Origin of the sequence: Bartonella sp. MR110HLJHH, assembly GCF_042194225.1 — a bacterium.
GTDB classification, from domain to species: domain Bacteria; phylum Pseudomonadota; class Alphaproteobacteria; order Rhizobiales; family Rhizobiaceae; genus Bartonella; species Bartonella grahamii.
The window spans coordinates 57,672-114,255 of record NZ_JBHIMQ010000005.1 but is presented as its reverse complement, the minus strand read 5'-3'; the positions used below and the strand labels follow the sequence as shown (position 1 = coordinate 114,255).

Sequence of the window (56,584 nt, the reverse complement as noted above, 5' to 3'; positions counted from 1 at the left end):
CCAAAGGTTGATCCTTCTCTTGCAAAAATCGTTGTGCGTCACATTGACCAAACAGCTGAAAGCGATATGGCTTTTGCTACACGCCTTGCAGAAGACTATGATGCGGTAGCAAAGCCCGTTGATGGTAAACTTGTTCTTGCCAAACGGGGTGAAGGCAAAGCCATCACCGGTGAAACACTCCCTATTATTGTTATTCATGAGAAACATTGCACCTCTTGGGATTTTAAATACAGCGCACGAGATGAAGCAGGTGCAGCCAATGGCTTAGAAACGGATGTGGGGGACGATCAAAAAGCTGCAGCTGATGCACGAGAACCAGAAGAGATTGATGATGATGAAAACTTTATCCATATGGATGACAATGACAGAGCACCATCACCATCTGAATCGGAAAAAGCAGAAACAACACCTGAGAAAGAAGAGGAAGACAAAGAGAAAAAAGGCGGTGTTCTCGCAACCTATCATGATTTACGCAGTGGTGAAAAAAAAGAAGTCAAAGTTGGTAACCCACCGTTTCATGAACTCAAATACACCTACCATAACCAATCAGAGGCTGTTGCGGCCATTGCTGCTTATCGCAATAAATCATCACGCGGTAAGTCTTCTTTCTCATGTGATATCGGTGGTGATCCGTTTGTGCAAGCAGAAGCAAAGCTTGTTCAAGAGCCCCCTTTCCGCCCCTATATTCCAGCAGAATGGCGCATCAAGAGCGTTAAGCACAAACTTGATAAAACGGGCGGTTACACCACAAAAATAGAGTGCGAACTTTTTGATAAAGCGCAAGAAGATGCGGCTGGAAACGTTGCAAACACAACACCAGACAAGGATGATACCCTTGATCCAAACGCCCCACCAAACGCATGTGACGAAGGCGAAGGCGTCATCCATATGGATGAAGAGGATACATGATAGGTTATAAACCAGATGTAGAGCCCCTCATTAAAAAGATTGCTTAAGTAAAACACATCTCCCCTCCCCGTTCTTAAAATGGGGAGGTGGTTAAGATGCTTCTTCTAAAGCTGTCTGCTCCTTACAATTCTTTTGAATAGGTGTCAAACTCATTTGCAAATCTAAAGCATTCAAAACACTAAGAAAAGTAGAAAGTCGTGGATCACCTTTATCGCTTAAAGAACGATAAAGAGACTCGCGATTTAGTCCTGTCTCTTGAGAAACAGTTGTCATTCCTTGTTTACGCGCAATAATACCTAATACATGTGCAATATAGCCACTATTTTTGGTTTCTAAAGCATCATCTAATAAGATCTTAAAGTCTTCAGGCGTATTAAAATATTCACTTACATCAAATTTAGTAATTTCCATGTTTCATTTCCTTTACTAATTGAAGGGCTTTTTCGATATCTTTTTGTTGTGTGGATTTATCACCAGCATTTAATAACAAAATGATTTGTTTCCCTTGTTTTACAAAATAAATCCTATAGCCTGGTCCATAATTTATTTTTAGTTCACCAATGCCACGGAAATATTTCACGTCTCCTAGAAGCCCATATTCAAGGCGGAAAATACGTGCAGCAATTTTCTTTTGCACTTGTTTGTCTTTTAACGAGTCTAACCACTCTGTAAAATAGTGTGTTTTTTTAACAATAAACATTTGTAGTTTATATGCTACACAATAGATAATGTCAAATACATTCTTTTGTTCCAATGAACAAGCTACATAGGTTTTAACAAGCCATCCTTTCAAATGGGAAAAATATCAATTTTTTAATCCAGCTCTGCTTTTTGCGGAGCTTTTTTTATGGAGAATCATATGCGAAAAATATCATCAGAAGGACTAGCACTTATCAAACAATGGGAAGGTTTGCGTTTGAACGCCTATAAAGATGCCATTGGGGTGTGGACAATCGGTTATGGACATACAAACAGTGCTGGAAAACCTTTTATTTACGAAGGCATGACAATCACTGAAAAGCAAGCAGAAGAACTTCTTTGCCAAGACTTAAGACAATTTGAAAATGTCGTTGAACGCGCTGTTACAGTTTCATTAACAGATGAACAATTCGCGGCGTTAGTGTCATTTTGCTATAATGTAGGAACAACAGCCTTTTGTAACTCGACACTGTTAAAAAAGCTCAATCAAGGTGAATATGAAGCTGTCCCTGCCGAGCTACAGAAATGGACCAAAGCAGGAGGTAAGCGTCTTGAAGGTCTAGCACACCGGCGCGCGGCAGAAACAGGCTTATGGGCAAAAGGGGCTTATGTTTCCTCCAATTATCAAACAGTAGAAACGCAAGCACCAACGGGGGTTTTCAAAGCAGAAGCTCTTGCACCGATTATTGGCTCTTTCTCAGGTCTTGGCGGCTTGTTAGCAGGCAATGGACCAATCCAATGGGCTTTGGCAACCATTATGGTTTTAGCCGCATGTGCTGGTATTTTCTTTGTTGCTAAACGCTTTCAGGAGCATCGTCTATGATCTTATGGATGAAAAGAAATCTGATGGTAACAGGCGCGGTTTTAGCCGCTTTTTTTATTGCATTAGCAAGAGCATTTACTCTTGGGAAAAAAGCAGAGCAACAAAAGCAAACAGAAAAAGCTTTAAAAGCAACCACAACACGTCTGGAGGTGGAAAGTGAAGTTAATCAAAAAAGTGATGCTGATGTGCGTGCTGCTCTCTCTGACTGGTTGCGCGACAAATAAATATGTTTCTTCTTATGTTGGCTGGTTGCCAATTTATTTAAGCCGGCAAGATCTGAACGCCATCAGTTCAAACTTAGCAAGAGAAATCTTAAAGCACAATAATCTAGGTGAACGCGTGTGTGGGTGGAAACATGGCTAGAAAAAAAACACAAGACGATATAGAGCTTACAGAAGCAGAAAAAGAAATACTTCAAGAAATCATCATGACCTACAAAAGTGTAAAAGTGATGTCTCGTTATACGAAATGGATTGTACTCATTATACTCTTATTAGCGCTTGATTTTTCACGTATTATGGATGCGTTTGTAAGTATTTTTACACAAAAACCAAATATCCAACTCTAAACATACTCTGAGACGCGCGAAATTCTTTAGAAAATGATTTCTTAATTTTGCTCGTCTCATGGAAGCGATAGAGAATGTCTTCGCCCATTTGAAGCAGTGGATTTCAAAGAATTCAAAAAATTATTAGAGAATGTTGGAGGAAAAAGATGAGCTTTGTAACGGTATGTTGGAAAATCCTATTCCCGAACTTTTGTTAACGCTCCCGAACCTTTAAAAAGATTACAAAGAATCAATACGTTATACATGGGTAAAAACTGGATGGTGATCCCGACAGGATTCGAACCTGTGACCCACGGCTTAGAAGGCCGTTGCTCTATCCAGCTGAGCTACGGGACCCAACTGATTATTTTCTCAATTCAAAATAGCATCTTTAATTCAATGTGTCCAAGAGTGCTGCCGATCACTGCGAAAATTATCAGAATAAGAAATAGCACGTCGAATCGACGTACGTTTCTTTTCTACACGGTAAGAGATAGCATTCTTACGCGCAAAAGCAATCGCTTCTTCCTTCCTATTAAATCTGATCCTTACCTGATTATTCATATCAGACGTTGCCGTGTACCCCATAAGAGGTTCAAGCATTTTTGCTTTCACCGGCTCATACTCTAGAATCCAAAAACCTGTATTCCCCTTACCTGACTGCATAGCTGTCTTAGCAGGACTATAAATACGTGCGATCATGCCTTTTTCCTTCAGATTACACAACGCTTGAATGATAGTTTTCCACCACACGTACCCAATTGGGTCATTCTCACACACTTAATCAAATATGGTCGGAGCGATAGGATTCGAACCTACGACCCCCTGATCCCAAATCAGGTGCGCTACCAGGCTGCGCTACGCTCCGCCATTTACATTTACTTGATGCACATTTCCTAAAATTTTCACAACAGAAGTGCAAGAGAAAAACACACTTTTTTTTAATTTTGTTGCATTTCTTTACAAAAAAGCACGTTTTAAAAATTTTTTCCCTACTCAATAACATATTTATTGACAAATAATAGAAAACAACCTCCGTAAAGAATCCAATCTATATTAAAAAAATAATGAATTTCTCTGTAAGGATTTCATAATTTTCATCCTGCTTTAAGCAAACTCTCACTGTATCAAAACGCATTCTACAGATACAATTTTAGAAAAAAACGACTTAAATATCATAGAAAAACTTTCCAAAAGAGAACACAAGCCAAAAAATCAGCTGTATTAAGCTTTTTCCCCTCTTTTTCTATCTTGCAAAGAACTCTTTTATTAAAAATCCTAGAATCTTCTAAAATCCAAATCCATAAACAACAAACATTTTTTCAAAGCACGAAAGTTCCATTATAAATAAAATAAAGCGCTTTTTTAGAAAAATTTTCAAATGCAAAGATGGAAAGAATTCAACATCATACAATAAAATCTCAAAGCTATTTAAGATAAACACATGACTAAAGTAAAAAATACTATTTTTCACTCTTAACAGATATCAAAAAAGAAGAAAATTTAAATGACTTGTCTTGCCACATATTGAAACGATAATAGAAGGACAGAATAAGTAAGCCATGATAGGGAGTATTTACGGATTTCTTCTATTCAAAACTTCAGCAATAACAGCACGTGTTATTTTTCTTTTTCTTTGTAATGCCAACTGATCAACAGAATCAATAACACGCTTCAATGAAAATAAAGAACGTTCACAACGACTTACAAGATAATAAACCGTGTCTGGATGTACAATAAGTTGCCTATCGGAAAAAAGCTTAAATGCAACAGCTGTTAATAATGCATCATCAGGCTGATTAATTTCAACGAACATCACCGAATTAAGACGACTTTTTAGATCATTTAACTTTAAATTCCAAGCGGAAGGAAGTGTTCGTGCCGTCATCAATAAAGTAGCTTGTCGTGCATCAAGATTTGCTTGCTTAATACTGTTAATTAAATGAAAAAGTTCTGTCTCATTAATTTCACCTGCACCAATATCCTCTATTAAAAATGATCTGCCTAAAGAAGCCATAGTAACAGCCTGATCAATTTCATTGTGCTGAATCCTGAAAGCATCTGCTTTTTGGAGCCATATATTAGAAAAATGCGTTTTCCCAGATCCTTCTTTTCCAACCAAAACTGCAATAGGTAAGCTCCAATTGGGCCAATGATCAATAAGCTGAAAAGCCATACGATTGCTTTCCGTTACCACTAAATCCTCAAATTGAAAAATCGGATCATAAGGAAAATTTAAAGATAATTGCGTTTCACGCCCATTCATTTTAGCGGCTCCGAATTTCCCCTTCGCGAATACATCTGAGAACTAAGATAAGTATGAAGAGCAAAACGAACTAAAACGCCAACAGCCGCCGCCGCAGGAACAGCAACAAGCATACCAGTAAAACCAAAGAGTGAAGAAAAAGCAAAAAGTGAAAACATCAACCATACGGGATGTAATCCCACTGATGAACCTACAAGCTTGGGTTGAAGAATATAACCTTCAATAAATTGACCAATTAAAAAAAGTGCCATCACAACGATGATTCCTCCCCAATTATTGGGATAAAACTGGACCCATGCAATACCAACAGAAAGGACCAAACCACTCATTGTGCCGATATAAGGAACAAAGCTAATAAGACCAATAAACATACCAATCAAAAGACCAAAATTGAGTCCTGCAATCGTTAAACCAATAGCATAATAGCCTCCCAATATAAGACAAACTGTTCCTTGTCCACGAACAAAGCCTGCAATAGCTCTATCCATTTCATGAAAAATACTCCGAACGGTTTCAAGATGATCACGCGGTATTAACGAATCAATTGCTGTTACCATACGCGGCCAATCTAATAACATATAAAATGCCACCACAGGTGCCACAACAAATAGGCTAACGATATTAACGATAGATTTTCCTGACTTTAAAAGTGAATTCAAAAGAGACGTAATAAAATCAGAACCTTCTCCCAAAAATCCTTTAATATTATTCCGTAATTCATTTGGATCACTTCCAAAATAGCGCCTTATCCAATCAAAATCATGCTCAACAAAAAAGGTTTGAATACGATTAATATAAACAGGTAAACCATCACTCATAAATTGCTGTATTTGCCAACTAATAACAGGAATCAAAATAACTAAAGCAGCAACAAAGGTAATAACAATAAATAAGGTAATGAGGACAGTCCCAAACACACGGCGAATACCAAATCTTTCAAGTAATTGAACAATAGGATTGAGAAAATAAGCCAACACAATCCCTGCCACAAAAGGAAGCAAAATCGATCCAAAAACAAACATAAAAAGAACGAAAAAAATCAGCGTACTAAGCCAAAAAAAGATTTGCCTTTTCATATTATTCGGCAACGGTAATTGAGTATACGCTGGCACATAAGTCTTATAACGATCACGAGATGTATTCTCACCCACTTTCTTTCTCATAAGTTGCCAAGAAGACTGACCGTGATTATCTGATATCTTGCTCATAAAATATCCTAAAAAATTCTTCACAAAAAATTATAAACATCTTCTAAATAAGGTACAAGAAAAGTTGCTTATTTTCTTATCAATATCTCTTGCAGAGAGAACTCTATCATGGCATTGCATAATGTCAAAACCTGATTTTCCATTAAAGGAAGGCTCCAATGAGCAATCAAGATCTTACAAATAATAAATCCAAAGTTGGTCTTACCTACGCAAAAGCCGGTGTAAACATCGATATGGGTAATGCCATGGTAGAAAAAATTAAACCCTTTATACGCGCGACAAAACGAGCCGGAGCAGATGCAGAAATTGGTGGTTTTGGTGGTCTTTTTGATTTAAAAGCAGCTGGCTTTACAGATCCTATCCTAGTAGCAGCCAATGATGGTGTGGGAACAAAATTAAAAATTGCCATTGAAGTAGGTCACCATAACACTGTAGGTATTGATCTTGTAGCTATGTGTGTCAATGATTTACTCGTACAAGGGGCTGAACCTCTCTTTTTTCTGGATTATTTTGCAACTGGAAAGCTTGACCCAGAACAAGGTGCTACAATTGTTTCTGGTATTGCCGAAGGATGTAAACAAGCCGGTGCTGCTCTTATTGGAGGAGAAACTGCAGAAATGCCAGGAATGTATGCAGAGGGAGATTATGATCTAGCCGGTTTTGCTGTAGGAGCATGCGAACGCAGCAAACTACTCCCTTCAAAAGATTTAACAGAAGGTGATATTATATTAGGTCTAAGCGCCTCTGGAATTCATTCCAATGGCTTTTCGCTTGTTCGACGAATCATCCAGCAACATGATCTCAAATGGAATGACCCTGCCCCTTTTGCCCCCGAAAACAGCCTTGGTATAGCACTTCTTACCCCAACACGCATTTATGTAAAATCGCTTCTTCCCATCATGCAAAAATACGAAGGGATTAAAGCTCTTGCTCATATTACGGGTGGAGGCTTTCCTGAAAATATTCCACGTGTTGTTCCATCTTCTCTCTGCGCTGAAATTAATCTTTCTACCATCAATGTTCCAGCAGTATTTTCATGGATTGCCAAACAAGGTAAAATAGAAGAAGCAGAAATGTTAAGAACATTCAATTGTGGTATTGGCATGATCATTATCGTAGCACAGCATGCAGCTGAAACAATTACGCAAGCTCTTGAAAGAAAAGGAGAGAGTGTAACTCCCCTTGGCATTTTAACAAAACGCCAAGATCAAAATAAAGGAATACTTTATAAAGGGGTACTGCATTTATGAAAAAACAAATCGTCGTTTTCATTTCTGGTAATGGATCCAATATGGTCGCCCTTGCTCAAGCTAGTCAGCAAAAGGAATATCCTGCTGAAATCGTCGCAGTTATTTGCGATAATCCGCGTGCAAATGGTATTGAAAAGGCACAAAACCATAACTTACCTATTCATATTGTTGATCGCAAAATTTACAAAACAAAAGAAGAGCATGAAGAAAGTATTTTTACGATTTTAGATCAATATAAACCGGATTTTCTCTGCTTTGCAGGATATATGCGCCTTATCTCACCACGTTTTGTAAAACTTTACGAAGGACGAATTTTAAACATTCATCCTTCTCTTTTGCCTTCATTTAAAGGCTTAAACACACATGAAAAAGCTTTACAAGCAGGCGTAAAAATCACGGGTTGCACTGTTCACCTTGTTACAGAAGACATGGATGCAGGAAAAATCCTTGCCCAAGCAGCCGTTCCAGTCTATCCCCATGATACTGCTGAGAGCTTAGCACAAAGAGTTCTTAAAGCAGAGCATAAACTCTACCCCGAAGCCTTAAAAGCATTTATTGAAGGGAAGAGCAAAATGGTAGATACGCAGCAACAGCTTTTATCTTTTTGAGTGTATCAACAATCTATTAATTAGCATTTTTCAATGTTTTACACATAATTTGTGCTCAGTGTCTATAATTAAAAATCTCTATGAAATATTAACATAATAAAGTCTATCTCTTCATAAATTTTTGCGCAGAATGTGTGATTTTTTTGAATTTTAGTTAATTTTTCAAATTCTTCTTTTTTATTCAGTTCTATGACATTATCACAAGATCACAAGCCCTATTTATTAAAATACTCTCATATTTCGCCTAAAAAATCTTAAATACGCAATTTTTCTATTGCATAAATTTTTGCCTCATGATGAAAGTGTTTCTTTAACTGTTAGAGCTAACTGTTTGAGTGTAAAAGGTTTAGATAAAAAACCAAAAACAGCATCTTGTGGAAGATTTTTAGCAAAAGCATCTTTTGCATATCCAGAAACGAAAAGAAATTTGATATCAGGATAGTTTTTACGTACTTCCTTCAATAAAGTGGGCCCATCCATTTCTGGCATCACTACGTCGGAAACAATAATATCAACAGCTCCTTTTTGTTCCTCAAGAATAGAGAGTGCCTCCACCCCACTCGCTGCCTCTAAAACCGTATATCCTCTCATTTGAAGAGCTCTTACCCCCCCCATTCTAACCGCATCTTCATCTTCAACCAATAAAACAGTCGCAAATCCTGTTAAGTCTATATTTTTATCTTTTTCTTCATCTTTTTCAATCTTTTGAGAAATTTCTCCTTTTATATTGGGGATATAACGGGGAAGAAAAATATGAAATGTTGCTCCTTCACCTTCTTTACTTTCACAATAAATGCACCCACCGCTCTGCTTGATAATTCCATAAACCATTGATAAACCAAGGCCTGTTCCTTTTCCAACTTCTTTTGTTGTAAAAAATGGCTCAAACATTTTTTCTTGTATAGCAGCAGATATACCAGCCCCTGTATCTGAAATAGTCAATTGCACATACTCACCAATTACTAAACCAAGATGATTAAATTCAGCACTTTGTTGCTTTGTAATATTGTTTGTCGCAATCGTAACAATACCTCCATCTAACATGGCATCACGCGCATTAATAACCAAATTCATAATAACACGCTGAAAAGATGCTTGATCAACTTCAACACTCCACAAATCTCTTCCATGGATAATTTTTAACTGAATATTATTTCCCAAGAGTGGTACAATAAGATTGCGAATATCCGATAAAAATTCAGTAAAATCAACTTCTTCAGGTCGAAGTGTTTGCTTTCTAGAAAAAGCTAATAATTGCTGTACAAGAGCAGCTGCACGATTAGCATTATTTTTAATATTGATCAGATCAGCATGAGCAGGATCAGAACTACGATGCGTATTTAAAAGAAGATCACACGACATTAAAATTGCTGTTAAAACATTATTAAAATCATGAGCAATGCCGCCAGCCAATTGTCCAACAGCTTGCATTTTCTGACTTTGCATCATTTTATCTTCAAGCGTTTTTTGTTCGGTTGTTTCAATCACAGAGACAATAAGTAAATCTTGCAATGCATCACCATGATAGGGCGGTACAGACATAATATGAAGCCGTAAATGGCATTCTTCATTTTTTTCCAAAACAGTTTCTAGAGAAACAAAATAATTTTTATTTGTCGCGATTCTCTGAAAAGAACGCTCTAACTGCACACAATCACGACGAGAAATAACATCATAAAAATTGACTGCTTTGTCCACACATCCCGTGAGTGATGAAAAAGCTTTATTCATATGAACCAATTGCCCTTCATGATCCACCACGGCTATTGCAAAAGGACTCGCATCAAAATATTCTCCTAATATAGTGGGTAATTTTAATTGATCGTCCTCTTCTTTTTGTATTTGTTGTGGAATGATCACAATGCGATAAACGGCTTCCTCTTCTAAGAGAGAAGAAACAGAGATAAGACAATGGAATATTTTCTCACAAGTCGCTTGTGAATTTAAACATAACGAAAACTTATAAGGTAATGAGTAACCTGAACTTTGATATCTGTTGGTTTGCAAACAGATATCACTCCATGAGCTCTTAGCGCCAACGCTATCAAATAACGAATCAAAATTATATTGACCAATTGAGAAACTCGCTAAATCAATTGAAAACCATTCGGCAAAAACCGCATTAGCATAAAGAATAGTTCCTTGTGTATTAACTGATACAAAACCAATAGGAGCTTGATCCAAGTGATTGATAGCCTCTTGAAGGTTCGAGAAAAAAACTTCTCGCGTTTGTTGTAAATGCGAAATATCAGCAATACGCCAAAATAAAAGCTTTTTTTTCTGTTTTGTGATAGGTTGAACAGAAATATTATACCAAACAGATTTTTTTGGTGTAGCATCGGTAAAAATTGGTTGTTCTACTCTTAATTCCTCTTGCGCTGCAAGATTATTACAGGCTGCAACCTTTAAGCGATACGAAAGTGCGCCAGCTCCTGGAAGATCAGCAATAACCATATAACAAGACACTTCAGGCTTATAGGTCAGAATTTTTCGATAGTTTTGATTAGAATAATAAACAAAACCAGAAAGGTCAGAGATTACAATTGCATCATCGCTCCCATTAAAGATGCTAAAATCAAAATCTTCATGCAACCACACATGGTATCTTAAAATTCCCATTCCACACAAAACAAGTGTTGCAACGCCGATAATTGCTAGAATCAAAAAAGATATCAATATAGCCTTTTGCAAATAGCTTTGTGGATAAAAAAAACCTAAAATACCCACAATGAAAAGAGAAACTAATATAAAAACAACACTAAAAATCACAACTCTTCGATGAACAGAAGACGCTGATCTTTTATTATTATCAAAACCTTTATCCATCTCTCATTGCCTTAGATTTAGCTGTTTCTTATATCACAAAACTTCCTTTATATTCATTGTTATAAAGTATATACTATGATATTATCTCTAAGAAAGCTCACTTAATGTTAAAAAGTTTATTTCTTGTATTTAAGTGAACCTTTTAAGGGTGTGTTTATAAATTTATCTCGATAAAAAACGATATTTTCACACAAAAATGGGAGAAAATCTATGTATATCTGGTTATCAGAGCAAATAGGTGTATCTGCTGCGAAAATAACGATAAGCTTTTTGTTTTTTATAATAACAATCGTTGCTATTACCATAATTATCTTGTTTTTACGTCGTTTAAGTACGAGAAGATTCAGCATTAATAGAAAAAAAAGTCTATCACGATTAGCATTATGTGAAGTAATTTCTATAGATCGAGCACGCCGCCTTGTTTTAGTCCGTTGCGATAATAAAGAACATTTGCTCCTTATTGGTGGATTAACAGATGTGGTTGTAGAATCCGATATTACCGGTACATCAAAAATACAAAAGGGAGAAACGCTCACACATCCCAATTCCGCCCCTACAGAAAGAAACGATATACCGGATAAAAATCCCTCTCCTTTTACGAATCAAGCGGTAAAAGATTCAGCAATTACCGCCGAAATTGAGGGACGGCAAGAACCATCTTTATTCATTCCTACCCCTCAAAAATAAAAATATACAATTTTATCACCACGAGTTTTGTTTGTTTATCATTTCAATGACCTTAATCATCGCGATAAACTCTTTCACGTCGTTCGTGACGTTCTTGCGCTTCCAATGACAAAACGGCTATTGGCCGAGCCTCAAGACGCTTTATACTAATGGGTTCGCCGGTTTCTTCACAAAAGCCATATGTCCCATTATCAATGCGCTCTAAAGCAGCATCTATTTTTGAAATAAGTTTCCTCTGACGATCCCGCGCACGTAATTCGATTGTACGATCAGTTTCACAAGAAGCCCTATCAGTCAAATCAGGTTGACCAACATTCTCTTCCTGCAAATTTTCCAAAGTCTCACGAGCTTCTTTTAATATATCATTCTTCCAAGAAACCAATTTAGCACGAAAATACGCCTTTTGCCGCTCATTCATAAAAGGCTCATCTTCACTAGGGCGATATTGACCATCAATCTCTTCGCTCATGCAATAAAAAACCTCCACATATGCTATGTGCGGTCTATATATTGTGCAATACCCATCAACACAAGAGTAAAATGTTTTTTCATAACAATCTACAAATATGTCTAAATACACTGTTTAGATTTGATCGCTTTTCTATGTAGATTGGATTCTTGATCAAATCTCATCCAGAACATTTTTCTTGCTTACTGAGAAACTTCAAAAAGAAGGAAATCTAATATCAGATATCAGAGTCATCACTCCCCTGCTTTCTCATCGTTTAAAATCTAAATGAAGCAACAATAAATCATTTCAGCAATGCAAAAAAATAAAATCTTTATAAAGGCAAAGTGTGATATTCACGTTTTAAATACATCAAAGCATCTTTTTCTTTATTACAGTTGATTGCAACAACCTCACCAATCAAAACACAATGGGTTGCGTGCTCGTGCCAACAAATCAAACGACAATCAAACGACGCTAGAGCGTCTGAAAGACTAGGCGCCCCCGTTTGCAAAACTCCCCATTGAGCAGCATCAAAACGCTCATTTTGTGTAAGAGTGCAACACCTCGAAAAAACATCCGCTAATGAACGATGTTTTCCTGCCAAGCTATTAACACAAAAATTTCCATTCTCCATAAACACCTGATTCTTTAAATTATGGCGCATGAGACAAACAAGAAGGGTTGGAGGATTATCAGATAAAGAACAACACGCCGAAACAGTCACCCCGCGTCTTCCCTTAATGCCATTTGTTGTCACAATATGCACAGCTCCTGCAAAAAGACTCATGGCATCTCGATATTCTTGGGAAGAAACCGCAATATTATGTTGAAGTTCAGGCATCAAATATGTTTTATGATTCGACATATCTTTCACTTATAAAGCTTTAAAATTTCAAGCGATCTTTCCATAACAAAGACCTATAATACATATTTTTTCTTTTCCGTCATAACACAAAAGATATTTGTGTATACACAGCGATATGATAAAAACAGCCAATCAAGGAGATTTTAATGCCCCATTCTCATCTCATTTCGCCTTCACTCTTGGCTTCTGATTTTTCTAAACTTGGACAAGAAATGTTAGATGTTGTTGATGCTGGTGCAGATTGGCTTCATCTTGATATCATGGATGGACACTTTGTTCCTAACATCACCTTTGGTCCTGAAATAGTCAAGGCTCTGCGCCCATTAACCAAAGCAACATTTGATGTCCACCTGATGATCGCACCGGTAGACCCTTATTTGGAAGCTTTTGCAAAAGCGGGTTCAGATATTATAACCATTCATGCTGAAGCAAGTCCACATCTTCATCGTTCATTACAAACAATAAAAAAAATGGGAAAAAAAGCAGGAATTGCACTCAATCCAAGCACCCCTGAACATGTACTTGAATATTTGCTTGATCAATTAGATCTCATTCTCATCATGACGGTTAATCCCGGTTTTGGTGGACAAAGTTTTATTCCAGAAATAAAAGATAAAATTAAGCGCGTTAAAAGCATGATTGCAAACCGCCCTATTGATCTTGAAGTTGATGGTGGTATCACCGTTGATACAATTGGGATAGCTGCAAAAGCTGGTGCAAATGTATTTGTCGCAGGCTCTGCAATTTATAAAAACGGAAATAAAGAGCTTTACAAAACACGTATTAATGCATTGCGCCAAGCCGCAATCCTCTCACAAGAAGGAAAAAAATAATGATCGCACGTTATTCCCGCCCTGCAATGGTAGCAATTTGGTCTCCCGAAACAAAATATCGTATTTGGTTTGAAATTGAAGCCCATGCCTGTGATGCCCTTGCTCACTTAGGGATTATTCCGAAAGAAGCCGCCAAAGTCATTTGGGAAAAAGGAGCAGCAGCTAAATTTGATATCAATCGCATTGATGAAATTGAAGCAATTACCAAACATGATGTTATCGCATTTCTGACCCACCTAGCTGAATTCATTGGACCAGAGGCGCGTTTCATCCACCAAGGCATGACATCATCTGATGTTCTAGATACAACGCTAAACATTCAATTGATGCGTGCTAGTGATATTTTGCTAGAGGATATAGATCAACTTCTTGAAGCATTAAAAAGACGTGCTTTTGAGCATAAAGAGACAATCACCATTGGGCGGAGTCATGGCATTCATGCTGAACCGACAACATTTGGAATCAAGTTTGCTCTCGCATACGCTGAATTTTCCCGTTGTCGCAAACGTCTTCTTGCAGCACGAGAAGAAATTTCTACTTGCGCAATTTCAGGAGCTGTAGGAACTTTTGCAAATATCGATCCCCGCGTTGAAGAACATGTAGCAAAAGCCTTGAGGATGCGTGCTGAACCGGTTTCCACTCAAGTAATACCAAGAGATCGTCATGCTATGTTTTTTGCAACACTTGGTGTTATTGCTTCCTCTATTGAAAGGTTAGCAATAGAAATACGCCATTTACAACGAACAGAAGTTCTTGAAGCAGAGGAACATTTCTCACCTGGGCAAAAAGGTTCATCGGCAATGCCTCATAAACGTAATCCAGTTTTAACAGAAAATTTAACTGGATTAGCCCGCATGGTACGTGCATTTGCACTCCCAGCCATGGAAAATGTTGCACTTTGGCATGAACGCGATATTTCTCATTCATCTGTTGAGCGTTATATTGCTCCAGATGCGACTATTACACTTGATTTTGCTCTTTCTCGCCTCACATCTGTCATTGAAAATCTCATTGTCTATCCAGAAAATATGCAAAAAAATCTCAATAAATTCCGCGGTCTTGTTCACTCACAACGGGTGCTTTTAGCACTCACGCAAGCAGGAATCAGTCGTGAAGATTCTTATCGGATTGTACAACGAAATGCGATGAAAGTTTGGGAACAAGGAAAAGATTTCTTAGAAGAACTCCTCAACGACAAAGATGTTACCAAAGCTTTAAGTGAAGAAGAACTTCGTGAAAAATTTGATCTTTCTTACCACACCAAACATATCAATACGATTTTTAAACGTGTTTTTGAAGAACAATAAAGGCGACATAGAAAACCCAAATCTATTCTACCTATGATCAAAAATCTATTGTAACAAAGAAAACAATTCATGAAAGCAAATCAACTCGATATTCTTATTGTTCCTGGCTACAAAGGATCTGGTCCAGATCATTGGCAAACACGCTGGGAAAAAAAATTGTCGACGGCCCGCCGCATTGAACAACTCCATTGGTCAAAGCCTGTTTGTGAAGAGTGGGTTAACAAAATTAAAACTGCCATCGCAAAAGCTCAAAGGCCTGTTATGCTTATTGCTCATTCATTAGGAGTTCCCAGCGCTATTCATGCAACGGTACAAAATACAGAAAAAATTTGCGGCGCTTTCTTTGTTGCACCTCCAGATGTCTCCAATGAGAAAATACGTCCCAAACATTTAATGACATTTGGCCCCTATCATCGTCAAAAACTGCCTTTTCCTTCTATTGTCATAGCCAGTCGCAACGATGAGTTTTGTCAATTTTCAGTAGCAGAAAAAATTGCCAATGATTGGGGATCACTCTTTGTTGATGCTGGGTATTCTGGCCATATTAACGCAGAATCCGGACACGGACCTTGGCCTGAAGGGCTTATGGTCCTCTCTCACTTTCTTGCAAAAATTTGATCAAAGAGAGGTAATCTTCTTTCTCATCACTTATGTATCTTCACCTTTGGGTAGACGTGTAATGACAAAAATTATAAAAGTATCATAGCAATATCATTGAGAAATTCTATCAATTAGGATAGTATCATTCACCAATGTTATTAAAACCTCTCAAGATAAATAGAGAATCATGATGAATCGTCGCCACCGTATCTATGAAGGCAAGGCTAAAATTTTATATGAAGGACCTGAACCAGGAACTTATATTCAATTTTTTAAAGATGATGCAACTGCCTTTAATGCAAAAAAACATGAGATTATCGACGGAAAAGGGGTTTTAAACAACCGAATTTCGGAACATATCTTTAGCCATCTTGGGCGTTTGGGCATCCCAACACATTTTATCAAACGTATAAACATGCGCGAACAGCTTATTAAAGCAGTGGAAATCATTCCGTTGGAAGTTGTTGTTCGCAATGTTGCTGCCGGCTCTCTTGCTAAGCGTTTAGGACTGGAAGAAGGAACCCCGCTTCCGCAAGCCATCATTGAGTTCTACTATAAAAATGATTCTCTCGATGATCCTATGGTAACGGAAGAACATATCACAGCTTTTGGGTGGGCTGTCCCACAAGAGCTAGAAGATATCATGCAACTTTCAATTCGTGTTAATGATTTTCTTTCTGGGCTTTTTGCCGGTGTTAACATCCAATTAATTGATTTTAAAATGGAATTTGGTCGCCTGTGGGAAGATGAAACGATGCGTATTGTTCTTGCTGATGAAATCTCACCTGATTCTGCACGACTATGGGATATGCACACACAAGAAAAAATGGATAAAGACCGTTTTCGTCGTGATATGGGTGGGCTTATTAATGCCTATCAAGAAGTTGCCAAACGCCTTGGTATTATGAATGAAAACGAACCAACACGACCAAGTGGTCCCGTTCTCGTAAAGTAAAAACAGGGCAAAAAAACATCACCTTATATAAATACCCCTCTTCAAAGGAGAGGTTCTTTTAACAAGCAGGAAGCAAAAAATGAAAGCACGCATTACGGTTACTTTAAGAGAAAGCGTTCTTGATCCACAAGGAGAAGCAATTGTCGGTGCTTTAAAAAGTTTAGCTTTCGAAGGCATTCAATCCATTCGTCAAGGAAAGGTTTTTGATATTGTTCTTGATGATCTACCTTCTGAAACCGCAAAGAAAAAACTTGAACAAATGTGTGAAGAGTTACTCGCAAATACTGTCATTGAAAATTATACAATCGAACTTTTTTAAGTGGAACACTCATGAAAACTGCCATCATTCAACTTCCTGGATTAAATCGTGATCGAGATATGGTTGCAGCATTACACCATATAACGGGAGTTGAGCCACTAAAAATTTGGCAAACAGAAACAACAATTCCAGATGTAGATGTTATTATTATTCCTGGTGGTTTTTCCTATGGCGACTACTTAAGATGTGGTGCTATTGGAGCGCGAACTCCCATCTTAAAAGCCATTCGTGAAAAAGCACAAGAAGGTACTACAATAATAGGTATCTGTAATGGATTTCAAATTTTGTTGGAAGCAGGATTATTACCTGGAACTTTAATGCGTAACGCTTCTTTAAAATTTGTTTGTCGTGAAATCAAACTTGAAGTCGTTAACGCCAAGACGAAATTTTCTCGATATTATTCTCAAGGACAAATTATTCGTTGTCCTGTTGCCCATCACGATGGAAATTATTTTGTTGATAGTGAAACATTAAAGCAAATGGAAGACAATGAACAAATTGTTTTTCGCTATGCAGAAAATACAAACCCGAACGGATCAATGAAAGATATTGCTGGTATTGTTAATAAAGCTGGTAATATTCTTGGTATGATGCCTCATCCTGAAAACTTTATTGAACCCGCCCACGGAGGTATTGACGGTCGTTTACTTTTTCAAAGTGCTTTAGAGTTGGTAAATGGATGATGTTGCAAAAATACTCGCGCTCCATGATTGTCAAAAACAAGGATCTATACTATTCCTCGCATCGTAAATCTATGAACAAAGCTCTTCACAAACAACAATGGATATTATTTTCTAAACACATAAGTATTTAAGACCATTTTAGTCTTAAATCCCACCAAACAAACGAACAAAAACTTCAGATTAATATCTATAACTATTTATTATTAAACAACATTATTGCTTATAATATAAGCTACTAGATTAAAAAAATAAAAATGCTAAATTTCGATTAATTTAACGGATAAATACTCATGAAGCCTTGCAATAACATCATTATTACACCAGAACTCATTGCACAACACGGGCTAAAAGAGGATGAATATCAACGTATCCTGATGTTAATCGATAGAGAACCAACATTTACTGAACTAGGAATTTTTTCTGCAATGTGGAACGAACATTGTTCCTATAAATCATCTAAAAAATGGCTAAAGACTCTTCCGACAGAAGGAAAATGTGTCATCCAAGGACCTGGTGAAAATGCTGGTGTTGTCGATATTGGCGAAGGGCAATGTGTTGTTTTCAAAATGGAAAGCCATAACCACCCTTCTTATATTGAACCTTATCAAGGTGCAGCGACAGGTGTTGGTGGTATTTTACGTGATGTCTTTACAATGGGAGCCCGTCCTGTTGCTGCTATGAATGCATTGCGATTTGGTGCTCCTGACCACCCACGAACACGCCATCTTGTTTCTGGTGTTGTTTCTGGAATTGGTGGTTACAGCAATGCTTTCGGCGTTCCAACTATTGGTGGAGAAGTAAATTTTGATGAGCGTTATAATGGCAATATCCTTGTTAACGCTTTTGTCGCCGGTATTGCAAAGACAAATGCCCTTTTTTATTCTAAAGCGCAAGGTATTGGACTCCCTGTTGTTTATCTTGGTGCAAAAACAGGACGTGATGGTGTCGGTGGAGCAACAATGGCTTCTGCTGAATTTGATGATTCAATCAGTGAAAAACGCCCAACTGTTCAAGTAGGTGATCCTTTTACAGAAAAATGTCTCCTTGAAGCATGTTTAGAGCTCATGGAACTTGGAGCCGTAGTTGCTATTCAAGATATGGGGGCAGCAGGACTCACCTCTTCTGCCGTTGAAATGGGTGCAAAAGGAAATCTAGGGATACAGCTTAATCTCGATACAGTTCCTGTTCGAGAAGAAAACATGACAGCCTATGAAATGATGCTTTCTGAAAGTCAAGAGCGTATGCTCATGGTTCTTAAACCAGAACTAGAAAAGCAAGCAGAAGCAATTTTTCATAAGTGGGGGCTGCATTTTTCTATCATTGGAAAAACAACCGATGATTTACGTTTTCGTGTATTTCATCAAGGAGAAGAAGTTGTCAATCTTCCCATCAAAGAGCTTGGTGATGAAGCGCCTGTTTATGATCGTCCTTGGAGTGAGCCGGCAAAAAAAACACCCTTGAAAGCAGAAGACGTCAAAAAAGTTGAAAATCTTGGTGATGCGCTTCTATCCTTATTGAATTCTGCTGATCAAAGTTCACGGCGATGGGTTTATGAACAATATGATACCCTTATCCAAGGAAATAGCCTTGTTTGTCCAGGAGGTGATGCAGGCGTTATCCGTGTAGGAAACAACAGCAAACGTGCTCTTGCTTTTTCTTCTGATGTAACACCTCGCTATTGTGAAGCAGACCCTTATGAAGGAGGAAAACAAGCTGTCGCAGAATGCTGGCGAAACATTAGTACGACAGGTGCAACACCACTGGCTGCGACAGATAATCTCAATTTTGGTAACCCTGAAAAACCTGAAATTATGGGACAGCTGGTTTTAGCTATTAAAGGTATAGGAGAAGCTTGTAGAATCCTCGATTTTCCTATCGTTTCAGGCAATGTTTCTCTTTACAACGAAACAAATGGGGAAGCCATTCTTCCAACCCCCACAATTGCTGGTGTAGGCCTTCTTAATGATTGGTCTAAAATGGTAACAATAAGTGGTATGCAAAATGGAGATATTCTTGTTTTAGTAGGAAATTGCGGCTCCCATTTAGGACAATCAATTTATGCACGTAACATTTTAAATATTGATGCAGGTACCCCCCCCCCTGTAGATTTACAACTTGAAAAAAAGCATGGTCAATTTGTTCGAGATGCCATTAATAGCGGTTTTGTTCACGCCGCCCATGACCTTTCTGACGGAGGATTAGCGATAGCACTTGCTGAAATGGTGATTAAAGCAGGTAAAGGAATCAAAGTAACGTTAAGCAATAAATCACCCTATCATGCAGAACTTTTTGGAGAAGACCAAGGACGTTATCTTTTAGCCGTCAAACCTCACTCTCTCAATAGTCTTAAAGAGCGTGCACAAATCAATACAGTTTCTTTAACAGAGCTAGGTCAAGTTGAGGGAACTTCTCTCAATATAGATGGGATATTAACACTTTCAGTAGACAAACTCACAAAAGCCTATGAAAACTGGTTTCCACAATTTATGGGTGAAGAGTAAAAATTGTTTTTTTCTCTTAAACAGCCTTTATAAAAAATGAATAACATAGGAGAATAATGATGGCAATGAGTGCCCATGCAATTGAAACGCTTATTCGTGAAGGCATTCCTGATGCTACTGTAACAATTCGTGATCTTGCTGGAGATGGGGAACATTACGCTGCAGAAGTTATTTCTGAAAGTTTTCGTGGTAAAACCCGTATTCAACAACATAAAATGGTCTATGATGCCCTTAAAGGCAATATGGGAAATGACCTTCACGCCTTAATGTTGCAAACAAATATCCCAAAATAATCTAAAATTTCTTCTTGCATTCACTCATTTAATACGATTAAAAACAGTATGAATATAAATTACACACTTATAAAAATCTGAAATATCGAGGGATAAAAATGACCACTGTTCGTGATTTTATTGACAACGAGATTAAAACAAACGACGTCATTTTATTCATGAAAGGAACACCTGACGCTCCGCAATGCGGGTTTTCAGGACAAGTTGTTCAAATCCTTGACTATTTAGGATTGAATTATAAAGGAATTAATATCTTAACTTCTAACGAATTGCGTCAAGGAATTAAAGATTACTCAAATTGGCCAACAATTCCACAGCTGTATATCAAGGGTGAATTTGTCGGAGGCTGTGATATTGTTAAAGAGATGTTTCAAAACAATGAGTTACAGGAACTTTTGAAAGAAAAAAATATTCCCTGTAATCAATCATAGGTATCTTTCATTTTATTCAGACTCTTAAAAAGAGCTGTTTTCAGACGAAATTTCTATTTCAAGGATGCCATATGTCATATTCAGTCGATGAACAAACGCATAGTGATGCGATTAGAAAAAAAATTGGCTATAAAGAATTTGTTATTCTTATTGCTTCGCTCATGGCTATTAACGCTATAGCTGTTGATATTATGCTGCCAGCTATGCCTAATATTTTAGATGGCTTAAATGTTCTCAATGAAAATGATCAACATTATATCATTTCGAGTTATCTTATTAGCTATGGTATTGCTCAAATATTTTTCGGTCCAATAAGCGATAGGTATGGACGACGTAAACTTATTCTTATTGGTCTTGCTTTTTATTCATTTACGGCGATTGGCTGTGCCTTTGTAACTGATTTTTCTCTCTTACTTATTTTGCGTATCTTACAAGGTATTGGAGGAGCTGCTATGCGGGTTCTTACAGTTTCCGTCGTACGTGATCTTTACAGTGGTCGAAAAATGGCAGAAGTTATGTCTATTGTTATGATGGTTTTTCTTGTTGCACCAATGGTTGGTCCCGCAACAGGACAGATCATTTTACTGCTCGGACATTGGCAATATATTTTTATTTTCATGGCAATGATTGGTTTCGGGTTGATGATTTGGATTCAATTCCGCTTGCCGGAAACTCTTTATGCGCAACGCTCTCTTTCCTTTTCTTCAGTCAAACATAATTTATGGATTGTAATAACCAATCGCACAACACTTTGCTATACACTAGCAACTTCGATTATTTTAGGCTGTATCTTTACTGCCGTTAATACATCACAACAAACGTATGAAGGGATCTATAATCTAGGACTTTGGTTCCCTATTGCCTTTGCAGTTGGTGCTGCATTTCAGGCTTTCTCATCATTCATGAACTCTCAACTCGTTGGACGCCTTGGAATGCGGCGTATTGCTCATACTATGCTTTTGCTCTTTTGTATCACTTCATGTGTATGGTTTATTGGCTCTATCTTAACAGATGGTATTCTTCCTTTTGCTTTTTACATGCTGTTATTCTGTATATTGATGTTTGCCTGCGGTGGCATTATGGCCAATTTCAATACACTCGCTCTCGAATCTGTGGGGGAAATTGCTGGAACAGCTTCTTCTGTATCCGGCTTTCTTCAAACATCTATCGGTGCAGGACTCAGCTTTTTTATTGCCCAACAATTTGATGAAACAACCATCCCAAACTCAGCAGGATTTTTCTTTTTGAGTCTCGCTGCCATACTTCTCGTCTTATGGGCTGAACGTGGGCATCTTTTTAGGCAATATCATAGCAATCCTAACGAATAAATATTACTACGAAAGATTAATAACATCTCTCTTGAACAATAAGGAGATAAACCGATCAGACAAATAAAACATCTCCAAATAGAACACTCTTGTGTTAAACAATCACATTGTTTATTTAAAGGTACAGCTCTGTTTGTTTAAAGATACAGCTCTCAAAATATCAAATCATTTCACGACAGCCCCCATAAATGCTGTAATGTTAAAAAACAGTTTTGATTGATTTAACCTGAACAAGATCGAAATAGAAAAAACTCACGCTTTAGGTTTTTCTTTCAATATAAAAATAATAAATTATCCTTATAAATTAATATCTTACACAATCATGAAACCATAGGGAATTTTCCCCATTTATAAAATACATTTAATTAATAAATTTTCCTGATTTTGGAAATCCTTTTGGAACCAAACGTCCGACGCCTGCACGCGTTCCCATCCATTCAAAGAGATCGTCCGCCTGACGGTTAAAGATTCGTTCAGCTGTATCTTGCCAACTTAAGCCTTCTGATAAATTAAAAGTCTTGGCATCAACAACACCACCTTCTTTATAACGTTGTAAACGAACACCTTTACCGCGATTCATTTCTGGTATTTGTTCAATAGAAAAAATAAGCATTTTACGGTTCTCACCAACCACCGCAACATGATCACCATTTACTTGAACACAAAGCTTTACCTTATCAGGAGCTTTCACATTCATCACTTGCTTTCCTTTTCGTGTATTGGCGATCACTTCTGCAGAAGAAACAATAAAACCATTACCGTGAGATGAAACCAAGAGCAATTTTTCCTCAGCGTGATGCACAAAAGCTGTAAGAACATCGTGCTCATCATCCATATCAACTAAAAGACGAATAGGTTCACCATGTCCCCGCCCTCCAGGTAAACTATTTGCACCAATAGCAAAAAACTTTCCCCCCGTACTTATCAGCACAATCTTGTCGGTCGTAAATGCTGGAAATGCTAACTTTAAACTGTCTCCTTCTTTAAAAGAAAGTGCTTTATAATCGTTCAAATGTCCCTTCAAAGCACGCATCCACCCCTTTTCAGAAATAACAATAGTAATCGGCTCTTTTTCGATCATTGCCTGTTGAATATCATCAAGATCATGTCTAGGTACCTCTTCAAATGTCGTACGTCTTTTTCCTAAGAGTGTTTCAGGACCAAAAGTATTTCGAACTTTTTTGATTTCTTCTGAAATTATTTTCCATTGTTTTATAGGAGAAGCCAACAAATTCTGTAGCTTTTCTTTTTCAGCTTTCAAACTTTCAAATTCTTTACGAATTTCAAATTCCTCAAGCTTACGCAAAGAACGCAAGCGCATATTAAGAATAGCTTCAGCTTGATTTTCTGTTAATTCAAAACGACTAATCAGCTGCTTTTTAGGTTCATCCTCTTCACGAATAATCTGAATAACCTCATCAAGATTTAAATAGGCAATAAGATATCCATGAAGAATTTCTAATCGACAATCAATTTGATCAAGCCGATAATGAGAGCGACGAATAAGGACTTCTCGACGATGTTCGAGCCATTGCTGTAAGCTCTCACGCAAAGAGAGAACATTGGGTATTTTTCCCAAAGACAAAACATTCAGATTAAGGGGAAATCTTACTTCAAAATCAGTCAATTTAAAAAGAGACTCCATAAGAAGCTCCGGATCAACCATACGATTTTTAGGAACCAGCACGATTCTGATATCTTCTGCTGATTCATCTTGGATATCCTCAAGCATTGGCAATCGCCGTGCAAGCAATAACTCTGCTGTTTTTTCAATAAGACGTGACTTTTGAATCTGATAAGGAATTTCAGTCACAACAATCACATAAGAACCACGGCTACCCGATTCCTGATGCCAACGTGAACGCAAACGAAAGAATCCACGCCCAACACGATAAGATTCCTCAATACTTTTTTTAGGCTCAACTAAAATTCCCCCTGTCGGGAAATCAGGACCAAGAACGAATTGATTTAATTCCTCATCATTTACATCGGGATGCGCAATCAAATAGAGCGCTGCATCACAAAGCTCAGCAACATTATGAGGTGGAATAGATGTTGCCATACCAACAGCAATACCAGAAGAACCATTTGCTAAAAGATTAGGGAAAGCTCCTGGTAAAACAACAGGCTCTTCATCTTCTTCATTATAGGTTAAACGAAAATCGATAGCATTCTCATTAATTCCTTCAAGTAACAATGCAGCCACTTCAGTCATACGTGCTTCCGTATAACGCATGGCAGCAGCATTATCACCATCAATATTACCAAAATTGCCTTGCCCATCAACCAACGGATAACGAACAGCAAAACTTTGAGCCAAGCGCACCAAAGCATCATAAATAGACGCATCCCCATGAGGATGAAATTTTCCCATGACATCACCGACAATCCGCGCACATTTCGCATAAGACTGTCCAGGATTTAGTTTGAGAAGACGCATCGCATGAACAATCCGCCGGTGGACAGGCTTCAATCCATCACGTACATCAGGCAATGCACGGTGTGTAATCGTAGAAAGTGCATAAGCCAAATAACGTTCCTGTAAAGCAGAACGTAATTCTATTGGTTCAATATGTTCTTTATCAAAAGGTAAATTCATTTTATCAGACATAGTATTAAAATAACAATTCCCACAATAATAAGAAATTATTTTATAGGATTTATTTAATGAAATCTTCTATGAGTCGACTTTTTTATTAAAAGTCAATTACATAAAAACAAACGCCGCGATTAGAACATGAACAGAAAATTATATCAATTTGAAAAATTTATACATGTCCTTCCCCCTTGTCCTAAGTGATTTATTGAAAGCTTTGTCAAATCCGACAATAATTTAACTGCTCACAAAGAGTTATTTCATCTCTTTTTGGAATGACAAAAGCACCTTTCAAACATCATCTTTTATTATAAAGGTAAATTGTATAACAACCCCATTCAGTTTTTCTATGAAAAACTAAAAAAATATTCAAAGCTTATAAAATTTAAACTTTTCAGAATAAGTTCATAGAATAGAAAACCGTATTATTCTCATAAAAACGAAGAGACACAATTCTCTGCTACAACATTGTAAAAACTTCAACAAAAAATAAATAATATATTGACTTATAAAGATAATTCATTTTTTTCAACTAAAATGAGACTCCCAAAACTTATAGAATTCTCTTATTTCTAATTTATTCATGATAAAACAATCACAATCATTTCCTCACCTATCACAAGGGGGAGAGGCATTATAAAAACAAGGAATAAAAATGCCTCGTAAAGAATCAACACAATGGCGTTTTTGTCTATCTAAATTTCACAAACAGCACACACACACGATGCTCTTGAGAGACATCAAAACTTCACTCTACATAAGAAAAAGATGAAAACAATCCATAATCAACTTTATGAGCTATTTTTGTGAGTAGGAGCCATACGGATTCCTAAATCACGTAATTGTGTGGGAGAAACATCAGACGGAGCACTCATCAAAAGATCAAGTGCCTGTTGATTCATAGGAAATAAAGCAACTTCACGCAAATTTTTAACACCTTGCAACAGCATAATGATGCGGTCAATTCCCGCAGCCATACCACCGTGTGGCGGAGCCCCATAATGGAATGCACGATAAAGACCACCGAAACGATCTTTCACAACTTCCTTAGAAAGTCCTACAAGTTCAAAAACTTTAAGCATCATTTCTGGTAAGTGATTACGAATTCCACCTGATGCAATTTCATAACCATTGCAAACAAGATCATATTGAAAAGCTTTAAGAGTAAGAGGATCTTGGGTCTCAAGAGCATTTTCTCCCCCTTGAGGCATGGAAAAAGGATTATGTGCAAAATCAATCTTTTTCTCATCTTCATTCCATTCAAAAAATGGAAAATCAACAATCCAAGCCAAAGAGAAACTCTCTCTATCGAGAAGATCTAATTCTTCCCCTACCCGTGTACGGGCTGCTCCAGCAAAAGATGCGAATTTTTTTGGATCTCCAGCCACAAAAAAACAAGCATCACCACTTTCAAGTCCAAGCTGTATACGGAGCGCTTCAGCTCGCTGTTGACCAATATTTTTGGCGATAGGCCCTGCTCCTTCAAAATTTCCTTTTTCTTCACGCCAAAAAATATAACCGAGCCCTGGTTGCCCCTCGCCTTGTGCCCATACATTCATACGATCACAAAAAGCACGACTTCCACCCGTTTTAGCCGGAATAGCCCACACTCGTGCATTCTCATCATTTGCTAAAATTTGAGCAAAGACTTTGAAACCAGAATTATAAAAATGTTGAGAAACATCTTCCATAATGATCGGATTACGTAGATCAGGCTTATCAGAACCATATTTTTGCATTGCTTCATCATAAGAAATGCGAGGAAAGCTCTGTGTAACAGTTTTTCCATCTGCAAATTCTTCAAAAATAGAACGCATAATAGGTTCCATAGTTGCTAAAACATCTTCTTGCTCAACAAAACTCATTTCAACATCTAATTGATAAAATTCACCAGGAAGACGGTCGGCCCTTGGATCTTCATCTCTAAAACATGGAGCAATCTGAAAATAACGATCAAAACCTGACATCATCAACAACTGTTTATATTGCTGTGGTGCTTGCGGTAACGCATAAAATTTTCCCTGATGAACACGACTTGGAACCAAAAAATCACGTGCTCCTTCCGGCGATGAAGCTGTCAAAAGTGGCGTCGTAAATTCCGTAAAACCATTATTTTGCATAGCCCGTCTCATAGCCGCAATAATTTCAGTCCGACGCATGATATTTTTGTGCATAGTCTCCCGACGCAAATCAAGAAAACGATATTTTAATCGAATATCTTCTGGATAATCAGGCTCACCAAAAACCGGTAAAGGAAGTTCATCAGATTTTGAAAGAATTTCTACCTCTTGTGCAAAAATTTCAATCTCACCTGTTGGAAGCGTTGCATTAATAACCTCATCAGAACGTGCACATACCTCTCCATCCACACGAATAACCCATTCAGAACGCACTTTTTCAATAACTTTAAAAGCCGGCGAAGCAGGGTCAGCAACAATTTGTGTAATTCCAAAATGATCACGTAAATCCACAAAAAGAATTCCTCCATGATCACGAACACGATGAACCCATCCCGAAAGACGGACTTGTGCTCCTACATCACATCTACGAAGAGCCGCACAATGATGACTGCGATAACGGTGCATGTTTTTTGCCTTTGATTATAATATTCATATGCGCTACAAACGCTTTTTAATAACCATTTGTCAAGATATGAGAATAAAAACTCAAAAATAAAGTCAATAAAGGACAAATTTAATTTATCGAATTATAATAAAATGATGAATCTTATTACACAAACAACAGATCTTGAAATTGCACTTAACGCTCTACGTACCTCTGATTTTGTAACAGTCGATACTGAATTTATCCGCGAGACAACTTTTTGGCCTCAACTGTGTTTAATCCAGCTCGCATCACCAGATGTCACAGTTTTGATTGATCCCATAGCACCAGATATTGATTTACAACCTTTTTTTGACCTTATGATCGATAAAAAAGTTGTAAAAGTTTTTCATGCTGCGCGCCAAGATATTGAAACAATTTATCATCTTGGAGGTGTTATTCCTTCCCCTCTCTTTGATACGCAAATAGCAGGATCAATTTGTGGGTTTGGTGATTCTATCTCCTATGATCAAATTGTACAACGTTGCACGGGGCATCATCTTGATAAATCTTCCCGCTTTACAGACTGGAGTTGCCGACCTTTGTCTGAAAAACAACTGCTCTATGCACTTGCCGATGTAACCTATTTAAGAGATGTTTACCTGTTATTGAAAAAAAGGTTAGAAAAAAATCAACGTGCTCACTGGATGGATGATGAACTAACAATCCTTTTAAATCCTAAAACCTATGATATGCCAGAAGATGAAGCATGGAAAAAAGTGAAAGGACAAATTAAAAAGCCTCGTGAACTTGCTGTATTACAAAAGATAGCAGCTTGGCGTGAACGTGAAGCACGAAGATACAATATGCCACGTCGTCATATCATAAAAGATGAATGTCTTATAGAAATAGCAACCCAACAACCAAAAGATGAATCTGCATTAAAACGATTGCGCAGTCTTAATAAGAATTGGGATAAACTCTCAATTGCTCAATCATTAATCAAAGCTGTCCACGAAGGTTTAGAGGTGGATCTTTCTACTTTACCCCCCATTCCTAAACATAATCCACTCAATGATACGACGGTCGCTGTTATCGATCTTCTTAAAGTGTTATTAAAAATTGTTGCAAGCGAAAACAGCATTGCCCCTAAAATTATCGCAACATCTAATGATTTAGAAAAAATTGCCAATGGAGGAATAAAGAAAAATATTCCCGCTATGAATGGCTGGCGCTATGAAATTTTTGGTAAAAAAGCCGAACAACTGCTAAAGGGGCAGATAGGGTTTTACTTTAACGATGGAAAAATAAGCACAAAACAGCTTTAATTTACATTTTCATTTTTAAAAATCCATTACGCTACTTATTATCTACATAAATTGGTATGCCCTATGGACCAACGCAAATAGGATAACTAAAGCCTACTTCTGACAAAATTAAAAACTTAAATAGTAAACTCTTATTAAAAATGACAGCTAAATCTTTATCCGGTCAATCAAATAGCAATCTTATTAAAAAATCTAAAAAACAAACAGATCCTCATTTAAAAGTTTTAAAAAGAAAAAGTTCTTATAATAAAAGCGCATTCGTTACAAAAATAGCAGCCTAGCAATAGGAACAAACAAAGATATAATGCCTCACGTCACCCTATCGTATTAAAAAAACTACCGAGATTACAATCTAACAATCAAAACCATTCTCTTGCACACCATAAGCGGGGCTGGCGTATGGGTAAAAACTGTACAAGAAAGGACTAAAATGGCTCTTATGAATCGTCTCAAGTGCCAAGGACTGTCGCAACATTGGGAGCTAGCAAATATAATGATGGTGCCGGCTTGCTTCTTCACAAACGTAAAGATAGTGGTGCTCAATGGCTTTATCGTTATACAATTCATGGACGCCGCCGTGAAATGGGCTTGGGTGCCTTGAGAGATGTCTCTTTAAAAAAGGTCGTGACCCTATTAAAGTATGAAATCGCAGAAACCATCCTAGGTCATACAGTCGGAAGACAAGTAGAGCGTGCCTATCGTCGAACAGACTATCTAGAACAGCGCCGTGTCTATATGGATAAATGGACGGCTTATGTTACAGATCAAAGCTAAGATATGGGATACATAACCCCATTATTTGTGGATGACTTTCTCTTCTTTTCTCTCATATCGTCTCAATAAGAAGCATAAATAATCACATCAGAAATTATATAATAAAATATTGTTTTTTATAAATTAAATAGCTTTCAAAGGATTCGAAAATATGGTTAATAAATGCTTATGATTTGTTTCTATTTTTTATAGTGAAAGAATTTTATAATGACAGAAAATGATATTCTTTTAGCGGTCCGTGAAAGTGCAAAACTGTTTCATATGAGTGTTTCAACATTCCGGCGTCATATTACCAATGGATCTTTACCAAAACCTTTTAAAATTAGTTTTTTATCGCGTTGATTACAATCGAATCTTTTGAATGTCATCGAGCAAGCTAAATAGCAACGTCAAAATGACACGGCATAAAAAGAAAACCTTGTCACGTAAGGATGGACAAGGCTTTTCATTTTCACACGAAGCTTATGACGTGCAAAATCCATTCTGTGATGCAAGTAACTGGATAAAAAAATTATATTTTCTTTTATGAATGCTCAGGGCATTACAAATGCCTTACGTGGGGGATGACACGGGCGTTATGGAACAAAAAGCCCCCCGTTGTCCAGCTCATGATGATAGGTTGCCTAATTTATCCCTTGTCAATGGCACTATTATAAGACATAAAGCCCGAATAAATTAGAAAAAAATCAAAAAATTTCAAAAGCAAAAGGTTTTTTTATTATTTTTGATAACTTCTTTAATCGTCCAAGAGGACGTTCTCCTAATAACCCAGCGTAATTCTTTGGGATCTGCAAAATAATATGATCTGCTTTTTTACGCCACAATAGATGAGGTAAAATACCTGCAACAGAAGCACTAAAAAGATGAGCAATCCGCATAGTTTCGCCAAGAATACGTGCTTTTTCAATTATATTTTGAGTTGCTAATTGAAAAATGGGGAGAGATTCTTTATCAACCAGTAAACTTGTATTGCGAAAAAAAACAGCAAGCGCCGCATAAAGGCGCCCTTCATGAGAAATTCCTGGATAAGATCCTAAAGCTATTTGATTTGCTGCTTCATTGCCTCGATAATCTGGATGTATACGCCAACCAATATCCGCAAGAAGACAAGCGGCTTGACGATAACGGCATTCATTTTCAGTTTCTGAAATTCCAAAAACTTCAAAAGCATTCGTCGTAAAATCAATGAGTTCTTCTGCTTGTTTTGGTGAACGTGCCCGTAAAATAGCCATTTCTGTGCATGCTGCAATGAGAGGATCTGAAAGTCGAAGCGCCTGCGGCAATCGTGAATAAAGAAAACCTTCACGAACGCCAGCACCAGAAAAAATTATCTTTTCAAACTCCATACACTGAATGAGTTCAATAAGAACTATTGCCCCATAAGATAAAAGTTTCCGACGATTCTGAGAAACCGCTGCAATCCCTCTCATATTATCAATATTGCCACGTGCTACAAGACGTAAAAAGTTCTCCATTTCAACGGCATCAACTTCATAGCCATGCATAACAGGGAGCCGATAGTGTTTCATTGCCATATGGAGTTTTGCCAAATTACGCCATGTCCCCCCTACTGCATAAAAATAACGTGCTATACCTTTACGAGTACGAACAACAGACGATTTATAAAGTTGCTCATGTACAATTTTTGTAGCTACAGCACTATCATTATTTGACATATACTGTAGCCTTAAACCACCCAATGGGAGAGTTATCCCTTCACCAACATCAGAATGATCAATATCAATCAGCTCAAGACTTCCACCACCAAGATCCCCAGAAATACCTTTTGGTTGATAAAAAGTAGACACAACTCCATATGCTGAATACATAGCTTCTTCACTTCCTGAAAGAAGATATATTTTACTTTGCAAAATATCTTCAGCATGCTGAATAAATGCTACGCCATTCTTTGCATCTCGTGCTGCTGCTGTTGCTAAAGTATAGACCTCATCTGCCCCAATCTGTCGACAAAGCGTACGAAACCGTTTCAGTGTTTGCAACGCCATTTTCATCGATTTTTCTTCTAAAAATCCTGTTTTTGCCACACCATGACCGAGACCACAAAGAATCTTTTCATTAAACAAAACCGTTGGTGAGCGAACAAGCCCCTCATAAATAACCAACCGAACAGAATTTGAGCCAATGTCAATAACAGCAACAGGCTTACGCCCTTTTAACCGACCTTGAGCATCTATATATGTCATTGGATTTTAATCTTTATGTATTTCGGCTTGTTGCCGACGCAACGCAATCAAGCGCGAAACAGAAGATTCAAAGGACTCTTTTCTCCCCGCAAAACTTGTATTAGCCATAAAATACTCCTGCGCATTAAACAGACTTTCACCTATCTGCGGTGTGATACGTTTTGATGTTCCATCCTTAAGTATATCAAAGCTTTGTTGATTATCAATGATATTAGCCAACATAATTTGTAAAAGAATTTTTTGACGCACTATTTTATTAAAAACTGGAACCAATATTTCAATACGATAGTCTAGATTACGAGGCATCATATCAGCAGAACCTAAGTAAACAAGTGCATTTTCATTAGGCAAATCTTGACCATTCCCAAAACAAAAAATGCGACTATGTTCAAGAAAACGCCCGACAATTGATTTTACACGAATATTATCTGAAATTCCTAGAATACGAGGACGTAAACAACATATCCCCCGCACAACCAAATCAATTTGCACCCCTGCTTGACTGGCACGATATAAAGCATCAATAATTTCAGGATCAACCAATGCATTAACTTTCATCCAAATAGCAGCAAACCTTCCCTGTTGTGCATGAGCAATTTCTCCCTCAATATGCTCTAAGATACGACCACGCAATGTTAAGGGTGAAAAAGCAATCTTCATTGTTTCATTCGGACGCTCATATTGCGCAATATAATTGAACAATAACGCAACATCATGAGCGATATCATCATCCTTGGAAAAAAAAGAAAGATCCGTATAAGTTTTAGCGTTAATGGGATGATAATTCCCTGTTCCAAGATGAACATAAGAGCAAAGACGTTTTCCCTCACGTCTCACAACCAATGACATCTTGGCATGAGTTTTTAATGCAATAAAACCAAAAATAACTTGAACCCCAGCACATTCAAGATCCCGTGCCCAACGAATATTTGCTTCCTCATCAAAACGTGCTTTAAGTTCTACCAAAGCAGTCACAGACTTTCCCTGTTCAGCTGCTTCAATCAAAGCTCCAACAATTGGACTATCGTTTGATGTACGATAAAGTGTTTGTTTGATTTCCACAACATCAGGATCGCAAGCAGCTTGACGTAAAAATTGGACAACAACATCAAATGTCTCATAAGGGTGATGAATCACAATGTCATTTTCACGAATAGCCGCAAAACAATCCCCTTTATGTTCACGAATACATTCTGGAATACGGGGAATATAAGGAATAAATTTGAGATCATTACGGGGGATAGAAACAATTTCTGATACCATATTAAGCGCTAAAAATCCATCAAGAACATTAATACAATTATCAGGAACAGCAAGACTATACGCTATAAACTGGCGTAAACTCTCTGGCATTTTTGCGTCAAATTCAACTCGAATAACCTGCCCACGGCGCCGCCTTTTGAGAGCAGTTTCAAAAAAATGAACAAGATCCTCAGCTTCTTCTTCGACTTCAATATCACTATCTCGGATTACTCTAAATGTACCAATTCCTTTAACCTCATAATTAGGAAATACATGTTTAATAAAAAAGCAAATAACATCTTCAGCTGCAATAAAACGAAAATGATTGCCCTCTTGAGGAAGAAGAATAAAACGCCTCAAAAGCATTGAAATAGACAACAGCACTGTGTGTGAGTTATGATCAGTTTCTCCAGACAATTGAAGCGCAATAGAAAGCCCTAAATTAGGAATAAATGGAAAAGAATGGGTAGAATCAACAGGCAAAGGTTTTAAAACAGGAAAAATTGTCTCAAGAAAATACTTTTCAAGCCATGATTTTTCAATTTCTGAAAGATCATCAGAACAAATAATTTCAATATTATTCTTTTTTAATTCATCACGTAAAACATTCAATTCTCGTAGTTGGTGAGCCTGCAACTTTGAAATCTCAGCTAATACAATATCAAGTTGTTCCTGTGGAGTGTGTCCATCTGCACTGCACGCTGTAACGCGAGCACGAATTTGAGCTGCTAGTCCTGCAACACGAACCATAAAAAACTCATCAAGATTTGCCGCTGAAATAGAAAGAAATTGTAGACGTTCTAATAAAGGATGTTTAGAATTAGCCGCTTCCATCAAAACACGATTATTAAATTGTAGCCATGAAAACTCTCGATTAATAAACCGTACCGGATTTTTCATTGTTATATTCGATATAGAAATTTTATCTACCACCCTCTGTTCCATATATCCTAAATAATTTTCTTTTATATTTTCTAAAATCCTTGACGAAATATCCCATATAACATTTTATAATGCGTTATCATCATAATAATATATCAATGCCTAACTTTTCTCATCGTGTTTTCATTTAATATTTAAAAATACTTGGAACTATTTCTATGCGCAAAGCGCTAAAAACACGACAATTATTCTAATATAGCATAAAAGGAGGAGAAATTTGTCTTAAAAAGCAGCTTGCATTATTATAAGCTTTATTACAAACTCACGCCTATAAAATAAAAGAGCCCAATTATAGCTGATGAGAAAATTTATTCTGGAGTTTGTACGCCATGGCTGATCACAATATTCCCCATTTCCAAAATGACCTTGGATATAAAACAATCGAAATTGGTGTGAAAGAATTTATGTGTGTAGGCGCTACACAACCATTCGATCATCCCCATATCTTTATCGACATGGGAGAAGCAGATGAGAAAATTTGCCCTTATTGCTCAACCCTTTATCGTTATGTTCCCTCGCTATCATACAATCAAACAAACCCAACAGGATGTTTATATCATCCAGAAAAGCTATTATAATCGCGTTTTTGGGCTTTCTTAATAACCACTCTTTTAATTCTGCTTGTTTAATATGGAATCATTTGTGAACCGATCACCCTTCATTGTTGGAGGAGGAATTGCTGGTTTAAGCACCGCTTTAGCACTCGCTCATAAAGGAATTGCAAGCACCATTATCGAAAAGTGTAAGCAACTTGAAACAATAGGCGCTGGTATTCAACTGACACCAAATGCAACATCTATTCTTGCTCGCTGGGAACTTCTTAACAAACTCACTAAAGTCGCGACAATCCCACATTTTCTTGAGTTAAAAGATGGATTATCTTTAAAAATACATCTACGGGCTCATCTTATCAATCTAACAGAAAAATATTGGAAAGCCCCTTATATGACGATCCACCGTGCGGCTTTACAAAAAATTTTATATGATGCAGTGATTGAAAATCCTTTGATCAAATACAAAGCAGGCGAAACGATTGTATCTTCTACCCAATCTGCAACCAACATTAAAATAAAAACAATAAAAACAAATACAACAACAGAACAGCTTCATTCAACGCCCCTCCTGATCGGATGTGATGGAGTTTGGTCAACATTACGGCAACAATCTCCCTTTCATGAAAGAGCAAATTTTAGTGGCTTTATTGCTTGGCGTGCAACAACAACATTTGATAATCTTCCTCAAAAATTTCGTTCTTCATTGCAAAATATGAAGACAATTACAGCTTGGATGGGACCCCAAAATCATCTTGTTGTCTATCCCATTCAATCGTCAGAAAAAATTTTTAATTTTGTCGCCATTACGCATGGAGAAAATTCAAAAGAAGGATGGGCTCATAAAGGAGATAAAGAAAAACTCAAATCTCTTTTTAAAGGTTGGAATTCAAAAATCTTACAAATCTTTGATCATATCGATGAATGGAGCTATTGGCCACTCTTTCAAATGAAACAAAATCGTTTTATCGGCTTAGAGAGACAAGTATTTGTTGGCGATTGTGCACATGCAGCCTTACCTTTTGCAGCGCAAGGTGCCGCTATGGCAATCGAAGATGCTGCCACATTAGCAGAAGCACTTTCATTGAAAGATTTTTCATTAACGAAAGCACTTTCGCTTTACGAAACAACACGCACCCCCCGTATTGTAGCAGTAAAAAAACGCGGAGATTTCAATAGATTGGTCTATCACGCAACCGGTCCTATAGCAATTGCACGCAATCTCATGATGAAAATTCGTACACCAGAGAGCATTATGTCAGATCTCGATTGGCTTTACATGTATGATGCGATGAATTCCATAAAAAATAATGATAAAAACTTATAAAATTCTTCCAGTATTTTGAATATTACGAAAGGAAGAGATTTTTTGACACTATGACACTAAAAAACATCATAATTTACTCAAATAAAAGCAATATTTTTCGAAACCTACAATCCGATTTTAAAAGCTCAATTTTTAGCTCTCCTAAAAGCAAAAACACCACTCAAAATCAGCTCCCATCTTTAATCTTTCTGTTAACTCAATTCTACATCAACAACACCCTGAATTAATTTCATAGCATTTGCGACATGTGAATTTACCTTATATCGCTTAGGAAGCGCAATTTCGACTTCTCGCAATCCATCCTCTTGAATTAAAATAAGCCCAACCTCTCCATTCCCCCCAAGATTTAAATTTTGTTCAATTTGTGGAAGCATATCAACTGTTTTTATAAAAAGACGCATCATTTTATGCTGTTTTAATGATTCCTGTTCCAACGACTGAATTGTTTCAATTCGCAAACTAACTCCTTCAGAACGATTTTCTGCGCTCACCGTAATAATAAAAGATTTTCCGGGTTCTAGCATCTCTTCATAATCCGAGAGTGCCTCAGAAAAGAGAACAGCTTCATATTGTCCACTTGTATCAGAAAAATGAATAATTCCCATTTTTTTACCAGATTTTGTTTTGCGCACGTTTTTTGCCACAACAGTTCCAGCAAGCCGTGCAGCCGTTGCTCCTCCTTTAACGGCATTGGCAAAATTAACCCAAGTCTGAATGCGTTTTTTGTCTAGAATAGCTTGATACTCCTCCAATGGATGCGCAGAAAAGTAAAAACCTATAGCTTGAAATTCTCGATAAAGTTTCTCAGCCAGCAACCAAGGGGTTGTTTGCGATAAGATCAATGGTTCTTTTAATCCGCCTGCCATTCCAAATATATCAACCTGCCCGCTAGAATTGTCATCGAGAATACGAAGTGCACGCGCATGAAGGGTTCCAAGATTGGCTAATAAAACCTCACGTGCAATGTTAAAACAATCAAAAGCACCAGCACAAACTAAACTTTCCATCGCACGCTTGTTAACAATACGAGGATCAACACGCGCACAAAAATCTTCCAGATCCTTAAAAATCTTATCCCCACGACAAGTAACAATATGATCCACAACAGTTTCTCCCACTCCTTTAATGGCAGCAAGAGAATAATAAATACAGTTATCACCAACCTCAAAAACACGATGAGATGTTTGTATAGAAGGTGCAATAACTTCAATACCCAGCCTTAATGCTTCACGCCGAAAATCATTAAGTTTATCTGTATTCGTCATATCATACGTCATTGAAGCTGCTAAAAACTCAACGGGATAATTTGCTTTCATATAAGCTGTTTGGTAAGAAACAATTGCATAAGCAGCAGCGTGCGATTTATTAAAACCATAATCGGCAAATTTTGCTAAAAGGTCAAAAATAATATCAGCTTGATCTTTATCAACACCACCAGCAACAGCTCCATTGACAAAACGCGTACGCTGTTTTTGCATTTCAGCATGAATTTTTTTCCCCATAGCACGACGTAATAAATCGGCTTCTCCAAGCGAATAGCCAGCAAGCACCTGAGCAATCTGCATCACCTGTTCTTGATAGACAATAACACCTTGTGTTTCTTTGATCAGATGATCTATTTTAGGATGAATAGAAGCAATTTCCTCTTCCCCATGTTTGCGTGCATTATAGGTTGGAATATTCTCCATTGGACCTGGACGATAAAGTGCGACCAGCGCAATAATATCTTCAATACGGTCTGGCTTCATTCCAATCAACGCCTTGCGCATACCAGAACTTTCCACCTGAAACACGCCAACCGTTTCACCACGTGCCATCATAGCGTAGGTTGCTTCATCATTCAGAGGGATATTTGATAAATCTATTTTAATCCCCTTTCTGGCAACAAAATCGACTGCCATTTTCAAAACAGTAAGCGTTTTTAATCCAAGAAAATCAAATTTTACCAGCCCTGCCTGTTCAACATATTTCATGTTAAATTGTGTAACAGGCATATCAGAACGAGGATCACGATACATCGGGACAAGCTCCCAAAGCGGACGATCTCCGATAACAATCCCAGCAGCATGAGTCGAAGCATGACGATAAAGTCCCTCCAACTGGAGTGCTATATCTAATGCGCGTCCAACAACGGGATCTTTTTTCTTTTCCTCTTCAAATTTAGGTTCATCCTTAATAGCATCAGCCAATTCTACCTGACTTCCTGGCGTGGTAGGAATTAATTTTGTAAGATAATCCACCTGACGATAAGGAACCTCTAAAACACGCCCCACATCACGCAAAACTGCACGTGCCTGTAACTTACCAAAGGTAATAATTTGAGCAACTTGATCACGTCCATATTTTTTTTGAACATATTGAATAACTTCTTCGCGCCGCTCTTGACAAAAGTCGATATCAAAATCTGGCATCGAAACACGATCTGGGTTGAGAAAACGTTCAAAGAGAAGAGAAAACCGCAATGGATCAACATCAGTAATCGTCAATGCATAAGCAACAAGTGAACCAGCACCAGAACCCCGCCCTGGTCCAACGGGAATATCATGAACCTTTGCCCATTTTATGAAATCTGAAACGATAAGAAAATATCCAGAAAATTGCATACGCGTAATAACTGAAATTTCATAATCAAGCCGCTGCTCATAATCTGCAATCGTATACCCTTCAGCTAATCCAATTGTTTCAAGCCGCATCTTCAAACCAGCTTTAGCCTGATTTAACAACTCACTATCTTCTACTTCTAAAGTATTTTCTGAATTAGCAGATTGTTCTATAAAACGAGGCAATATCGGTTTTCGAAGAGGCGTGGCAATATGACAACGCAATGCAATTTCAACACTATTTTCTAAAGCTTCTGGAAGATCAGAAAACAGTGTAACCATTTCATCTTGTGACTTCAAATAATGATCTGGCGTCACACGTTTACGATCTGGATTAGAGACTATTTGTCCTTCTGAAACAGCCATCAGCGCATCATGCGCTTCATACCCTTCTCTCTTCAGAAAAAAGGCTTCATTTGTTGCAACAAGAGGAATTTCATGCGCATAAGCCAATTCAATAAGATCAGCTTCTACTCTCCGATCATAAGAGCCATGCCGTTGTAATTCCACATAAAGACGATCAGCAAAAGATTTTTTCAAATAAATTAAGCGTTCAACAGCATGTTCTTTTTTCTCTTCTGCTAAAGAAAGATTAATAGGCCCTCCCTTGCCTCCCGTTAAAACAATTATTCCTTCACTGTGTGCCGACAACCAATGAGCTTTAATATAAGGAGGATCAGTATCACATTTATCAAGATAAGCACGGCTCACAAGACGAACCAAATGAGCATAACCGGTTTCACTAGCAGCCAACAGAACAATAGAGCAAAAATCAGAAGGATTACGCCATTTAGCCAAACGTGAATGATCATTTTCATCACAAAAATCAACAGTAAGCTGACAACCAATAATAGGTTGTACCCCATGAGAAAGACAATGCTGTGAAAATTCCAAAGCACCAAATAAATTATTGGTATCGGTAATAGCAACCGCTGGTGCATGATCTGAAATCGTCTGTTGAATAATTTGGGGGATTTTTAAAGCCCCTTCGAGCAAGGAATAAGCTGAATGCACTCTCAAATGAATAAAGCGAGGAAGAGAATTTTTGTTCTCTTGCATTTTATTTTTATTTTTTACCACTCTCACAATTTCCCACTACAAAATAAATGCCAAACAGCACCCCTTATAAAAGAAAAAAACTTCTGTTTATCATAACTTTAAAGCTATAAATTCATCATCCTACATAGGAGCAATATCCCAATTTTATTAATATTTATAAGAGAATTATATCAAGAAAATGCTTCTATTCACAGCAAATAAACAGCTAAAATAAAAAGAAAAATAATATAGCTCATCTAAGCACTTTAATTTTAGCTCCCTTTTATTGTATTTATCTTTAAATATTAATTTTCTTCCTAAAATTCAATGTGTAAGTAAAGCAACCTCCTCTTTATAACTTTATCCCCAAAAAGCTCTTCTAAAGGTCTAGAAAAAACAAAAAGAGCAGGTTAAATTTGCTCATGCCTCCAAGTCTTCTTACCCCTCTTTTTAATTCTATTCGAACTCTTTCTGGTATTACACCTAAAGTCTATGGTTTACTGACCAAACTCTTAAATGTTAATCCTACACAACGCGAAGCAACTCTTATTGATCTTCTTCAATTAATGCCTCATTCCGTCATAGACCGCAGAATGCGTCCCAACATTGCTTGTGTAACAGAAGGAGACACTGTTACACTCGAAATTATCATCGATCAACATCAACCACCGCCCCGTGGTCACAACAAAATCCCCTATCGTGTTATTGCCCATGATCAAACAGGAAAAATAAATTTAGTCTTTTTTCACGCTCAGCCTCTTTGGCTAAAAAAACAACTCCCTGAAGGAAAAAAAGTCACTGTATCAGGAAAAGTTGAATGGTTTAATGGGCAATTTTCAATGGCGCATCCCGACTATATTGCTCCAAGCGAACAATCAAATCAGATTCCTCTCATCGAACCTGTCTATCCCTCTACTGCAGGACTAACTGCAAAGACACTAAGACGCGCCATACAAAACGCTCTTGATTTTATTCCTCTCCTCCCAGAATGGATAGATGAAAATGTGAAAAAGCAGCAAAATTTTTCTTCTTTTTCTGTTGCTTTACGCCGTATCCATGCGCCCATTAATACCAACGATCTATCCTTAGAAAGTACAGCACGCAAACGTCTTGCCTATGATGAATTGCTCGCTTGTCAATTGGCGCTAGGACTCGTGCGTTTGAAAACCAAATCTCTTGTTGGCACTTCTCGACCATCAACAGGAATTTATACTAAAAAATTGCTTAATGTCCTCCCCTTTCAACTCACAACCGGACAAAAAAAAGCAGTAGAAGATATCGCGAAGGATCTTGCTTCGCCAGAACCGATGCTAAGACTGCTTCAAGGTGATGTAGGCGCAGGAAAAACTGTTGTTGCATTGATGGCAATGGCACAAATTGCTGAAAATTCAGGACAATCAGCTTTAATGGCACCAACCGAAGTGCTTGCCAGGCAACATTTTTCCACCATTGCTCCTCTTGCCGAAAAAGTCGGATTACAAACAACTCTTTTAACAGGACGAGAAAAAGGGAAATTGCGGACAAATATCTTGAATGATATTCAATCAGGTCAAGTTTCTATTATCATCGGAACCCATGCTCTCATACAAAACAGCATCACTTATAACAATCTTGCCTTAACCATTATCGATGAACAACACCGTTTTGGTGTCCATCAACGTATCGCTCTTACAGAAAAAGGCAATAAACCTGATATGCTGGTTATGACCGCCACGCCCATTCCGCGCACACTTGTCTTAACAGCTTTTGGTGATATGGATGTATCTAAAATTACAGAAAAACCAATGGGACGACAACCCATTACAACAGCAATGCTTTCTTTGAAACGTCTTCATGAGCTTATAGAGCGAATCGCAATTGCATTAGAAAAAGGAGAAAAGCTCTATTGGATTTGTCCTTTAGTGGAGGAATCGACAGTTCTTGATCTCACTTCAATTGAAAACCGCTTTACATTTCTCCATGAACGCTTTGGAGCACACGTTGGTATGATCCATGGAAAAATGTCTACAGCAGAAAAAGAAGCCGCTATGGCATCTTTTAAATGTGGAAATACACGTATTTTAGTTGCAACCACCGTCATTGAAGTGGGAGTAGATATTCCAGATGCTTCGATCATTATCATCGAACACGCGGAACATTTTGGCCTTTCACAATTGCACCAATTACGTGGACGTGTAGGACGAGGCAATAAAAAATCTTCCTGCATTTTGCTCTATAAAGATCCACTGACTAAAACAGCAGCAACACGCCTTAATATTATCCGCAATACAGAAGATGGTTTTGAAATCGCTGAAGAAGATTGGCGCCTGCGAGGCGAAGGAGAGCTTTTAGGTACCAAACAATCCGGAGTCCCTGAATTTCATATAGCAAACCTTGCAGTTCATAGCGATCTTTTGTCAATGGCAAGAAAAGATGCTCGTTTATTTTTACAACGCGATCCTCATCTTTCTTCTCAGCAAGGACAAGCTTTACAGTTGCTGCTTTATCTTTTCGGACACGATGATGCTACACGCCTCTTGCGAGCAGGATAACAAAGCCCCTCTAATAAAAAATTAAAATACCTCTCTGTTCAAATACGATTTTCTCTCTTAGAATAAACCATAAATAATCTATACAATCCCTTACCATCTTTATGCTTCATGAAAGAGTGACAAACCAACAACAGCATCTTTTCTTTCAATCTAAATTATTCTTGCATTAAAACAGTAGAAGAAATATTGCGCCTTTTTCTATCATTATATTCACATAGCTGATCCATTTTTTGACAGGTCAGAAAATATTTTTTATTTTATCGTAAAGAATTTAGAAAGAAAAATCCCGTCTCCGATATTCTCGTTCAACAGAGAAAAGTGGAAAAAATAAGCTATCATTATAAATCAATTTCTTACACTTGATTATTCTCCCAAAGATTCAGAAATATACTTTTATTCAACCGTGACTGATTTTGCTAAATTACGGGGTTGATCGACATCTGTTCCTAATAAAACAGCCGTATGATAAGCGATTAACTGAACAGGGAGTGCATAAATAATAGGAGAAATAAATTCTGGAACTTCTGGCAAAGTGATCGTTGATAAAGTCTTAAGACAAGCTACTTCTGCTCCTTTTTTATCGGTTATTAAAATAATACGACCATTACGTGCTACCACTTCTTGCATATTAGAAAAAGTTTTTTCAAACCACCGATCATAAGGTGCAACAACAATAACAGGTATTGTCTCATCCACCAAAGCAATTGGTCCATGCTTCAACTCACCCGCCGCATAACCTTCAGCATGAATATAAGAAAGCTCTTTCAATTTAAGGGCTCCCTCCAAAGCAATCGGATAAGAAGTCCCACGTCCCAGATAAAGAACACTTTTTGCATTCACTAAATCACGACAAATACATTCAATTTTGCTCTCTAATTTTAAGACCTCATTTAAAATACGTGGAACTTCTGCCAATTGTTGAACCAATTGCTGTTCCATTTGAACCGAGAGATAGCCACGTTGTTTAGCAGCACTAAGTGCTAGTGAAGCAAGCGTTGCCAATTGACAGGTAAAAGCTTTTGTTGACGCAACACCAATTTCCGGTCCGGCAAGTGTTGGGAGAATAAAATCAGCCTCCCTTGCCATTGTTGATTGCTCTACATTCACAATTGTTGCTGTTTTTACACCCCGCTCACGACAATAACGCAAAGAAGCCAATGTATCAGCTGTCTCACCAGATTGAGAAACAAACAGCGACAACACATCAGACGTTATAGGAGGTTCACGATAACGAAACTCCGAAGCAACATCATTATCAACACTTAAAGCGGCAAATTTCTCAAACCAATAGCGCGCAACTAAGGTTGAATAATAAGCCGTTCCACAACTCGCAAAAAGGAGACGATGAATATTTTTCCAATCAATCAAATTCTCAAATGATCGAACGGCATAATTTCCAAGATCAAGATAATGCGCCAAATTATGAGAAATCACTTCAGGTTGTTCAAACATTTCCTTGTGCATAAAATGACGATGATTACCCTTAGAAATCAATAAAGCCTCTTCAAGTAATGTTGTCACAGGACGTTTTACCGGTTGATTATATACATCATAAATTTTGACGCCTTCCCGTGTGAGAACAGCCCAATCCCCATCTTCCATATAGCTAATATGATCAACGAATGGTGCCAAAGCAATCGCATCTGACCCCACAAAAAATTCATCTTTTCCATAACCAATTGCCAGAGGTGGACCAGAACGAGCCGCAATCATAAGGTTATCTTCACCTTCGAAAATAAGAACAATAGCAAAAGCCCCCTGCAGCCTTTTCCAACTGGTACGTACAGCTTCTTGCGGAGAAAGACCTTCTTTTAATGCACGCGTTATTAAATGTGCAATAACTTCCGTATCCGTCTCTGTTTCAAAGATATAACCATCTTCTATGAGTTCCTTTTGCAATTCTACAAAATTTTCAATAATACCATTATGAACAATCGCAAGTTTTTCAGTCACATGGGGATGCGCATTGCGTTCAACAGCAATTCCATGCGTAGCCCAACGGGTATGACCAATCCCTAAACTTCCCTCAAGAGGTGTTTTTTTTAATTTTTCTTCTAAATAAACAAGCTTCCCCTCAGCACGTACACGATAAAGATGCCCATTATGGACTGTTGCCACCCCAGATGAATCATACCCTCTATATTCAAGACGTTTTAACCCCTCAACCAAAGAGGACGTAACACACCTCTTTCCAATAATTCCAATAATTCCACACATTAAAAAGCTCCAACCCACATCTTAAGATTTAAATCTTATAAAACAATCCAACAGCCTTTATTTAAAACTATAAATAATAAAATAATTCAAACATGGAGTACGGCAATCTTTAAGAATAAACATCCTATCCATCGTTAGATTCACACGAAACAAAGGAATAGACTGAAAATAATCATTTTTTCTGTTTGTTTTCTAACAAGCGCTCTCGAAATTTTGTCGCATAGCCCTCTTTTATAACCTGTCGTGCACGCCCAAAAGCCATACTGTTCATAGGAATATTTTCAGTAATAACACTTCCTGAAGCAACATAAGAGCCATCCCCTATTACTAATGGGGAAACAAGTGCCGTATTAGACCCAACAAAAGCATAATCACCAATCATGGTTTTATATTTGTTAAATCCATCATAATTGCAAGTAATCGTACCGGCTCCAATATTGGTATGTGCACCAATTTCGGCATCACCAATATAACTTAAATGATTGATTTTAGAAGATTCTCCTACCTTAGCTTGTTTGACTTCACAAAAATTTCCAATCTTTACGGACTTCGCCAACTCTGTTCCAGGACGCAAACGTGCATAGGGACCAATCTGTGCATCCTTACCAACCACAGCACCCTCGAGATAACTAAATGCATGAATAACAGCACCAGATTGTACTTTCACGCTTAATCCAAAATAAACATTTGGTTCTATCACAACCCCTGGTTCAATTTCTGTATCATAAGAAAAATAGAGTGTCTCTGGTTTTAAGAGTGTAACACCCGATAACATTAAATCGCGCGCTTTACGTTTTTGCCACAAAGAATCAGCCTCAGAAAGCTCAAGACTGTTATTAATTCCTACAATATCTTCAAAAGGAACTTCAACAACACGCACATCTAATCCTTCGCGTGTTGCAAGAGCAGCAATATCTGTTAAATAATATTCTTTTTTCACATTGTTATTACCAACCTTCTCTAAAAGAGAAAGTGCATGTTTTCCACGCATAGCGAGTATTCCACCGTTACAAAAAGAAATCTTTTTTTCTTCATCGCTAGCGTCTTTTTCTTCTACAATTGCGATCAATTGACCATTTTTCTCGAGAAGACGCCCATAACCTGTTGGATTTTGGGTATGAAAACCTGCAAAAACAACATCTGCTCCATCAGCAAGCTGTGCACGCATTTGGTGCAATGAATCTTGCTGAATGAGAGGCGTATCCCCCAAAACAATGAGAATATCATCCACTTCCTTTTGCAAAGCTAAACGAGCAGATAAAACAGCATGAGCTGTTCCTAAACGCGCTTTTTGTTCAAAAATCATCGCATCTTTTACAAATGACTGAACAACGTGCGTAACCTCCTTAGCACCAAATCCCACAACGACTGCTAATTGTGAAGAGCCTGCCAATTCTATTTGTTTTAGAACATGGCATATAAGAGGCAATCCAGCAATTTTATGAAGTACCTTAGGCAGAGACGATTTCATGCGTGTCCCTTCACCTGCAGCAAGAACAATAGAAAGACAACTTCTAACCATAAAAACACATAAGACTAACGAGAAAATCCAAAAAAATTCATAATATCGTGCCAACGAATATCTTCAATATAACTCAACGAAGGATAATGTTCTAAAAGCCAAAATGAAAGATCCTGCATAGAGCCTGTTAAAAACAAAATCCCTGTAAGAATAAGAAAAACACCAATAATTTTTTCAACTTTTCCTAAATGAATACGAAAAGCTCCTAAAAATCGCATAAAACTGCTCGAAAATAAAGCTGCCAACATAAAAGGAATAGCAAGACCTAATGCATAAACCGCTAATAGAACAGCTCCCTCTCCCACAGTTTCTTTTGTTCCAGCAAGCGTTATAATAGGGCCTAAAATGGGGCCAATACACGGTGTCCAACCAAAAGCGAAAGCTAACCCAATAATATACGCGCCTAAAGGACCAGCAGGTGTTTTTTTGGTCTGAAAACGCGCTTCACGAAATAAAAAAGCGATCTTGAAAATCCCCAAAAAATTTAAACCAAAAATAATAATGACAATTCCAGCAGCAAGGGCGAACCAATCACGATAATAACCAATGAATTTCCCAATTGTGCTAGCACTGGCACCTAAAGCAACAAAAACAGTCGTAAACCCGAGAACAAAAGCAATAACAGAAGACAATAAAGCCCACCGTATAAAGACTTTCTCATCACGATTTTCTGAACGAAAATCATCAATACCAACACCTGCCATATAGCACAAATAAGGAGGAACTAATGGCAAAACACAGGGCGACAAAAAAGAGAGTGCCCCAGCAAAAAACACACCAACTGTTGAAATTTCAATCAAAACTCATACCCCGTCTCTCATCATAGTTTACCCCCATGAACAACGATCAATCCACATCTTCATCAATTCGTTGCATATTTTGCTCATTCGCCACCACACTTATATCTTCATCATGACCAGAAACGACTGAAAAAACTTTTTGATAGATTTTATCTTTATTTTTAGCAATTGCAATATACTCTCCCTCCGCTAACACGAGTGAAACATAAGCACCAACTGTTTCATAAACGATATCACCAGAATCATTGGCAAGAGACCAACTTGTATCTGCAAGCGCTTCCCCTCCTTCTTGTCGTACCAGCTTTAAGACAATCTGAGCAGCCTGATGTTCAAGGGTAACTTCTGTCATTTTACCAGCATCCACTTGAATATCGGAACGAGCCGTCGCATTAATAGAACCATAATGGGAAGCAACATGGTAGCGTCCAGCTTTTAAACGTACAACTGATTGGGGTTTAACATTTGATAAAATCACCCCCGTATCATCATTTTCTTTTTCATCCTCATAAATGGTAAAACGTAATTCCTTTTCATTCATTACACCATTAAGCAGTGTTGCATTTAAAATGACACCACCAGCCTCAAGATTAAAGTTTTTTACAAGACTCTGTCCATTTTCTAGGCGAATATGGCGCACAGCACTCATATGACCAAATGAGACATGAACAAGATAACTTCCTGGTTCGAGATCAAAACGTGCACTTCCCCCCTTATGGATTGCCACTAATGGTAATTTATTATCAATCCCTAAAATAGGGGCATAAACCCGCCAGACAAGCCCTTTTTCAATACCCGGATGACTATTTGTTAATCGAGCATTCAAAATGAGTTGTGTTTGAGATGCTAAATTTTCTTTTCCCTGCTCTTGAGACTTTACAATAAAACTCCTTGATTGTCCCTGCTGCTGATCTTGCCCTTCTTCTTCAGAAAAAGCACAGTGACTCCAGATCAATAAAGTAAGCACCACGCACAACCATACACATCGGTGCACTATTTTTATAAGAATACCCATTTTCACATTGTTGACCAACATGATATTTTTTTCAAGAAACAATATCACAAAGCCATCATTTTAGATTGAAAAACTTACACCACAACCACATGATGAAACAGCATTGGGATTGTGGATTTGAAAAGACTGCCCCATAAGATCATCAACAAAATCAATCTCAGCTCCTTCCATGAAAGGAAGTGATAGTAAATCAATAAACACAACTGCCCCATTTTTTTTGAGAACGAGGTCATCTTTACACATGTCAGAAACCAAGTCATATTTATAAGAAAAACCAGAACACCCACCACCTTCAACAGAAATACGTAATGCTATTTTATCGGGTTCACGCAAAAGTATCTGTGCAATTTTTTGGGCAGCAACATCTGAAATTTTCACATTCATTTTATATATCCTTGCATTAAACCATCAAGAAAGAGTATCCCATACTCAAAGAGAAGTTTATTTGTCATAAACCACTCTCAATTTTAAAATGATAATGGGCAGCTTGCAATGGATATAGGCAATATCAACTTCAATTACCAATCTCGAGCAGTGTACAGTGCTCATCCGCAAACAAGCCGTGGTAGATTATTCCATGAAACGATGAGCACCACACGCTCACCTTTTCAACGAGATAGAGATCGTATTATCCATTCTAATGCATTTCGACGTCTTAAACATAAAACGCAAGTGTTTATTGCTGATGAAAGCGATCATTATCGTACTCGCCTAACCCATTCCATAGAGGTCTCTCAAATTGCAAGAACATTAGCCCGTGCCCTGTGCCTTGATGAAGACCTTGCCGAAGCCATTGCCCTTGTTCACGACTTTGGACACACGCCCTTTGGCCATGCTGGAGAAGATGCACTTAATGAAGCCATGGTACATTATGGCGGCTTTGATCATAATGCACAAGCATTACGCATTGTCACAAAACTAGAACAGCGTTATGCAAATTTCGATGGACTTAACCTTACATGGGAAACCCTCGAAGGACTTGTAAAGCATAATGGTCCCCTTTTAGGTCCTCACGCGAAGAATAAGGAGGTTCCTATCGATATTTTACAATACAATGCAGAGCAAGACCTTGCACTCGATTGTTTTGCAGGACTAGAAGCGCAATGTGCTGCTATTGCAGATGATATCGCATACAATGCGCATGATATTGATGATGGTCTACGTTCGCAATTTTTAACACTCGATCAATTTGAACATGTTTCACTAACAGCAGCAATATTAAAAGATATAACAGATGAGCATCCCCACCTCGACCAAGCGCGTCGCGGTTACACACTTGTACGAAGACAAATAACAACCATGGTTGAAGATGTTATCAAACAATCACAAGAAAATTTAGCGTGCATCAAACCAACAAGCATAAACGATATTCACCAAGCAAAACAAACTATTGTCACCTTTTCACCGACAATGACCGTTTATGAAAAAGAACTAAAAAACTTTTTATTTAAAAATCTTTACTACCATGAACAAGTTCTTAGTCGTCGCAATGCAGCAAAATGCATTGTACAAAAATTATTCAATTGTTATTATGAAAATCCAAATACAATACCTGAAAGTTGGCAGAGCAAAACAATGCACTTAAAAAATCAAGAGTTAGCACGTTTGATTGCTGACTTTCTTTCAGGCATGACAGATCACTACGCTCTACGTGAATATCACCGTTTATTTGACCATACAGATAATTTCGTTTAATGGCTTTTGGCATCATCATGGAAGCTAAATATGAATATCTTTAAAAACTTCGAAAAAAAAATTAAGAGATCAATTGAATCATCTGATATAAAAGGAAAAAATGGAGAAGATCTAGATTTATCAAAAATTACTGTTGATCCTCCGCGTGATTCCTCCCATGGTCATTTATCAACCAATGCTGCTATGGTGCTTGCAAAATCTATTGGAATGAATCCACGTGCACTTGCAGATAAAATCATAGAACTTCTTAAAAATGATTCCTCTATCGAAAGTATAGATGTTGCCGGTCCTGGTTTTATAAACATAAAGCTTACAAAATTATTTTGGCAAGATGCTATAAAATCCATGCTTGAATTAGGCACTTCTTATGGTCGTATCCCAATGGGACAAGGAAAACGCGTCAATGTTGAATATGTCTCAGCAAATCCGACAGGACCAATGCATGTAGGACACTGCCGCGGAGCGGTTGTTGGAGATGTTCTCTCCAATTTGCTGCAATTTACGGGCTATAACATTACGAAAGAATATTATATCAATGATGCTGGTCAACAAATCGAAGTGCTCGCCCACTCTGTACTATTGCGCTATCGTGAGGCTCTTGGACAAGAAATTAATGAAATTCCAGAAGGGCTCTATCCTGGAGAATACTTGATACCATTGGGACAATCGCTTGCTCAAGAGTTTGGGGATCAACTCCTCACGATGGATAAAGATGAAGCCTTATCTCTTGTAAAAGAACGTGCAATTCATGCAATGATGACCATGATTCGCGAAGATTTGGCTGCTCTTAATATTTATCATGATATCTTTTTTTCTGAGCGAATGCTTTATGCAGATAATGCACGCGCCATTCGTAACACCATCAACGACCTCACTTTAAATGGTTATATCTACAAAGGAAAACTCCCCCCTCCCAAGGGACAAAATACAGAAGATTGGGAACCAAGTGAACAAACTTTGTTCCATTCAACAAATGTTGGTGATGACCAAGACCGTGTTTTAGTCAAATCTGATGGTTCTTACACTTATTTTGCTGCTGATGTTGCTTATTTTCGGGATAAATTTAATCGTCATTTTGATGAAATGATTTATATTCTAGGCGCAGACCATGCTGGCTATGTAAAGAGGCTAGAGGCAATGGCAAAAGCAATTTCTGGGGATAAAGCTAAATTAAGCGTCTTCTTATGTCAATTGGTAAAACTTTTTCGCAACGGTCATCCTGTACGCATGTCAAAAAGAGCAGGATCTTTTGTCACTCTACGCGATGTTGTCGAAGAGGTTGGGCGTGATCCTGTGCGTTTTATGATGCTATACCGTAAGTGTGAAGCACCTCTTGATTTTGATTTTGCAAAAGTAACAGAACAATCAAAAGATAACCCCATCTTTTACGTACAATATGCAAGTGCACGTTGTCACTCAGTCTTTCGTCAAGCACAAGAAGCGCTTCATATTAAAAGCTTTTCAAATGATACATTAATCGCCCATCTTCATCGATTAACAGATGACCATGAAATATTGTTAATACGCAAACTTTCTGAATATCCACGTATCATTGAACAGGCCGTCGTTCATAAGGAACCGCATCGATTAGCGTTTTATCTTTATGACCTTGCTTCCAGCTTTCACACCCATTGGAATAAAGGGAGTGAAAATCTCAATTTACGCTTTATTCAACCTGATGATAAAGAGTTATCCTTTGCAAGATTGGGGCTGATACAAGCTGTTATCAATATTTTATCATCAGGACTTACCATCATAGGAGTCGAAGCACCAATAGAAATGCGTTGAAAAAGTTCTATAAATACATACAATAGGTACTCTATTGATAAACTTTTTCATGTATCCTTGCATGAGAGGGGGAAAATTTATAATTTTAATATAACAAATCAAAATCAACCATTGATTGCACGCAGATGCAAATCACCATGTGAGAAAAGCTATGAGCGATAACGATCGCAAAAATCTACACGAAACAAAACACGATCATGAACACCATGATCCTTTGGAAAGGCTTACGCGCATTTTTAATCCGCACAAACAAAGCGGAAACCAAAATGAGCAATCTTCTTTACAGACAGATCGATCAACATCTCACCCCGAAACATCATCCCATGATGATGATTTTGATTTGTCCTTTCTAGAAGAGGAACTTGAAAATAATTTAGCACATGACTTACCGTTTGATGATCAAAAAAAACAATGGGACTTGCATGCAACCAGCAACGCAACAGCCTCAGATATTGCACAAACTGTTTCTTTCAACCATTCAAAACAAAATAATTTATCTGAAGAGAAATATTCTTCACCTAGCAGTCATGATGAAGAACAAATTTTAGATGAGCTTTCTCCATTACCAATCCCAAAGAATCAATCCCCTCAACAGAAAACAACAGCAACCAGTGCTGATCCGTTTCTTAAAAAAAGTAATCTTATTTCACGATCAGAATCAGAAAATTTCTTTTTTGATAAATCTGAAAGGCGCGAAAATAAGAAAGAGATTCCAGAATCTGTTGAACAAACCAATCGGTTTTCACAAACAAATTCACAACAGCCTAAAACTACGAATATACAACAAACTTATGATGACAATCAAAACCTCTATGACACTCCTGTAAACCATCCCTATAAAATTTCAGCTGATCAAGAAAATTGGATCAAAAAAGATTATTCTGATGTCTCCTCTTCTTATCCTGATATCTCCTCTTCTACAGAGGCAAATGAGTTTTTCTCATCTTCTAACCTTATGTCAGAAAGACAAAACACTGCAAGAAATCAAACAAAAAGTACATTCTCCTCACCTTTGGATTCTCCACCAGTTGATAGACAATCTTATTTAAAGGGGGCTTCACAAGAGGATCATACAACCAATTATCCCCATTTTTTTGAAGAAAACCCTTCACAACAAGAAACTTATAGCGAAAAAGTTCCAATATATAATGAGGCTCAAGCCCAATACATCAATAACACCGAAGGTACCTCTAACCCAAATAGAGAAATTTCATATAATGAAAATAATTCAGATGAGTTTCTTTCCTCATCAGCCTCTTTGAATACAAAACAAACGGATGGCTTTTTTGCCCATAACTATACGCACAGAGATACTCCCCCTCCCAATGTTAATACTTATAAATTTTCAGAGGAAATCGTAGAAAAAACTGGCCCTATTATGGTTCCAGAAGTCCCGTATGAAGCGCCAGAATATGATGTGCCAACTAGTGGTGGTTTAGAAGAAGAATTTGCTGATGTACTTAATGTAGGAAATGTCCCAACGGATAATTTTTCTCAAAAACAACAGAAAAATGAGGTTTTTAGTGAGGTTTTTTATCAGTCTATGCAAAATTCAAAAGAAGGTGTTTATATAAACTCTAAAGAACAAAATTCCGACTATTTTTCTTCTGCCAATATGGAATATAATTTTCCCCCTTTTAGCGAGAATTCATCATACACAAGCTCAAATGAAGTTCCCACGCATCCACCAGCTCCTCCTCCCTTAAAAAGTTTTATTTTTGGTAAAACTTTCATTAAAGGTATTTTTATACTTATTTTAATAGGAATTGGATTTGCTGGTTATTCGCACTTTTTTATGCCATCACAAAAAAATGAAGAAACGATCATTATCCACGCTGATAATGCTCCTTTTAAATTCAAACCAGAAACAACTGAACCGAAAAATGATGTTGCACATAATTTAGATATCTATAAACAAACAACTGAACAAAATGAAAAACAAGAAAACACACAACAATTTCTTATTGATAACTCTGAACAACCTGAAAATTTAAAAGAATTAAATCCTGAAGAATCTTCAAACGCTTCATCTTCTTCTTTAAATGAATCTGATGTTGAAGATGCAGTCACAGAAGCCATAAACCATACTATTCCCACGCAAGAAGTACAAACTGTTATTGTAAATCAAGATGGTACAGTTACACTAGCTCCCGTACATCAAACAAAGAGCAAAACTGCTGCTCAATCTGAAGAAAACATTGATCAAACTCCTAATGAACTTCAAGATTCGTCCCTTGTTTCGTCGCATGATTCGGATATAAACAATCAAGAAATAGACCTTGATCTCAAAAATAATATTGATAAAATAATCGCAGAAAATACTTCTAGCTCAAATATTGAAGAAAAATTTATCCCTATTCCTTCTCATGCAGAAAGAAATACACAAGTTGAAACACCCGCCGCATCTCGCCCCACATCACCAAACAGAGTCGCAGCACAAAATTCAGAAAGTTATTACGTACAACTTGCATCTCAGCCAACGCATGAGCTAGCTAGAAGTTCTTTAAAAAATATGAAATCTAAATTTGGATTCCTTATCGGTGCCCGTTCTTTAAATATTCAACCCGCTTTTATACCAGGAAAAGGTACTTATTACCGTGTTCGGATTCAAACACAAGACCGTAATGAAGCCATAATCCTTTGTGAATCCATTAAAAGTTCTGGAGGAAGTTGCTTCATCACACGCTAAACCAATAATGCAACGGTTGTTAAAACCGTTGCATTATTTATTTCCATACCATTTAATTACTTATCAAAAACTTCAGAAATTAAAATCGTCTAATCTTTTTTATGTCTTTGTTCTGACTTTATTCTTTAATCTACGTCGATTTGCGTCCTATCTAAAAGATTATATTTATGAAAAAATCACTACGTACCCTTATAAGTATAAGGTACAGAAGGAAGCGAATTTAAATCTTTTTTGGGCGTTGTTACGCTTTGGCTTGTTTCTGGAGTATTATAACGCGAACTATGTTCAGGAGATTTTGCAAAAAAAGATCCTAAAAAACCAAAAACAAACCAGATAATAACGACCGCAAGAAGAATAGCAAAAATACCCTTAGCAATTGAAACACGTTGTTCACTATCTCTTCTTTCTGCTGCCATACGTTCTTCATATGTGTGATAATTTTTATCAATCATAGTAGATTCCTTTTCTCAATTCCCTTACCTTTTAATTTCTAGACAATATGCATATATGAAATTATTCAGATACCTATTTTGAGAAAACGATAATTATAGAAAAAAGTTCCAGCTTACTTTATAAAGTTGAGAAAAAGAGGCGAGAGTAGAATTAAAATATCTATAATAGCCTTTGAATTCTATAATAAACCTCTTTGTGTTTTATAATAAAACATTGACACAAAGGTTTTGTTAATAATAGAGTTGTGATCAAAATATCTCATTATTTTTATTAATAAAAATGAAACATACTCAAAAGGTTTTTTATGAAATCTCCTATATCGTCGCTTCCCTTTAAAATAGAAAAACACCCATCTCCTCTGTCAGAAGAAAAATGTGAAGAAATTTTAAAAAATCCCGGTTTTGGTCAATTTTTTACAGACCACATGTGTACTATTCAATGGACTGAAGACAAAGGCTGGCATAATGCCATCATTTCTCAATACAAAGCTTTAGAAATTAACCCTGCAAGTACCGTTTTACATTACGGACAGGAAATTTTTGAGGGTTTAAAAGCATATCGAGCAAAAGATGGGCGCATCTTGCTCTTCCGTCCTGATGCCAATGCACAACGCTTTATAGAATCAGCGAGGCGTTTAGCTATGCCAGAATTGCCAAAAGATATTTTTCTGGATGCCGTTCATCAATTAGTAAAAATTGATCAAAAATGGGTTTCTGATCATCCCAACGCTAGCCTCTATATCCGTCCATTTATGTTTGGCAATGAAAACTTTTTGGGAGTCCGCCCTTCTCAAGAATATCTTTTTTGTATCATAGCCTCTCCAGTTGAATCCTATTTCAAAGGAGAAGAAAAATCTGTCAGTGTATGGATTGAAACAGATTATAGCCGCGCTGGTCCAGGGGGCACAGGCGCTGCAAAATGTGGCGGAAACTATGCAGCAAGCTTACTGGCACAAAAGTGTGCAACGCAAAATAATTGTAGCCAAGTACTCTTTCTTGATATGATTGAACATAAATGGATTGAAGAACTTGGTGGTATGAATGTCTGCTTTATTATGGCAGATAGTACACTTGTAACCCCTGCGCTTAACGGCACTATTCTTCCAGGGATAACTCGTGATTCAATCTTAAGATTAGCTCAACAAATGGGATTAAAAATAGAAGAGCGTCCTTATTCTTTTGCAGCGCTTCAAGAAGATGCAAAGAGTGGACACCTTAAAGAAGTCTTTGCTTGTGGTACAGCTGCCGTTGTCACATCAATTGGTCGTTTTAAATATAAAGGGGGAGAATTTATTATTGGAAATGAAACAGTTGGAGAAGTTACAAAGCAGCTTCGTACACAATTGGTTGGCCTTCAAAAAGGGAACATAGAAGATAAAAATGGCTGGGTTCATTCTGTCCAGCTCTCATAATAATAAGATATTCTCATATCTATAAATGCTTCCATGAAAATAGATTCATGGAAGCGTATTTCCTAAAAAACTCCCTCTATTTTTAATGACGAAAAAAGAAAACATTAATCAAATTTTGAATGATCTCTATGCTGCGCTTTAATATTACGGACTGTACCCGTATGGGAGCGCATTACGAGAGTTTCCGTTTGAATGTAACGAGATGTAAATTTAACACCAGAAAGCATATTGCCATCTGTCACCCCTGTTGCTGCAAACAAAACATCACCCTTTGCCATTTCTTCCATTGTATAAGCTTTATTGGGATCACTAATCCCCATTTTAGCTGCACGAGCAATTTTCTCTTCTGTATCTAGCAGCAAACGACCTTGCATCTGTCCTCCAATGCAGCGCAAAGCAGCAGAAGCTAAAACACCTTCAGGTGCTCCCCCAATCCCCATATAGATATCAATACCTGTTTCTTCTGGATCAGTTGTATCAATAACAGCAGCAACATCTCCATCCCCAATCAAGCGAATCGATGCCCCTGTCGCTCGTACTTCATTAATTAATTTTTCATGACGAGGCCTATCCATAATACAAACAACAATCTGATTAACAGCCACTCCTTTAGCCTTCGCAAGAGCATGGATATTATCGGTAGGACAAGCATCTATATCTACTACTCCCTTTGGATAACCAGGACCAATAGCAATTTTTTTCATATAAACATCAGGAGCGTAAAGGAGATTACCTTTTTCAGCAATTGCAACTACTGCCAAAGAATTGGCAATATTTTTAGCACAAAGTGTTGTTCCCTCTAATGGATCAAGTGCAATATCGATCGCCAATCCACTTTGAAGACCTACTTTTTCTCCAATATAAAGCATAGGCGCTTCATCCCGCTCACCTTCACCAATCACCACTGTACCATCAATAGGCAATCGATTAA

General features: G+C 37.4%; 45 protein-coding genes, 2 tRNA genes and 2 pseudogenes (1 of these 49 running past the window's edge). 27 read left to right on the top strand and 22 right to left on the bottom strand.

All coding sequences use genetic code 11. From position 1 onward, the window contains the following. Window positions 1-909 (top strand): late control protein (locus ACFIKB_RS04825; RefSeq protein WP_375652954.1); only part of this gene is annotated, 909 nt, incomplete at its 5' end. Window positions 910-999: 90 nt separating this feature from the next. On the opposite strand, the gene ACFIKB_RS04820 is transcribed toward ACFIKB_RS04825, so the two are convergent. Both ACFIKB_RS04820 and ACFIKB_RS04815 read right to left on the bottom strand, forming a co-directional pair. Next, entirely contained in the window at window positions 1,000-1,320 is a 321-nt protein-coding gene (locus ACFIKB_RS04820) for an addiction module antidote protein (protein ID WP_375620577.1), read from the bottom strand. Beyond that, window positions 1,307-1,609 (bottom strand): type II toxin-antitoxin system RelE/ParE family toxin, encoded by a 303-nt coding sequence (locus tag ACFIKB_RS04815; protein WP_006589072.1) that lies wholly within the window; start codon window positions 1,607-1,609, stop codon window positions 1,307-1,309. Before ACFIKB_RS04815 ends, ACFIKB_RS04820 begins: the two co-directional genes overlap by 14 nt. Window positions 1,610-1,768: 159 nt before the next feature. Here ACFIKB_RS04815 and ACFIKB_RS04810 point away from each other — a divergent pair, with 159 nt between their 5' ends. The 3 genes from ACFIKB_RS04810 to ACFIKB_RS04800 all read left to right on the top strand — a co-directional run bounded on the left by ACFIKB_RS04810 (window position 1,769) and on the right by ACFIKB_RS04800 (window position 2,999). Next, window positions 1,769-2,431, top strand: a complete 663-nt coding sequence (locus tag ACFIKB_RS04810; protein ID WP_375652952.1) for a lysozyme — start codon at window positions 1,769-1,771, stop codon at window positions 2,429-2,431. Further along, window positions 2,428-2,655, top strand: coding sequence for a hypothetical protein (locus ACFIKB_RS04805; protein WP_375652951.1), 228 nt, complete (start codon window positions 2,428-2,430; stop codon window positions 2,653-2,655). The genes ACFIKB_RS04810 and ACFIKB_RS04805 overlap by 4 nt, the downstream gene beginning before the upstream one ends. Window positions 2,656-2,786: 131 nt before the next feature. After that, the gene (locus tag ACFIKB_RS04800; RefSeq protein WP_375644727.1) at window positions 2,787-2,999 is read left to right on the top strand and encodes a hypothetical protein; all 213 of its coding nucleotides are present in this window, start codon (window positions 2,787-2,789) and stop codon (window positions 2,997-2,999) included. Between the two features lie 259 nt (window positions 3,000-3,258). Here ACFIKB_RS04800 and ACFIKB_RS04795 read toward each other — a convergent pair. From ACFIKB_RS04795 to ACFIKB_RS04775, 5 genes are all read right to left on the bottom strand, one after another. Next, window positions 3,259-3,335, bottom strand: a tRNA-Arg gene (locus ACFIKB_RS04795). A gap of 39 nt (window positions 3,336-3,374) precedes the next feature. After that, entirely contained in the window at window positions 3,375-3,680 is a 306-nt protein-coding gene (locus ACFIKB_RS04790; RefSeq protein ID WP_015856479.1) for an ETC complex I subunit, read from the bottom strand. An 89-nt stretch (window positions 3,681-3,769) separates the two neighbouring features. Next, a tRNA-Pro gene (locus ACFIKB_RS04785) sits at window positions 3,770-3,846 on the bottom strand. 708 nt (window positions 3,847-4,554) lie between these two features. Continuing rightward, entirely contained in the window at window positions 4,555-5,244 is a 690-nt protein-coding gene (gene hdaA, locus ACFIKB_RS04780) for a DnaA regulatory inactivator HdaA (RefSeq protein WP_026500728.1), read from the bottom strand. Then, on the bottom strand, window positions 5,241-6,452 hold the full coding sequence (locus ACFIKB_RS04775; protein ID WP_015856481.1) for an AI-2E family transporter: 1,212 nt from the start codon (window positions 6,450-6,452) through the stop codon (window positions 5,241-5,243). The genes hdaA and ACFIKB_RS04775 overlap by 4 nt, the downstream gene beginning before the upstream one ends. 158 nt (window positions 6,453-6,610) lie before the next feature. Here ACFIKB_RS04775 and purM point away from each other — a divergent pair, with 158 nt between their 5' ends. Both purM and purN read left to right on the top strand, forming a co-directional pair. Continuing rightward, the gene (purM, locus tag ACFIKB_RS04770; protein WP_375647547.1) at window positions 6,611-7,702 is read left to right on the top strand and encodes a phosphoribosylformylglycinamidine cyclo-ligase; all 1,092 of its coding nucleotides are present in this window, start codon (window positions 6,611-6,613) and stop codon (window positions 7,700-7,702) included. Then, entirely contained in the window at window positions 7,699-8,310 is a 612-nt protein-coding gene (gene purN, locus ACFIKB_RS04765) for a phosphoribosylglycinamide formyltransferase (RefSeq protein WP_375635912.1), read from the top strand. Before purM ends, purN begins: the two co-directional genes overlap by 4 nt. Window positions 8,311-8,601: 291 nt before the next feature. Here purN and ACFIKB_RS04760 read toward each other — a convergent pair whose 3' ends face one another. Further along, a complete protein-coding gene (locus ACFIKB_RS04760; RefSeq protein WP_375635911.1) occupies window positions 8,602-11,136 on the bottom strand; it encodes a response regulator in 2,535 nt (844 codons plus the stop codon). Between the two features lie 210 nt (window positions 11,137-11,346). On the opposite strand from ACFIKB_RS04760, the gene ACFIKB_RS04755 reads away from it, so the two are divergent. Continuing rightward, entirely contained in the window at window positions 11,347-11,823 is a 477-nt protein-coding gene (locus ACFIKB_RS04755) for a flagellar biosynthetic protein FliO (RefSeq protein ID WP_015856485.1), read from the top strand. A gap of 52 nt (window positions 11,824-11,875) precedes the next feature. On the opposite strand, the gene dksA is transcribed toward ACFIKB_RS04755, so the two are convergent. Then, window positions 11,876-12,292: an RNA polymerase-binding protein DksA gene (gene dksA / locus ACFIKB_RS04750; RefSeq protein ID WP_015856486.1), complete on the bottom strand. Its 417-nt coding sequence runs from the start codon at window positions 12,290-12,292 to the stop codon at window positions 11,876-11,878. 313 nt (window positions 12,293-12,605) lie between these two features. Continuing rightward, the gene (locus ACFIKB_RS04745; RefSeq protein WP_026500725.1) at window positions 12,606-13,139 is read right to left on the bottom strand and encodes a flavin reductase; all 534 of its coding nucleotides are present in this window, start codon (window positions 13,137-13,139) and stop codon (window positions 12,606-12,608) included. Between the two features lie 146 nt (window positions 13,140-13,285). Here ACFIKB_RS04745 and rpe point away from each other — a divergent pair, with 146 nt between their 5' ends. The 10 genes from rpe to ACFIKB_RS04695 all read left to right on the top strand — a co-directional run bounded on the left by rpe (window position 13,286) and on the right by ACFIKB_RS04695 (window position 22,389). Continuing rightward, complete coding sequence (rpe, locus tag ACFIKB_RS04740) at window positions 13,286-13,972, top strand: ribulose-phosphate 3-epimerase (protein WP_375644732.1); 687 nt, start codon at window positions 13,286-13,288, stop codon at window positions 13,970-13,972. Next, the gene (gene purB, locus ACFIKB_RS04735) at window positions 13,972-15,279 is read left to right on the top strand and encodes an adenylosuccinate lyase (protein WP_375652950.1); all 1,308 of its coding nucleotides are present in this window, start codon (window positions 13,972-13,974) and stop codon (window positions 15,277-15,279) included. The genes rpe and purB overlap by 1 nt, the downstream gene beginning before the upstream one ends. 69 nt (window positions 15,280-15,348) lie before the next feature. Further along, entirely contained in the window at window positions 15,349-15,897 is a 549-nt protein-coding gene (locus ACFIKB_RS04730; RefSeq protein ID WP_375635908.1) for an RBBP9/YdeN family alpha/beta hydrolase, read from the top strand. Between the two features lie 172 nt (window positions 15,898-16,069). Then, entirely contained in the window at window positions 16,070-16,834 is a 765-nt protein-coding gene (gene purC, locus ACFIKB_RS04725; RefSeq protein ID WP_375635931.1) for a phosphoribosylaminoimidazolesuccinocarboxamide synthase, read from the top strand. Window positions 16,835-16,913: 79 nt separating this feature from the next. Further along, window positions 16,914-17,153: a phosphoribosylformylglycinamidine synthase subunit PurS gene (gene purS, locus ACFIKB_RS04720; protein ID WP_375623949.1), complete on the top strand. Its 240-nt coding sequence runs from the start codon at window positions 16,914-16,916 to the stop codon at window positions 17,151-17,153. An 11-nt stretch (window positions 17,154-17,164) separates the two neighbouring features. Continuing rightward, window positions 17,165-17,836 (top strand): phosphoribosylformylglycinamidine synthase subunit PurQ, encoded by a 672-nt coding sequence (gene purQ / locus ACFIKB_RS04715; RefSeq protein WP_273788188.1) that lies wholly within the window; start codon window positions 17,165-17,167, stop codon window positions 17,834-17,836. 290 nt (window positions 17,837-18,126) lie between these two features. Then, the gene (gene purL, locus ACFIKB_RS04710; RefSeq protein WP_375652949.1) at window positions 18,127-20,337 is read left to right on the top strand and encodes a phosphoribosylformylglycinamidine synthase subunit PurL; all 2,211 of its coding nucleotides are present in this window, start codon (window positions 18,127-18,129) and stop codon (window positions 20,335-20,337) included. A gap of 59 nt (window positions 20,338-20,396) precedes the next feature. Next, window positions 20,397-20,630 (top strand): BolA/IbaG family iron-sulfur metabolism protein, encoded by a 234-nt coding sequence (locus ACFIKB_RS04705; protein WP_375635930.1) that lies wholly within the window; start codon window positions 20,397-20,399, stop codon window positions 20,628-20,630. A 98-nt stretch (window positions 20,631-20,728) separates the two neighbouring features. Continuing rightward, window positions 20,729-21,061, top strand: coding sequence for a Grx4 family monothiol glutaredoxin (gene grxD, locus ACFIKB_RS04700; RefSeq protein WP_375652948.1), 333 nt, complete (start codon window positions 20,729-20,731; stop codon window positions 21,059-21,061). Window positions 21,062-21,132: 71 nt separating this feature from the next. After that, entirely contained in the window at window positions 21,133-22,389 is a 1,257-nt protein-coding gene (locus ACFIKB_RS04695; RefSeq protein ID WP_375644734.1) for a multidrug effflux MFS transporter, read from the top strand. A 361-nt stretch (window positions 22,390-22,750) separates the two neighbouring features. On the opposite strand, the gene parC is transcribed toward ACFIKB_RS04695, so the two are convergent. Both parC and aspS read right to left on the bottom strand, forming a co-directional pair. After that, window positions 22,751-25,000 (bottom strand): DNA topoisomerase IV subunit A, encoded by a 2,250-nt coding sequence (gene parC, locus ACFIKB_RS04690; RefSeq protein ID WP_375647539.1) that lies wholly within the window; start codon window positions 24,998-25,000, stop codon window positions 22,751-22,753. Window positions 25,001-25,776: 776 nt separating this feature from the next. Further along, window positions 25,777-27,570: an aspartate--tRNA ligase gene (gene aspS, locus ACFIKB_RS04685; RefSeq protein WP_375652947.1), complete on the bottom strand. Its 1,794-nt coding sequence runs from the start codon at window positions 27,568-27,570 to the stop codon at window positions 25,777-25,779. Window positions 27,571-27,702: 132 nt separating this feature from the next. On the opposite strand from aspS, the gene rnd reads away from it, so the two are divergent. The 3 genes and pseudogenes from rnd to ACFIKB_RS04670 all read left to right on the top strand — a co-directional run bounded on the left by rnd (window position 27,703) and on the right by ACFIKB_RS04670 (window position 30,015). After that, on the top strand, window positions 27,703-28,857 hold the full coding sequence (rnd, locus tag ACFIKB_RS04680; RefSeq protein WP_375644736.1) for a ribonuclease D: 1,155 nt from the start codon (window positions 27,703-27,705) through the stop codon (window positions 28,855-28,857). A gap of 430 nt (window positions 28,858-29,287) precedes the next feature. Further along, window positions 29,288-29,478: pseudogene (locus ACFIKB_RS04675) on the top strand (Arm DNA-binding domain-containing protein); the annotation flags it as partial. Between the two features lie 360 nt (window positions 29,479-29,838). Next, window positions 29,839-30,015 (top strand): annotated as a pseudogene (locus tag ACFIKB_RS04670) (helix-turn-helix transcriptional regulator). Between the two features lie 302 nt (window positions 30,016-30,317). Here the strand turns inward: ACFIKB_RS04670 and ppx are convergent. Both ppx and ACFIKB_RS04660 read right to left on the bottom strand, forming a co-directional pair. Next, complete coding sequence (gene ppx / locus ACFIKB_RS04665; protein ID WP_375647535.1) at window positions 30,318-31,835, bottom strand: exopolyphosphatase; 1,518 nt, start codon at window positions 31,833-31,835, stop codon at window positions 30,318-30,320. Between the two features lie 6 nt (window positions 31,836-31,841). Then, on the bottom strand, window positions 31,842-34,022 hold the full coding sequence (locus ACFIKB_RS04660; protein WP_375652945.1) for an RNA degradosome polyphosphate kinase: 2,181 nt from the start codon (window positions 34,020-34,022) through the stop codon (window positions 31,842-31,844). A 326-nt stretch (window positions 34,023-34,348) separates the two neighbouring features. Here ACFIKB_RS04660 and ACFIKB_RS04655 point away from each other — a divergent pair, with 326 nt between their 5' ends. After that, window positions 34,349-34,597, top strand: coding sequence for a zinc-finger domain-containing protein (locus tag ACFIKB_RS04655; RefSeq protein ID WP_015856502.1), 249 nt, complete (start codon window positions 34,349-34,351; stop codon window positions 34,595-34,597). 52 nt (window positions 34,598-34,649) lie between these two features. Further along, complete coding sequence (locus ACFIKB_RS04650) at window positions 34,650-35,897, top strand: FAD-binding protein (RefSeq protein WP_375652944.1); 1,248 nt, start codon at window positions 34,650-34,652, stop codon at window positions 35,895-35,897. A 191-nt stretch (window positions 35,898-36,088) separates the two neighbouring features. Here ACFIKB_RS04650 and dnaE read toward each other — a convergent pair whose 3' ends face one another. After that, window positions 36,089-39,556, bottom strand: coding sequence for a DNA polymerase III subunit alpha (gene dnaE, locus ACFIKB_RS04645; RefSeq protein WP_375652955.1), 3,468 nt, complete (start codon window positions 39,554-39,556; stop codon window positions 36,089-36,091). A gap of 401 nt (window positions 39,557-39,957) precedes the next feature. Here dnaE and recG point away from each other — a divergent pair, with 401 nt between their 5' ends. Further along, on the top strand, window positions 39,958-42,066 hold the full coding sequence (gene recG / locus ACFIKB_RS04640; RefSeq protein ID WP_375644738.1) for an ATP-dependent DNA helicase RecG: 2,109 nt from the start codon (window positions 39,958-39,960) through the stop codon (window positions 42,064-42,066). Window positions 42,067-42,459: 393 nt separating this feature from the next. Here recG and glmS read toward each other — a convergent pair whose 3' ends face one another. The 5 genes from glmS to ACFIKB_RS04615 all read right to left on the bottom strand — a co-directional run bounded on the left by glmS (window position 42,460) and on the right by ACFIKB_RS04615 (window position 48,001). Beyond that, the gene (gene glmS / locus ACFIKB_RS04635) at window positions 42,460-44,283 is read right to left on the bottom strand and encodes a glutamine--fructose-6-phosphate transaminase (isomerizing) (RefSeq protein ID WP_375635887.1); all 1,824 of its coding nucleotides are present in this window, start codon (window positions 44,281-44,283) and stop codon (window positions 42,460-42,462) included. Between the two features lie 172 nt (window positions 44,284-44,455). Further along, a complete protein-coding gene (gene glmU, locus ACFIKB_RS04630; RefSeq protein ID WP_375635886.1) occupies window positions 44,456-45,805 on the bottom strand; it encodes a bifunctional UDP-N-acetylglucosamine diphosphorylase/glucosamine-1-phosphate N-acetyltransferase GlmU in 1,350 nt (449 codons plus the stop codon). 14 nt (window positions 45,806-45,819) lie between these two features. Then, complete coding sequence (locus ACFIKB_RS04625; RefSeq protein WP_273788202.1) at window positions 45,820-46,605, bottom strand: cytochrome c biogenesis CcdA family protein; 786 nt, start codon at window positions 46,603-46,605, stop codon at window positions 45,820-45,822. A 46-nt stretch (window positions 46,606-46,651) separates the two neighbouring features. Continuing rightward, window positions 46,652-47,638: a carboxypeptidase regulatory-like domain-containing protein gene (locus ACFIKB_RS04620; RefSeq protein WP_375635928.1), complete on the bottom strand. Its 987-nt coding sequence runs from the start codon at window positions 47,636-47,638 to the stop codon at window positions 46,652-46,654. A 39-nt stretch (window positions 47,639-47,677) separates the two neighbouring features. After that, complete coding sequence (locus tag ACFIKB_RS04615; protein WP_375635885.1) at window positions 47,678-48,001, bottom strand: HesB/IscA family protein; 324 nt, start codon at window positions 47,999-48,001, stop codon at window positions 47,678-47,680. Window positions 48,002-48,109: 108 nt separating this feature from the next. Between ACFIKB_RS04615 and ACFIKB_RS04610 the strand changes: the two genes are divergently transcribed. From ACFIKB_RS04610 to ACFIKB_RS04600, 3 genes are all read left to right on the top strand, one after another. Further along, on the top strand, window positions 48,110-49,312 hold the full coding sequence (locus tag ACFIKB_RS04610; protein WP_375652943.1) for a deoxyguanosinetriphosphate triphosphohydrolase: 1,203 nt from the start codon (window positions 48,110-48,112) through the stop codon (window positions 49,310-49,312). A gap of 30 nt (window positions 49,313-49,342) precedes the next feature. Continuing rightward, on the top strand, window positions 49,343-51,100 hold the full coding sequence (argS, locus tag ACFIKB_RS04605; RefSeq protein ID WP_375652941.1) for an arginine--tRNA ligase: 1,758 nt from the start codon (window positions 49,343-49,345) through the stop codon (window positions 51,098-51,100). 151 nt (window positions 51,101-51,251) lie between these two features. Beyond that, window positions 51,252-53,789 carry an SPOR domain-containing protein gene (locus ACFIKB_RS04600; RefSeq protein ID WP_375652940.1) on the top strand — a complete coding sequence of 846 codons (2,538 nt, stop codon included), beginning with the start codon at window positions 51,252-51,254 and terminating at the stop codon, window positions 53,787-53,789. Between the two features lie 179 nt (window positions 53,790-53,968). Here the strand turns inward: ACFIKB_RS04600 and ACFIKB_RS04595 are convergent, their stop codons facing one another. Beyond that, window positions 53,969-54,241, bottom strand: coding sequence for a membrane protein (locus ACFIKB_RS04595; protein WP_015856514.1), 273 nt, complete (start codon window positions 54,239-54,241; stop codon window positions 53,969-53,971). A 305-nt stretch (window positions 54,242-54,546) separates the two neighbouring features. Here ACFIKB_RS04595 and ACFIKB_RS04590 point away from each other — a divergent pair, with 305 nt between their 5' ends. Then, window positions 54,547-55,653 carry a branched-chain amino acid aminotransferase gene (locus ACFIKB_RS04590; protein WP_015856515.1) on the top strand — a complete coding sequence of 369 codons (1,107 nt, stop codon included), beginning with the start codon at window positions 54,547-54,549 and terminating at the stop codon, window positions 55,651-55,653. A gap of 104 nt (window positions 55,654-55,757) precedes the next feature. On the opposite strand, the gene glpX is transcribed toward ACFIKB_RS04590, so the two are convergent. Next, on the bottom strand, window positions 55,758-56,584 hold the 3' portion of the coding sequence (gene glpX, locus ACFIKB_RS04585; protein ID WP_015856516.1) for a class II fructose-bisphosphatase. It continues 160 nt past the right edge of the window; 827 of the gene's 987 nt are visible here — the last part of the coding sequence; the start codon falls outside the window, past its right edge; its stop codon occupies window positions 55,758-55,760.

Excerpts from the sequence above, each read along its gene's own strand:
- dnaE (WP_375652955.1), bottom strand. The coding sequence starts at position 39,556 with ATGCAAGAGAACAAAAATTCTCTTCCTCGCTTTATTCATTTGAGAGTG.
- ACFIKB_RS04650 (WP_375652944.1), top strand. The coding sequence starts at position 34,650 with ATGGAATCATTTGTGAACCGATCACCCTTCATTGTTGGAGGAGGAATT.
- recG (WP_375644738.1), top strand. The coding sequence starts at position 39,958 with ATGCCTCCAAGTCTTCTTACCCCTCTTTTTAATTCTATTCGAACTCTT.
- parC (WP_375647539.1), bottom strand. The coding sequence starts at position 25,000 with ATGTCTGATAAAATGAATTTACCTTTTGATAAAGAACATATTGAACCA.
- ACFIKB_RS04620 (WP_375635928.1), bottom strand. The coding sequence starts at position 47,638 with ATGTTGGTCAACAATGTGAAAATGGGTATTCTTATAAAAATAGTGCAC.
- ACFIKB_RS04595 (WP_015856514.1), bottom strand. The coding sequence starts at position 54,241 with ATGATTGATAAAAATTATCACACATATGAAGAACGTATGGCAGCAGAA.
- purS (WP_375623949.1), top strand. The coding sequence starts at position 16,914 with ATGAAAGCACGCATTACGGTTACTTTAAGAGAAAGCGTTCTTGATCCA.
- ACFIKB_RS04815 (WP_006589072.1), bottom strand. The coding sequence starts at position 1,609 with ATGTTTATTGTTAAAAAAACACACTATTTTACAGAGTGGTTAGACTCG.
- glmU (WP_375635886.1), bottom strand. The coding sequence starts at position 45,805 with ATGGTTAGAAGTTGTCTTTCTATTGTTCTTGCTGCAGGTGAAGGGACA.
- ACFIKB_RS04805 (WP_375652951.1), top strand. The coding sequence starts at position 2,428 with ATGATCTTATGGATGAAAAGAAATCTGATGGTAACAGGCGCGGTTTTA.
- ACFIKB_RS04755 (WP_015856485.1), top strand. The coding sequence starts at position 11,347 with ATGTATATCTGGTTATCAGAGCAAATAGGTGTATCTGCTGCGAAAATA.
- glmS (WP_375635887.1), bottom strand. The coding sequence starts at position 44,283 with ATGTGTGGAATTATTGGAATTATTGGAAAGAGGTGTGTTACGTCCTCT.
- purN (WP_375635912.1), top strand. The coding sequence starts at position 7,699 with ATGAAAAAACAAATCGTCGTTTTCATTTCTGGTAATGGATCCAATATG.
- purC (WP_375635931.1), top strand. The coding sequence starts at position 16,070 with ATGAATCGTCGCCACCGTATCTATGAAGGCAAGGCTAAAATTTTATAT.
- purB (WP_375652950.1), top strand. The coding sequence starts at position 13,972 with ATGATCGCACGTTATTCCCGCCCTGCAATGGTAGCAATTTGGTCTCCC.
- rnd (WP_375644736.1), top strand. The coding sequence starts at position 27,703 with ATGATGAATCTTATTACACAAACAACAGATCTTGAAATTGCACTTAAC.
- ACFIKB_RS04695 (WP_375644734.1), top strand. The coding sequence starts at position 21,133 with ATGTCATATTCAGTCGATGAACAAACGCATAGTGATGCGATTAGAAAA.
- ACFIKB_RS04810 (WP_375652952.1), top strand. The coding sequence starts at position 1,769 with ATGCGAAAAATATCATCAGAAGGACTAGCACTTATCAAACAATGGGAA.
- grxD (WP_375652948.1), top strand. The coding sequence starts at position 20,729 with ATGACCACTGTTCGTGATTTTATTGACAACGAGATTAAAACAAACGAC.
- hdaA (WP_026500728.1), bottom strand. The coding sequence starts at position 5,244 with ATGAATGGGCGTGAAACGCAATTATCTTTAAATTTTCCTTATGATCCG.
- ACFIKB_RS04615 (WP_375635885.1), bottom strand. The coding sequence starts at position 48,001 with ATGAATGTGAAAATTTCAGATGTTGCTGCCCAAAAAATTGCACAGATA.
- ACFIKB_RS04730 (WP_375635908.1), top strand. The coding sequence starts at position 15,349 with ATGAAAGCAAATCAACTCGATATTCTTATTGTTCCTGGCTACAAAGGA.
- ppx (WP_375647535.1), bottom strand. The coding sequence starts at position 31,835 with ATGACATATATAGATGCTCAAGGTCGGTTAAAAGGGCGTAAGCCTGTT.
- ACFIKB_RS04600 (WP_375652940.1), top strand. The coding sequence starts at position 51,252 with ATGAGCGATAACGATCGCAAAAATCTACACGAAACAAAACACGATCAT.
- aspS (WP_375652947.1), bottom strand. The coding sequence starts at position 27,570 with ATGCACCGTTATCGCAGTCATCATTGTGCGGCTCTTCGTAGATGTGAT.
- ACFIKB_RS04800 (WP_375644727.1), top strand. The coding sequence starts at position 2,787 with ATGGCTAGAAAAAAAACACAAGACGATATAGAGCTTACAGAAGCAGAA.
- purL (WP_375652949.1), top strand. The coding sequence starts at position 18,127 with ATGAAGCCTTGCAATAACATCATTATTACACCAGAACTCATTGCACAA.
- purM (WP_375647547.1), top strand. The coding sequence starts at position 6,611 with ATGAGCAATCAAGATCTTACAAATAATAAATCCAAAGTTGGTCTTACC.
- ACFIKB_RS04760 (WP_375635911.1), bottom strand. The coding sequence starts at position 11,136 with ATGGATAAAGGTTTTGATAATAATAAAAGATCAGCGTCTTCTGTTCAT.
- ACFIKB_RS04610 (WP_375652943.1), top strand. The coding sequence starts at position 48,110 with ATGGATATAGGCAATATCAACTTCAATTACCAATCTCGAGCAGTGTAC.
- argS (WP_375652941.1), top strand. The coding sequence starts at position 49,343 with ATGAATATCTTTAAAAACTTCGAAAAAAAAATTAAGAGATCAATTGAA.
- ACFIKB_RS04820 (WP_375620577.1), bottom strand. The coding sequence starts at position 1,320 with ATGGAAATTACTAAATTTGATGTAAGTGAATATTTTAATACGCCTGAA.
- rpe (WP_375644732.1), top strand. The coding sequence starts at position 13,286 with ATGCCCCATTCTCATCTCATTTCGCCTTCACTCTTGGCTTCTGATTTT.
- ACFIKB_RS04590 (WP_015856515.1), top strand. The coding sequence starts at position 54,547 with ATGAAATCTCCTATATCGTCGCTTCCCTTTAAAATAGAAAAACACCCA.
- ACFIKB_RS04705 (WP_375635930.1), top strand. The coding sequence starts at position 20,397 with ATGGCAATGAGTGCCCATGCAATTGAAACGCTTATTCGTGAAGGCATT.
- ACFIKB_RS04660 (WP_375652945.1), bottom strand. The coding sequence starts at position 34,022 with ATGGAACAGAGGGTGGTAGATAAAATTTCTATATCGAATATAACAATG.
- purQ (WP_273788188.1), top strand. The coding sequence starts at position 17,165 with ATGAAAACTGCCATCATTCAACTTCCTGGATTAAATCGTGATCGAGAT.
- dksA (WP_015856486.1), bottom strand. The coding sequence starts at position 12,292 with ATGAGCGAAGAGATTGATGGTCAATATCGCCCTAGTGAAGATGAGCCT.
- ACFIKB_RS04775 (WP_015856481.1), bottom strand. The coding sequence starts at position 6,452 with ATGAGCAAGATATCAGATAATCACGGTCAGTCTTCTTGGCAACTTATG.
- ACFIKB_RS04790 (WP_015856479.1), bottom strand. The coding sequence starts at position 3,680 with ATGATCGCACGTATTTATAGTCCTGCTAAGACAGCTATGCAGTCAGGT.
- ACFIKB_RS04655 (WP_015856502.1), top strand. The coding sequence starts at position 34,349 with ATGGCTGATCACAATATTCCCCATTTCCAAAATGACCTTGGATATAAA.
- ACFIKB_RS04745 (WP_026500725.1), bottom strand. The coding sequence starts at position 13,139 with ATGTCGAATCATAAAACATATTTGATGCCTGAACTTCAACATAATATT.